Genomic DNA, 57671 nt, shown 5'->3' on the forward strand with positions numbered 1-57671 from the left:
CAGATATATACACCTCCTATCGACAATATTTTACCCGGTATTACACGTCATATAATTTTACAGATAGCTGCAAAACTTCAATATCAAGTGTGTGAATTAGCACCTACACCAACCATGCTCAAAGATGCCGATGAAGTGTGGGTCTCAAATTCGATTGAAGAGTTAAAGCCTGTCATTAGCATTGATGGTCAGATGATTGGCTCAGGAGTGCCGGGTAAAGTATGGCGAGAATTGTTTCTGCATTATCAACATAAAAAAGGCTAATCCAATATTGTGTTGCAATTTTAAATAAGGAGAAGAGGTGTGAGAAAGACAGTTATAGCTGCAGTATTGGTGTTCTTAGCTGGTCCTGCAATGGGATTTAATAATGACAAACCTGTCCCACTAGATATCGATCAAGTAGTGAAGGTAGGATTTGAAAAGCATCGTCACTTGAATTATCGCGCTATTGGTGCCATTGATGGCTGGGAAGGTAAATGGTGTGATGAGAAGGTGGAGCTTTATCAATATACTCGCGCAGATAATATAAATTTAGATATCTTTGAAGCTGAAGCGCTAGATCAACATGGCACAGATTGGTTTGAAGCATGTCAGTATAAAAATGTGATAATGCTAAGTAATGGTAATCAAGCTTGTAAAGCACTTATGGCTCTTTAAATACCGTAAACAATAAAGCCCAGTCATTTTATACGCTTACAGCGAGAAAAATACTGGGCTTTAAACGATCAGTTCAGTTGTAACGATTAACGGCGACGCATTTTCAAGAACAATGCACCAGCACTTAAGTTACTGCCATCAAGTTCTAGTTTACGGTTTGCAACGATAGGGAAGTTCTTACCGACGCGTAAGCAAATACGATCTGCCAGCACTTCATTAGCGAAATCACTCCCAGCAAGGGTGACGGCTTTAATGCCTGTGGTTTCGTCCATACGCTCAATCCAATTAGCGATATAATCTGCTAGAGAGTCCATAATGCCAAAGGCAAGTTTGTCGTAATCAACTTCATCAACCACGAGACAGAAACTCATTAAACTACCGACCATTTTTGCCCAATCAATCGTGCGTTTGCCATCGACCATATCTAATGAAAAATCAACACGATGGCCTTTATTATCGGCATTTTGCAGTGATTTGGCGATCAGAGCATCATTAAGATATTGAACGTTATCTTGGCTTGATTTAGAGAGGCCTAAGATAGTTGCAGCAAGGGCAAATAAACCCGATAGCTGATCATTACACTCATTTAAGATTAACTTATTAAGTGCGTTGTAGCTAACAGGAATTTGATGCTTAAATTTAGCTAATACTTCAGCTTGCTCACCCGCAGCCAGTGCAGCGATCATTTCTGAACCTGAATGTGGCAGAGTAGGCATAACTAAGAAGGTATCAGTACGGGTGAACTTATCTTGGCTAACAATTTCACCTGCGGCATGGCGACCAAAATAAATAGCAGCACTATGACGGCCAACACCTGATTCCAGCATACCACCGTGCAGAGCACAAATAGGCAATGCATGTTCAGGGGCATCATTGGCATGATTCGGCTGATAATCAAATCGAATTCGACGCTTGCTCCAATAAGCATTAAGGCCATTGATACAGGCTTGGTCGTGTAACGGCTCAACAGATTTAAATGGTACCAATGGATGAATAACAGGATCACTACACACCTGACTCCATCCTTTATTGATTCGAGCCACTAGCGGCTGCTGGTGGTTGGTTTCAATATGCAAATAATCGATACCACGCACGCGCAGCATTTCAGTTAATACCGTTAAGATACGATTGTAACTAAAGCATAGATCATACAAGGGTTGATCAAGCTGACCATGATGTTGCTTAGGACGTACGGTTACGCGTGGTTTTTCTAAGCTTGATAACGCTAACACATGCTGTGATGGCACAATAAAATGCATCGGTACATTGTTCGGGTTACAAATAATCACTTGCTGACGTTGACGGTGAGCTGCAGCAATTGGACCGCGGCTTAAATGAAACTCATGCTGGTGGTTATTTGCCAGCGGTAAGCTAAAACTCACATGGCCAGTGTTAATAACGCTATCTGCCCATTGTTGAATTTGTTGACGATCGATAGATGCTGCAACCGAAGTCTCACCATGACAATGTGAGCAGGCAATAGAGATTTCACCAAATAACTCAGATTGATTATCACCTAATGCAGGTTCGCAATAACTGCAAAATGGCAAATGATGTGGCGAGGTAACTAAAGGCACTATTCGACCTTCGCGGTGGCGAATTTCTTTAATAGAAGAGTCGATTAACCAAATAGACAATAGAAAGTCTTTGGCTATTTGATCGGCTAACGCTTCAAGTTGGGGCTGGGTGCCAACCGCTTCAATCAAGTAACGGTTTTTCTCATAACCAATGGTGGTTTCTAACGTTTGGTTAGCGAGATAATCATTACATAATTGCGCATAAAAAGGCACAGGACGTGAACAGGTAAAAGAAAATTGAATTAATTTCATTGTTCAACGCCTCGCTTATAAGCTGTTGGAATCAAGCTGTTTATGTCGATGTTATTAACTTTTTCGCAGTGGATATCTAAATCGGATAGGTGACGAAGTAATGCCGCTTCCATTACCGGAATTGCAGCATTAATTTTAGAGGTTAGCCCCATATGCATAGGTTCTAATACCGTAGGTGTTACGCCTAAAACATAGGTTTTTGGACGATCGCCAACCAAATCCATCATAATAAGTGTTTGCAGCATCTCAACTTCATGAGCACTACCTTGCCAATCAATTTCGGCAGGGGCTTTGTCGAAGTCAAAGAAGTACACTTCGCCAGCATCCACATCAGCAGCGTTAACGGTATCAACCACAATTAAATGGTCATATTGGGTTAACGTTGGAATCAGACAATGCGCTAGCGTCCCGCCATCAATAAGATCAATCTGATGGTCAGGGTGCGTAAAGCGGTAGTTTTCTGTGAGATAATTGACGAAATGTACGCCGACCCCTTCGTCGGCGTACAAGACATTGCCAATACCAAGCAGCAATATCTTCATTTGCGCTAGTGGCCTTTATTTTTTGAATGACTATTGTGGTGAGCATGATGCTGAACCGGATGATCACCCTTATGTTCATCTTTAACGTGAACAGGGTGGTAGTCAAAACCGGACATAATGGCATCAGCAGAACCGTTACGGAAACGGATCCCTGTCCAAATCACCATATATACGTGGATCAATACAAAAATAATGAATGCCCAAGTAATATAATGATGCCATTTACGCACTTCATCTAACCCGCCCATCGCATAAGCGACCCATTGAGCAGGTTCCCACATCATGCCACCAATCCCTAAGTGGTATACATTAGCATATAGCGTTAAGCCAGTCACACACATGAAGATTGCAGCAATAGAAATCCCTGCATAAACCATAAGTTGCAACGGACCATAAGCGCCATGGTGTGGTGCATTACCCATCCAAAAATAGGCTTTAATTTGTTGAATCCAGCTTTTGGGGCTAATGATATCTTTTACCGAGCGCCGTTCAACGTTACTGCGACTGAAAAAGAACAGATAAACACGAATCAGCGTTACAGCGATTAAAATAAAGCCTAACACTTCGTGTGCTAATCGAATCCAACCTTGTTCAAGGACATTGGTACTATTAGGCGCAACCAAAAATGGCCAAGCAATATAAAAGCCAGTGATCACTAGGCCAAAAATTGCAAACGCACGTAACCAGTGACATAAACGGATAACGAATGAAAATACATAGGATCGTTTATACAACACGGTATCTGTTGACATGATAAATCCTTAGTTACATTGCCTGAGCTGGAATACGGAATTCACTTAATGATTGGCCTTTGTAATCCATTACGTGTACTGAACACGCCATGCAAGGGTCAAATGAGTGAATAACACGTAATACTTCTAATGGTTTTTTCGGGTCTTCAAGTTGTAAGCCGACTAAAGATGCTTCGTATGGCCCGATCTTACCGTTGCCATCAATAGGACCTGCGTTCCATGTTGTTGGTACTACTGCTTGATAGTTTTCAACTTTAGCGTCTTTAATACGTAACCAGTGACTTAAGAAACCACGTGGCGCTTCAATGATACCGACACCTTTGTATTCTTTATTTGGATCAATGGTGGGTTCAATATAAGTGGTTTGGTCTGAATTGAGGTTAGTCACCATAGATTCAAATGTCTCTAAGCCATGACGAGTGATGGTTAGTGCATGCAACATGCGGGCAGCAGTACGACCAAGTGTGGTAAATAATGCCGCTGCTGGTAGACCTGTTTGCTGTAAGAATTCATTCACTACCGAAGTTACTCGAGTGTTGCCTTTGGCATAGTTAACCACCATGGTTGCTAGTGGACCCACTTCAACCGGCTCACCATTATAACGTGGGGATTTAACCCAAGAGTATTTACCTGCTTCATTGATTGTTGGGCGTTTGCCGACAATGGTGTCACGCTCAATAAACGGAGTATGTTCAGGAATAGTTGTTCCATCATATGGGTGTTGCGGCTTATTAGCGTCATACCAAGAGTGAGTCACATCTTCTGCAATCATATTAAGATCAATCGCTTCGGCTTTAGATAAATCTTTATTGCGAATAACACCACTTTCAAAAAGATGATCATCAGGATTTAGCAAAATAGATTGACTACACATGAAGGTATCAACGTTACAGCCACCTAATACGCTCGGCTCTTTGGCATACGCTGCGGCAGCCATTTTAATATCAGCTTGATAGACACGCTCAATGAAATCAGCAACATGAACATACTTTTGCTTAAATTCTTGCAGACGAGCAGGGTCTAGCATGTCACGAACACAGGTTACACCACCAACAACAATGGATTGTGGATGTGGGTTTTTACCGCCCCAAACAGCCATTGCCTCTGCTGCAACACGCTGAATTTCTAATGCTTTAAGGTAATGACTTAAACCAATAAGGTTTTGTTCTGGTGTGAATTTGTAGGTTTTATTACCCCAATAAGCATTAGCAAAAGGTCCTAACTTACCCGTGTTAACTAAGCCTTGCACTTTCTCTTGTGCAGCACGTAAGTCACCTTCACCTGCAGCCATTGGCGTAGCAGAGTACTTCACCGCTTCAACTGCGGCTTTTGCAGGATCAGCACTTAATGCAGATACAACATCTATCCAATCTAAACCGTGGAGAATATAGAAGTGAACAATGTGGTCATGCATTTGTAGAGTAGTTAAGATTAAGCTACGAATGTATTTTGCATTGATAGGTACTTGGGCATTGATTGCATCTTCTACTGCTAATGTGCCGCAAAGGTAGTGTGATGATGTACATACACCACAAATACGTTGTATAAGCAGGCCTACATCATAAGGGGTACGACCTTTCAGAATAATTTCAAGACCACGGAATAGGGTAGATGATGCCCATGCCTTGTTAATTACGTTATTAGCATCAAGTTCAACTTCGATGCGTAAGTGGCCTTCGATACGAGTAATGGGATCGATTACGACGCGCTTGCTCATGAATTATTCCTCGACTTTTTTAGCAAAAATACTACTTACTGCATGGGCACCAATACCCACCGCAGTAACACCTAAAATAACAGCACCAATGGTATCGGCGGTGGCATCAAGACCATGCACTGGTTGGCGACTTAATGGCTTTTCAAAATCAGCCATGTCATCCCAGAAGTCAGGCTCTGAACAACCGATGCAACCATGACCTGCAAGTACTGGCCAACTAGTGTGAGCGTTAAAACGTTCAGTTGGACAGTTGTTATAGGTGTAAGGACCTTTACAACCCATCTTGAATAAGCAGTAACCTTTTTTGGCATTATCATCACCAAACTCTGTTACAAATTCACCAGCATCAAAGTGACCACGACGTTCACAGTTATCATGCACACGTGCGCCATATGCCCATTTAGGTCGGTTGAACATATCTAATGCAGGTAAGCGACCAAACATGATGTAGTACATTAATGTACCAGTAATATTGGCAGGGTTAGGTGGACAGCCAGCAACATTGATAACAGGACGATCAATGACAGCACCGACACTTTTCGCACCAGTCGGGTTAGGACGCGCAGCTTGTACACCACCGTAAGATGAACATGTACCAACACAAATAACCGCTGCAGCATCTGCGGCAACGCGCTTAATTAGCGATAAACCTGTCTCTGCTTGGCTACCTAGAGTCAGAAAAGCACCATTATTTGCTGTAGGGACTGCACCTTCTGCAGCAAGTAGATATTTACCTTTATACGCTTTCATGGCGTTATCAAGGTTTTCTTCTGCTTGATCACCAGCAGCTGCCATCAGTACTTCTTGGTATTCAAGCGAAACATGTTCAAATAATAACGCACTAATATCAGGTGTGGTGCTACGTACTAATGATTCAGAACAACCAGTACATTCAGCTAAGCTCAACCAGATAAGTGGGACACGATCTGAAAGCTCAGCGGCTTCTGCAACCATGGTACTAAAAGGTAAGGGTAGTGCCAGCAATGAAGTGATGGTCGCACTCCAGATCATAAAGTCACGACGTGTAATGCCATTTTTTTCTAATTTTTTTTGGAAAGATCCCTCACGAAGAGGTTTCGTTTTTCGAAGCTCAGCAAGACGTTTCTGGCCGAGTTCAAAAAGGGCTGCATGCGAGTCCATCTATCAACCTTTTTAGCTATGATTATATATACCTTATTGGTATCGCCTTGTGATTCTATGACTTAAATTAATACAATTAGTTGATCTGAATCAGATTTTAAAATTTTGTATGACAATATAAAAAATCAAAAATGAGGCTATGCACAAAACAGAAGTTGGTAATGAGAAAGACTATTATTTCAATATATTATGTTGATTATTGGTAAATTAACCCTATGAAAATTAATGACTTATCATTTCAAGGGCAAAGGGTGTGATGGTTAATGTAATGCGTAGTTATGCAACATAAAATCAAATGAAAATATAAATATTTTGAAGAACTACTCTTCCTTCAAAACTTACTGTTCTCGTGTATTGTGATTTTGAAGCGTCAAACATTACTGTGATGCTCTCAGATCTTATTGCTAGCACTGAGATATTCTTAAATAGATTAGTATTGATTACATCACTTCTATTTAGGATGTTTCAGTGATTACTATAACTTTGGTAGCAATAAAAGTTGATATAACATTGGTTTCTGTCTCTTACGATACTCAAATTTGAAGTGGTCAAGTAAAACTGGCCACGGATTTGTATTCATTGAAGAAGATATTTTTAAAAACAACTGCTTTGATTGTATTTACTGTAATCATTGGATTGAAGTGGCAAGAGGTTCATAGGTATTATGTAAGCAACTGATTTGGTAATTCACCTTTGTGAGGCAGGTATTGTCCTTATTAGTATCGATAGTGACGTTCAACAAGTTGATGTGGTGCATGGACACAGAAAGTCCACAATGACTATTTCATCGAACTAAGTAGTACCTTAGGAGCAATTTCTATTGGTGTTATTTAATAATAAAGGAAAACTAATGTCATTCAAGAAGAAGAATTTTGGAAGGTTAGCATCTGCGGAGGGGCTGACTGAGCACTCTAGCAAGATATTGAATTACTCAGAAATCTATATTGATATGTCTGGTCATTTTTATATTATGTCGGATAGCAACCATATGATAGGTACAGAGATTAATGGTTGTAAGTCTATACAAGAGTTAGCTGGTATGAAAAATCTTGTAGGTGTTAAATGTAGTTATCGACACTTGCATTCATTCGTGGATGTTGAGGTGATTGGTAATAAGTACATTGCTGGTATAGAGAGGACATCTTCTGTGTCAATGTTCTCAGAAGTTGAGAAAAAGAAAGTTTACCATCAGTATTGTGAGTGCTGTAATACGATAATACCTGCATCGAGGTTGTTTGTAGTTAAGTTACCATTGTGTGTTCGTTGTGCTGAGTTGGCTGGGTATTAGAAGACATTATCATATCCGCCTATTTCGTTCTCATTGGAGTTAATAAAAATATATAAATCATAAAGTTATTGATAATTTACCACGATCTAAAATGAGAAATTTTTATATTTCGCGTATAAAAAAACGCCCTTATTAGCCACTAGTAATAATAGGGCAATAAGGGCGTTGAAAATCTATTGTTTGGTGCTAAAAGGTGTTATTCACCAGCAAGAAATTTCTTATCTAGCATACAGAATGCAAGTAGTAGATTTGCCGCCGCAGCATAGAAGCCAAAGCGATCATGTCGGTGACATTCTTTAACAAATAACGGTAACCAGTTTAGTAACATAGTATCAATGAATGACAACTGTGACTGCATTAATGCTTCACGTTGTTCTTCTGTTTGCTGCTGGTTACCCATGATGATGAGATTACCCATGAAATCTAATTCAATCGCAAGGTGATCTGCTGGCTCATTAAAGTCTTTACGCTGTGTAATATCAAAAGAGGCCATCAGTTCATGCATGTCTTGAGCGGGCTTATCGTTTAATAATCCCGTTGTGCCAACATACATTGATGCGTAGGGTAATGCGCCTGATTTAGGCGTACTTAGAAACAGACCGCAAAAGTCAGCCGCAAGTTCTAGTTGTTCGTCACTACGATCATGTGATTTTTTAATCGCAGCACGGAAGCTATCCACTGATACTTTTAATTCTTCTGTCATACCAAGACCAGACAGAAACGTATACATCTCACCGCCATGATATTCATGTAAATCTGCATCAGTTAATTCGCGGGCGAAAAGTGATGACATCCACCAGTAAATTTCAGCACGTTGTTCGTTAAATGCGATAAATTCTTGCATGGTTACTCCAGACATAAAACATATTCAAATAAAGCAATTAGGCAGAGTATACCTAAGGGTTATTAGAATAGGTTCTAAAAAATGAAATAAAGGCGATGAAATTATTGTTCATCGCCTTTATAGGTTAATTCACTATGCTAACAACGGATTAATTACTTATCCATTGCTGGGAATAGTGGGTCGATACCTTCTTCGTAGATAGGACCGTTAAAGCCTGTTACTGCATGAACTGGACCAGTGTATTTTTCAATCTGAACCAGTGCAGCCGCCGCAGATGTTGCTTGTGCTAGGCTTGAACTACCGATGTCTTCAGTCAGTACGTTTGGATCGCCGTAAGTACAGATAGTGCCTGCTTTACCGCCTTCTAATGGGCTGTACCATGCACCTTCTTGTAGACGACAAACACCTGGTAGGTAATCGTCAGTTACAACAGCACCTGCCATTACTTGGCCACGGTCGTTGAAAACACGCACGATATCACCAGATTTAATACCACGTGCCGCAGCATCTTCAGTGTTGATGAAGATAGGCTCACGGTCAGCTACAGCATAAGTTGCACGGAAATCCGTTGACGAACATAGCTGTGAGTGTAGGCGATCTTTCGGGTGCGTACTTTGCATGTTAATCGGGAAACGATCAGAGCGAGGACCACCGTGGCTACGTTCTGTTTTCTCGAACCACATTGGGTGACCTTGACAGTCGTCGTAGCCCATATCTGCAATAGTTTTACAGTAAATCTCAATCAAGCCTGATGCTGTGCCTAATGGCTCAAGATCTGGTTCGTTACGGAATGATTCGTGACGGATCCACTCTTTACCAGCAGGGAATTCAATGAAGCCTTCACCATCCCAGAATTTCTTGAAGTTAGGCATACGAACACCTAGACCACGACCTTGTAAACGCGCGCCGTTGTAGATTTCTTCAATCCACTCCATTTGCGTTTTACCGCCAGTGAATGCTTCTTCGCGGTTATAGCGAGAACATAGTTCACTGAAGATCTCAAAGTCATCTTTAGACTCAAACAGTGGTTCAACAATCTTACGCAGAGCAATAATACCTGCGTTAGAGTGGTTACCGTACTGCTCGATATCATTACGCTCGTAAGTGGTTGTTGCAGGTAATACGATATCTGCAAAACGACATGTTGCTGTCCACTGGTGATCAATCGATACAACTGTTTGTAGCTTAGTCCATGCCTTGATCATTTTGTTGCGATCTTGGTGGTGACCAAACGGGTTGTTACCACTGAAAATAGCCATCTTCATAAATGGATATTTGATCTTCTGACCATTGTAATCGATGGTCTTGCCAGGGTTATCAATACAGTCAACAAAACGTGCAACTGGAATGAAAGTAGAGAAACCGTCGTATGAACCACTATGAATTGGATCAACGCCTGTTACACCACTAAAGCCAGACATTAGCGGACCATTAGAGGTAATTGAACCCGCATCATTGTAGTGCCAGCCAAAGCCAAAACCACCACCAGGTAGACCGATTTGGCCCAGCATTGCAGCAAGAACAACCAACATCCAAGCATACTGCTCGCCGTGTTGCATGCGCTGTAGACACCAACCACCAATAATCTGAGTACGGCCTTTAGCCATAGTGCGAGCAAGAGCGCGAATATCATCAGCTTTGATACCACAAATCTTTTCTGCCCACTCAGGGTTTTTAGTAACGCCGTCAGTTTCGCCTAATACATAAGGCATAAACTTATCAAGACCCGTTGTGTAATCAGCAACGAATTCTTTATTGTATAAGTTTTCAGTGTATAGCGTGTGCGCAATCGCTAGCATTAATGGTAGGTCAGTCTGTGGGTTAACACGGATCTGCTCGCCACCAACAGCTTTTTGAGTGCTAGAAACCACTGGATCGACGTAGATCACTTTGATTTCTTTGTTCTTCACTTTCTCTGCAAGTTGCTCATAGTATTGGTATGGGCTGTGGTCTGGTACTAACCAACCCACTTGCAGATTTTTAATTGGGTCAGAGGCCCACATCACGATAGTGTCAGTGTGTTCAAGCACTAGCGGCCATGATGTTTGTTGTTCGTAAACTTCCATTGCACCAGCAACGTAAGGAAGAATTACTTGTGCAGCACCAGTAGAATAGTCACCCATTTTGCCTAGTGTTGTACCGTGAAGGCTAACACCACGCTTCATCATGGTACCTGCGTTATGCAGTTTACCTACTGACTGCCAACCTGTATGACCTGCGTAAAGTGCGCTTGGGCCAAAGTTGTTCTGTACGCGCTCCATTTCATGGTACATGAAGTCTAATGCTTGCGACCATGGCACACGTACAAAGCGGTTGTTACCACGTTGGGTTGTATCTGACTTGTAGCCTTGCTTTAGCCAATCGATACGAATCATTGGGTATTTAACACGCGCAGGGTTATAAACCACTTCACGTACCGCTTGGATCATATCGGTTGGGTTTTTGTCTTTTTCAAATGGTGTTGTTTCAGTCCATACACCATTGACAACTTTAGCGCGGAATGCACCCCAGTGAGAACCTGATAGAACATCACCAGAGAAGCTTGCTTTCACTTCATCAGCTGCCATTGCTTTGCGAGGAGCAAGCAGGCTAGTGCCAACAACTGACGCAGCACTTGCTACTACAAGGCCTGAAAGAAAGCGGCGGCGTGAAATGCCTGTTTTATTAGTTTGAGTCGCCATAGTTGGAGAATCCTTAAACTTTAATTTTTATCGATGGGGCGGGGATAACAATTATCGCCCGCCTATCATTTAATCGTTTATTGGAGCGCTGGATTAATGCGCGCCAGCACCACCTGTATCGCTGCCGTGGTTCTGAAGATATTTAAGCAGTGTACGTTCTTCAGTCTTAGTCAGACGGTAGTAAGAGCTCATGGCTTTCAGACTTGCGATCCAGCCATTTGCAGTAAAATGGCCTGGGTCTGGCGCCGCGTGACAAGCGTTACATGTAGACGCGTACATATCTTCTGCATAGTTCCAGATTGGTTTGATGCTATCAATCATGTCTGATTTAGTAACCCAACCTTGAACACTGATATTTTGCCATACAATGTTAGTTGCAGGATCAGTTTCTTCTTTAATGATTTTCTCGTTCGCTTTGATTTCGCCACGGATAGTTGCCTTAAAGACACGTTTACCCATGTACTCAGTCATTACACGACCTTTACCTGATTTCTCTAACCAGCCGTTTACTTCAACTTTTAGCATGTCGCCTTTACGTTCAAGTACAGTAACTTCAGAAGCAGGTAGTAATTTACCTTCTGATTTACCTTTTGGATCATCAGTTGCAAAGATATCTTTTTCACCTAGAGAGTAAAGCTTCTCTGCTGTTGCACCTTGAGTGGTTGCTTCAGCTTGTAGGTTTTGGAAATCTTTCTGGAAACCGCCAGCCATGTTTGGTAGTTCGTGTGCAATACCTTTGTGACACTCAATACAGTTCATGTTTTTCGCTGCTGCGTCAGTCATTGCTGCTGCTGCTTCTGGAGACTGTTTAGCGTGATCCATTGCAGAATAGTTGTGACAGCTCTTACATGTTTTTGAGTTTTGACTTTCCATACGCTTCCAAACTATTTGAGCTAGCTCTAGGCGGTGCTCTTCAAATTTTTCAGGTGTGTCAATTTTCTTCGTGACGTATTGGTTGTATACATCTTTCCAAGCGCCTAATTTACGCTCTAGCTTGCCTGGGAAATCTTTAGGCTGGTGACAGTCAACACATTCAGCACGAACGCCAGAAGCGTTTTTGAAGTGCACAGACTGTTTATACTCTTCGTAGTTCTGTTGCATGGTATGACAGCCAATACAGAATTCAGTCTGAGAGGCGTGTTCAAAACCTTTGTGGACAGCAACAACACCAGCCAGAGTGATACCTATACCGACAAGAACAAGCGCAAGAATAGAATACTTGCTGCTTGGCTTAGTCAACATCTGCCAAATTTTTTTCATTTTGAAAGATTCCATTTAAAAAGAATGCACACCGTAGGGTACGGTGACGGTTAAAATTTTATGGGGTAATCTTATTGTCACGATATGAATAAGGTTAACGCTACGAATGAATAGCAAAGGCATAGTTATGACAAATTGTGAATGGTCTTAGTTTGTGCTACCGTTCAGTCAGAAAGCCAAAAACTAAAAAGAGAACGACATGACCCATCACGTACTTGTTGTAGAAGATGAAATTGTTACCCGCACAAAATTGGTTGGGTATTTTGAAAATGAAGGATACAAGGTAAGCCAAGCAGACAGTGGCGCACAGATGCGCGAGATAATGGCAACGGAAACAATTGACCTTGTAATGCTAGATATTAACCTGCCAGGTGAAGACGGTTTAATGCTAACTCGTGAGCTGCGTAGTCGCTCTGAAGTTGGCATTATTTTAGTCACCGGACGTACTGATAGTATCGATAGAATTGTCGGTTTAGAGATGGGCGCAGACGACTATGTTACTAAGCCTTTTGAACTGCGTGAGCTGTTAGTTAGAGTGAAAAACTTGTTATGGCGCATGACCTTAGTAGAAAAGGCGCGTGACGAGACTATGGTTGAAATGCAGGAAGATAATATCATTCGTTTTGGTGAGTGGCAGTTTGATATTAACAAGCGCGCACTGACTCATAATGGTCTTCCTGTGAAGCTAACTAAAGCTGAATATGAGCTGTTAGTGGCTTTCTCATCACACCCCAATGTTGTGCTTAGTCGTGAGCGTATTTTGAACATGTTAAGCCATCGAGTTGAAGCGCCAAATGACAGAACTATCGATGTTTTAATCCGTCGTATGCGTTCTAAAATGGAACTTGATCCAAAGAATCCACAGATTTTTGTTACCGTTCACGGTGAAGGTTATATGTTTGCCGGTGACTAATTTATACCAATATTGAGTTGCTATCGTTGTGTTGTTAACAAATATTTATGACATAAAATGACATAAAAATGCCCTATTTAATGCAAATAGGGCATTTTTTTTTGGCTTCAGTTAGGCTGTTTTTTGATTTAAATCATGATTTAGTGGAATATTTTTTTGGGTCAAAAAGGAACAAAACGGGATGTTGAGAATCATTATTAATAGCGATGGCTTTTTGTAACAGGATTGAAACAATGTTAATCATGGTTGTTATCGGTTATTGGTCAATATGATAACGGTGGCGTTGAAAAATGAAATCTTATGAACATGTATTTTGAGTCATATTCTCTTGAAAAATCGATTTTACCCAAAAATCTAATTTTAAGTGGGTAATTGAATGAATATAAACAAGGGTAAACGGGACTATTTTATGGCGCTATTCATACTATAATCATCCACTGTTCATAGTTAGATCGCGAGTTATTCATAAGATAGTCATATATTGAATACCGTTTACCATTCAGTTTAATGAGAGGAGTAGGCAAAAAATGCGATATAAGCTAAGTATTCGCAAAATAACGTATAGAAATAAAGGCGTTATATATCATTTTTTGTTCTTTTTTCTATTATTTGTTCAGTCAAATTAACGATTTCAGGCAGACTAATTGTACTTTGTTGCGCCAGTTGCTGTTGCTCAACTAATACATTTTCTAAAATTTCAGTGGTTGTGAGCGGGTTAGCTAGCACCACCCGAAAGACAGTTGTTGGCTTACGTTGCCATTTTTCTGGAGTGATACGAGTTCGTGATACAAACGATTTGCCAGATTCTCGCTGCCGTTTTTGAATAAATAGAGTGAGATCGTTTAATAGCTCTAATAGTTGATCACGCTGCTCTGGTGTTGCTTGCAATAATGCTTGTTGAGTTTTTGCTGGTACATAGCGGTAAGTGAGCAAGCATAATTCTGGGTGAGTGACTAATTCAAATTCAGGGTGTTGTTCAATGCAATGAGCAAAGTAATGGGCTTTTTCGATACTATTATTGATCAACAGTTCATAGCCCGGGCGGCTAATAATATTCATGCTGGCATACAGCAGCATGGCCATTCCACTGCGCGAGCCTTCAAGGGTATGACTCCCTAGATCTTTAGAGCCTTTACGAAGAATATATTCAGCGTGATGTTCAATGGCTGTCATTAACTCGGGATTTTTAAATATCACCATGCCAGCACCCATTGGAATATAGAGCTGTTTATGGGCATCAATGGTAATCGAATCGGCACGTTCGATCCCTTTAAGTAAATGGCGGTATTTATTTGACATCAATGTTGCACCACCCCAAGCGGCATCAACATGAAAATGACACTGATGTTCTGCGGCAATGTCTGCGAGTTGATCAAGAGGATCGATATTGCCAGTCTCAGTCGTTCCTGCAATACCAATAATGGCAAAAGGTTTAATATTGTTATGCTTTAAGTCAGCAAGTGTTGTTTGTAGGGCATCAAGATCAACCCGGTTGTTATCATCGGTTTTAATTGCAATAAGACTGTCACGTCCTATACCTAATACATCAGCTGCTTTTTTAAGAGAGTAGTGACCACGCTCAGAGACTAAAATCGCTAGATCATCATAGCCATAATGTCGCATTGCACGCAGTAGTCCTTGCTGACCAACGCCTGTAAATTCACCATCAGGTTGCAATGCGGCATTACGGGCAACCCACAGTGCTGTAATGTTAGCGATGGTCCCACCAGAACAAAAAGCCCCTAAAGAATGGTCGGCACTGTGCATCCATTGTTGATAGAAACTTTCATTTTGATTGAAGATTAACTTATGCAGCATACCCAATACTTGGCGCTCAAGTGGCGTAAACGCTTTTGAGGTTTCTATTTTTACTAAGTTTTGGTTAAGTGCAATCATGATTTTAGATAAAGGCATCATGAAGTAAGGCAGGGCAGAAGTCATGTGACCAATAAATGTCGGTGCTGCAGTATGAACAGACTGAGCAACTAATTTATTCAGTAATAATTGGGTATGATCAGAAACAAACGATGGAAGTTCAGGAATATTGGCGTTGGAGAAATCTTTTTCAATTTCTGCCAGCGGTTTTTCAGTGGCTGCGATATGGGTACGCAGAAACTCATTGAGATTTTCTGACAGTTCTTTTTCAATCAAGCCTAAGGTTGAATCCGGAGCTTCTGGTACAGTGAAAATGCGATGCAAGGATTCTAGAGATGCATCAGCAGTACGATTATTAGCCGCCATAATTTATTTAACGTTTCCATAACTTTGGCAAAGAGTGTTCAATCTAATCGATATTTTGATGGATGTCTCGAATTATTTCGGAATGGTTAAATTACAACCATTCCGAAATATAAGCTATTTATTCACAATAAACTCAAGCAACAGCTATTAATTGCAACGTCATTAGAATTTATAGTTTAAGCCTGCACTGACTAACACATCGTTACTGTCATAAAAGTTGATATTTGATTGGGTTGAGCTGTAACCAATCAGAGAAACTAAGCCCCAGTTTTTCCAATTAAAGGGCTGGTTGTATTCATACGCTAAGAATGCACCAAACTTATTATCTTGTTGCTTTTTATTAAAAACGGGGTGGGTGGCATCAAATAACGCTGTTTTGTAACTTAGCGTAAACGCAAGGCTAGATTGAGGTAACAGCTGAATAATGGTTGCTGCTGCGCCATAAATATTATTGCTCATGGCACGACCATCAGCATCAATATTGGTGTAATTGATTGCGGTGCGTAGAATTAAGCTACGGCTAAAAGGCTGCACAAATGTGCCTTCAGTATAAAGGACGTTAGCATTACGGTTTAGGGATGCTTTTTCATTATTGGTTAGGTTTAGGAAAGGATCGTTGCCACTGTTTTCATGATCAACACTGAACTTACCGTAGGCAATTTGGCCAGAAAAACGTGAGCCACGAATATTATCCAGTTTGACGCTAAAGGCATTAATATTAGAATTTGTTTTGCTACGTTTTACACCTTGTAAGTAAGGATCTTGCCATGTTTTTTGGCTTAATACACCAGGAATATAGCTTAGGGTAAGGGTTGAGGTATCGGCAAATTTTTGTCGGTATCCAGCTTCAACATGAAAACGACCCAGTGCGATGTCTGAGCGGCTGGTACCAAAATAGAGTTGTTTGTCACCACTATTAAAGGTGTAGCTTAAGCTACCAATGGGGGCGACGAACATTTTATTCTGATCATCTCCATTATTATTTAAGTTTTCAGTGGTGTGATTATCACTATTAAATTGTGAATTTGATTTGTTGTAGCCAACCATTAAAGAAATATCACCGCCAATACCTGGTGTCCAATCGACAGTTTTTGCCATTGCCGTCGTGGAAATGATTGTAGTCGCAATTAAGCTTACAGTGAGTAATGGTTTCATTTGTTTTCCTATAAAATATGCAATGTATATACAGGGTAGTACGCCAGTTTATTGATGGCATCTTACGGATATATAAAGGGCAAACAGTGTGATCAGAGTTATAATTATTGTAATTGATATTGATTTTCTTGACAATCTCACCATACAATTAGGTTAATAAATTGTTACAAAAATAAAGGGGTTAATGATGAATATTGAATTAAGAATAGCGCTAGTAGCCGTAACGATTACGCTTTTTACGCTGGCAAGTTATGGACTGGTTGCTCTGCATGCCTAACACTTAAAATCACTAATATTAGATAATTATCATGGAAGTTTATAAATAATATTTCCTATAGGTATGTGCAGATTGTATATTCGATTCTCTTAGATACATTAATGTATGCTTTTGGGCATATTTAACAGGGAGAAGAGATGAATTATCTTCCATTTAGTCTGCGTGATTTCAATGACCAATCTATCGCTGATTTTTCGTCGATGATACACGCAGCCCCCCACAAGAAAATGGCGCTAATTGTTCAAGGTGGTGGTCAACGCGGTATTTTTTCTGCGGGTGTACTTGATAGCTTTCTTGAACACCAATTTGATCCGTTTGAATTGTATATCGGTACCTCTGCGGGTGCGCTTAATTTATCTTCTTTTATTAGTCGTCAGCCTCGATTCGGCTATCATTTTATTCGTGATGTCTCGATGGATGATAAGTTTTTTAATCTATATAAATACCTCAGCAAACAACAGCCAATGAACCTCGATTGGGCATTACAACAAGTATCACCCTCAGGTTTGTATCCGTTAGATATTGCAACTGCGCATAAAACACTAGCTCATCGTACTGCACTCGCATGTGCGACCCGCAAAGACACCCTCCAAGACTATTATTTACCAATGTACCAACAAGATTGGAGCGAGGTCTTATTGGCAAGCTGTGCTATTCCGTTACTTTATAATCAGCCTGTTAATATGAATGAGCTGCAATGGGTTGATGGTGGTGTTAGTGCTGCAATTCCAGTAAAAGAAGCATGGCGGCGCGGGGCTGATTTAGTGGTGGTTATTCGCACTGAACCGCTAGAAGATAACCATGCCAACAGTAGCGGTAATGATGAACGGGGTATTTTTGATGATTGGCGTGAAAATATTGAAACACAATTACCTTATTATATTGATAAGTTAAGCCTCAATGAATCGGTCGATAAAATAAAGAATATTCACCAAGAATTAAGTCAACGATTTGAACAATGGCGACAAAATTACTGGGAAGATGAAATAAGTGAGCAGTCGAACAATAAATTTGTCGATCAAGCTGTAGCTAAAAAGAGTTGGTTTTCACAGTTAAATATAGAACGATTATTACAGTTAACAGGGCAGGGAACTAATTCTGAAATATTAGAAATGTTAGCGCGTTATCATCATACTTATCGAGATGTGAATGATTTTCTGACGAATCCACCTCAAGGGTTACAAGTGATTCAAATTGCGCCAGAGAAAACGCTAAACAGTAGTGCTTTATTAAGTAGTTATGAAGATTTAGAACTTGATTACCATCAAGGTCAGCAAATTGGTGAGCAATTTATTCGCTCGTTTTCTCAGATACTCAATCAAAAGACCAGTTTGATGCAGCATTTACGCTAGAGTATGTTTATCTGCGCTGAATCATAAAAAGCCTTGATAACCAATCTGAAATATATATTCACTTGATTATCAAGGCTATTTACTAGGCTATCTTACTTATTTAAGAAAGTTTTCATATCAGCCTGCATTTTTGTTGTGGTTGCTTTTGATTCATCAACAGTAAAATTATCATTAGCCTTTGGTTGAGTAACATCTAATAATGAGGTGTGACTGCCAGGTGAATATACCTTCCAACCTTTAGTGTCATTATTTGGCGTTAGCCCCAGTTGTTTAATCAGAGGTTCAGTACCCGTGAATGGCGAATAAGGTAAATTATTAGGTGTCGTAATATTTGGAATTGTACTGTCACCTGTAACCATTTGCACCAATACAGGCACTGCAGCTGGAATACCTTTAGCAAGGTTAATTGGATCGACAGGATCCATCACCGTTTGTGCAGCATAGGCAAACTTAACGTAACTCTCGGTCCATTGAGCGAATAAACTCGGGTTATTTTGACTAATCGCGCTAATGTTATTGACGTAGCACTTATTCAAATCTTTATTGTTATCGTCTTGAGCGTTATAGCAAACATTGAGTGCTTGTAGAAACTTACCAGTTTCAATCACTTCAGGCGTTATTTGGGTCGGGTTTGATACAGTTGTTTGTAAAATTCCCGCTTTTAAAAGACCACCAAAACTACCAGAGTTTAATAGTAGGTAGGGGATCTCTGCACCTGGGTTAGCCAATGCGAGTTTATTAATAGCAAAGTATTGTTTATCAAACGCAGGGTTCATTGTTGGACGATTAGCAATATTACCGACATTAGTACCAACAATTGCACCTAATGAGTGACCCGTAAAATTAACACCGTTATTAGGATTTAACATCTCTAATGGTGAAGCAGGGGTTGGATCTTGGCTATTGTGTTGTTGCTGCTGAATATGAGCAAACAGTGAGCCAATAGAGGCACGCAGATTGACCACATCAATTGTACTTTGGCGTAAGTTATCTCGTGCAACGGTTAAATCTTGTAAGTTTAAATAGATAGATGGATCTGAGGAAGCATTCTCGTATTTAGTATTGCCATTTGTATCTGTTAGATGAATACCACGATCTTCACCATGTAATGGCTGGTTTATGGCAAAAATAGCGCGGCATTGATCGCCAATTAACATTTCAGCTAAAGACGGTAAACCATCGCTGTGTGCGGTTAATACACTTTTATCCGCAGTAATACCGTGTTGGAAGATAGTGACATCGTTAGCACCAAGTGCTTGGCATTTTTTGTTACTTGGTAGTACTAAAGTATAATCAATCGTTTGTACTGATTTTAGCTCAGGAACAGCGCTGTAACGAGTGATCAAACGCTCAGGATCCAGTTGGTTGCCATTGGCTAAATACAGTGTTTTACCCATTAATTTAGTTAATACTTCAACTTGTATTTGCGGGTTAGTCGCAACTTGTGCCATGTCTTGTAGTGATACATTCGCCGCAGCTAACTGATTTAAAATAGTCGCTTTATCTGCATCACTACCATTAGTTAACACATATTTAATTTTAGCAAGGCTTGGCATACCACTTTGCCAAGGGGTATTCATGAACTTGTTTGGTTGAATATCTAAGTAATAAGGTAAAGAAAGTTTACCGTGATAGATACGGACATTGCTTTTACCATTTACTTTATTGATATCCTCAACTTCTATTGGCTGCGAGAAGGTAAACAGTTTATCAAGTTGTGCTGATGTAACGGTTGGTGCAATAGCTGAGCCTTTCCAGACGGTGTTTGCGCCGTTCTGTAGTGCCTCTTCAGTTGCCATTTTGGCAGCAAATAACACATCGCCAGAAGAAAGCGTCGTAAACCATGAAGAGAAGATAATATCGCGCTTTTCTACAATACCGTGGAAAGCATTTTCGGTTGCATGAGTGATCTTTTGTGCAGGTAACAATGCAGGTGCTGGTGGTAAGTTATCTGATTTTAACAAGGCATACGAGTTACTCATGCCTACAGGCTGACCATTAACATCTTTTAAATCATCAGTAACGGCGTACATGTAGTTACTAGCAGGATCTAATGGTTTAAGCAGGATCACAATTAAACTGTGGCCAGAGACTTGAAGAGTAAAATCTCCATTTTGCTGAGATAATAGAGTTGGCTTTGTTGTATCGTCAGGGTTAGTTGGATCACCTGATTTAATTAAATAAAAGCTATTTTCTGCCGGTGATTTATCGAGATCCTTACCGGTAAAATTAATGGTGATCGGCTGGGTGGTACTCCAACCATCAGTTTGACCCATAGCGACTAATGGATCTGAAATATTGGTTTTATCTTGCGCCATTGCTTCAGTTGCTAGTGTGCCATCTTGCACATCCATGGCTAAATAGGTCGGCAATATTAGCTTTTTATCTTTAGCGAGTAGATCAAAATTTATCTTTGTTTCTGCTTTTAAACTTGCTGCAATATTTGGATCAATCGGTGATTGATTCTCTAAACTTCCGTTACCTTTACATGCTATTAAAGTTAGCGCAGAGGTGACTAATAATGCGATAGAACGTATTTTCATTGTGATTCCTAATGAGTTTATAGTTTATTTCGCATTAAAAGCGGTAATTAACTTGAGCGGCGGCTAGGTAAGCTTTACCTGATGACGTTAAGCTGTCTTTCTCACCGACGGGTGTTTGCTCGATAAAATCAGCTTTTTTACTGTGAATATAAGTCACACCAAGATCAACAGAAAGTGCAGGGCTGTAATGGTAAGTCGCACCTGCTGAATACCAATAACGGTCGGTATCTGGAATACTCAGTGTTGCTTGTCCCGCTTGCTGATCAATGGCAAAGCCATAGCGTAATGTCCAAGTTGGATTGAGGGTGTAAGTTGTACCGATTGCCCAACGATAAGTATCTTTAAAGCTTTCTTTCTTAATAAAACAGCTGCCATTAGCACATTCAGAGCTGGTCGCTTTAATTTGTTTGAATTTATTGTATTGCGTCCATTGGACACTATAGCTAATAGCCCATTGTGGGTTTAGCTGGTGGAAGCCTGAAAACTCAGCAATCGCTGGCAGTGGTAGCTTAAGATTTGCTGCAACAGTTTGATTGGGTTTGGATGTTGCTTGGCCCAAGTAGTCAGTAAAATGGCCATTAAAATTGAGATCAACTTGTGAGCGGTAGCTTAATCCAAAACGGTTGTTATTATCGAGTTCATATAACGCACCAATATTCCAGCCCCAGCCCCAACTTGTGCCTTTCATATCGATAAGGTTATGACTTGGTGCTGCGTAAGATAAAGAGCCTAAACGACGGTCAAATTCTGCGGTACCATAAACAAGGCTAACACCGCCACCAATGCTTAATTGTGGTGATAGACGATAAGCAATATTAGGGTTGAAGTTAACCGTTTCTAATGATGTTTTACCCGCTAAACTGCCTGCTTGCATTGCTTTTGGATAATCGGTTGTCACGCCATAATTACTGAAAATGGCTAAACCAACCGCGGTTTTGTCATTAAGCGGTTGGATGTAGTATGCCGCAGGTACAAAGCTGACTGGTGAAATATCTTTTGCTGTTTCATTATGAGTGTGATCATCAATATCAATTGATGGGTTGATAACACTGGCAACACCTGATATTTCAGCGTGTTTAAATAAGGTCATAGCGGCGGGGTTACGCGCTAGAACAGCTGCCGTATCTGCGACAGCGGCATCACCTGCATAAGCTCGTCCAAGACCTGCTGCTGAATGTTCTGATACTTGATAGCCAGCGGCATGCGCTTGGCAGGAAATTATTGCGGTAATAATTAAGGCAATATTATTTTTATTAATGGACATTATGCTGTCTCTCTATAATTGCGAGTAGCTTCTTGCTGTTTCACCCGTCAATGACGGTAGGATTTTTAAGAGAGGGAAGTATAGTTATACCTCAAGGGAATAATAAGCAAAGATGGACAAATATCACAATAAAATGGTTTGTTTGGTTATACTTTGTTCATATTGATGGGTTATAGATAAGTTTTGATTGATAAAAATGTTAAAGTATTTACTCTAATTTTGACGATGTAAGTGATGAAGTTTTACATATTAGACGACGTTCACTGCATTTTAATTGATGTTTACTGCGGATTTTGACCAAAAAAAAGGCCCTTCAAAAGGACCTTTATTCTCAATAATCGTGGTGATTATTTACTTTGCAAGTACTGTTTGTAGCCAAGGCCAGCCTTGCTTCTTACGGCTCAGTGTATTTTCCATCATCAGCATACCGTCTTTTGCATGCTCATCTAAGATGTGATTCCAATCACCAGTGTAAAGTAGGCGTGTAGTGCTAGTTGTGATGTCTGTTAACATCAATGCCGCCATACCAAGACCTTCTTCGTCACAACGACGCTGAAGATCGGCTTGAAGCTCTTCAATCATGCTATCAACTTGCTCAAGTGTAGCAAGTTCGATTTGGCCAACAACAACGTCACGATCGTTGAAAGGGTAGCCCTTAAGGTCTTTCTCAACAAGTTGTGCTGCTGTTAAACCTTCGATATCGGTTTTAGCAATAAGAAGCGCCTTGATAAATGCTTCTAGATCTTGCACATCAGCAATTTGAGCAAGCTCATGTACTGCATCTTTGTCTTTTTGAGTACATGTTGGAGAAGCAAAACCTACAGTATCAGATAGGATCGCTGACATCATAAGTACTGCTAGTTCACGTGTGATCTCGTGACCTTCAATCTTGAATAAGTTGAATAGCACTGTACATGTACAGCCTACAGGCCAGATCCATGCTTCCATTGGGTTAATTGTCATTACATCACCTAGACGGTGGTGGTCAACAATACCTACAACTTCTGCGTCAGCAAGATCATCAGGTGCTTGAGCAAGATCTGAGTAGTCAACTAACCATACTTTCTCGCCAGCAACGCTTGTACGTAGCTCAGGAGCCGTAACACCAGCCATCTCAAGGATGTGTAGTGTTTCACGGTTCATTTCGCCTTGACGGATTGCTGTTGCTTCAAGACCACGAGCTTTTAGAAATGCTGTACAAACTAGTGCAGAACAAATGCTGTCACTATCTGGGTTTTTGTGACCTACAACTTGGATCATGATATTTCCTTTACTTTATCTGTAACAGCATGGTGCTGTGTAACATATATAAGACTAACTTGATTCTTTATTGATTATACCCTGAAGACAGAGTGTTTTATAGGGATAAGCATGATCAAGAATTTGCGATGGGGAAAGATTCTAGAGTATTTTGCAGAAATAACAATTAAGACAAACAAATAAAGGCGCGAGTGTCTAATCTCGCGCCTTTTTCGTTATTTGAAGATAAACTTTTTGAGCTTACTTAGCCGCTTGCTCGATAGCAACAGCAACAGCAACAGTTGCACCAACCATTGGGTTGTTACCCATACCAATAAGGCCCATCATCTCAACGTGAGCTGGTACAGATGAAGAACCTGCAAACTGAGCGTCAGAGTGCATACGACCCATAGTATCAGTAAGACCGTAAGATGCTGGACCTGCAGCAACGTTATCAGGGTGAAGTGTACGACCAGTACCGCCGCCTGATGCTACTGAGAAGTATGCTTGACCTGCTTCTAGACGTTCTTTCTTGTACGTACCAGCAACAGGGTGTTGGAAACGTGTTGGGTTAGTTGAGTTACCAGTGATAGAGATATCTACGTTTTCACGGTGCATAATTGCAACACCTTCACGTACATCATCAGAACCGTAACAGTTGATGTCACCACGTTGTGTTTTAGAGAAACGACGCTCAGAAACAACGTTTAGTTCACCAGTAACGTAATCGAATTTAGTTTCAACGTAGTTAAAGCCGTTGATACGTGCGATTAGGTATGCAGCATCTTTACCAAGACCGTTAAGAATAACGCGTAGTGGGTTAGTACGTACTTTGTTAGCGTTTAGGGCAATTTTGATTGCGCCTTCAGCTGCTGCAAATGATTCGTGACCAGCAAGGAATGCGAAACATTGTGTTTCGTTACTTAGTAGACGAGCGCCTAGACGTCCGTGACCAATACCAACTTGACGTTGATCAGCAACAGAACCAGGGATACAGAAAGCTTGTAGGCCTTGACCTAGGAATTCAGCAGCGTCAGCCGCTGTTTTTGCGCCTTCTTTAAGTGCAATAGCTGTACCTAAAACGTAAGCCCAAGATGCGTTTTCAAATGCGATAGGTTGTGTTTCTTTAACGATGTTGTATGCATCAACACCATTTTCATTACAGAAATCACGAGCTTCTTCTAGTGAAGCGAAACCGTACTGTTCTAGTACTGGAGTAATTTTTGCAATACGACGATCAAAACTTTCAAATAATGCAGCCATGATGGAGTTTCCTCTAATTCGGTAAAAACAATTTCAGTGACGCTGTAACTCTTAAGAAGTTAAAATAAACGCGCCATTTACTTGTGTGATATAGGTCTATGATTACTCGTGACGAGGATCGATAGTACGAACGGCTTCATCAAAGCGACCGTATTGACCCATTGCTTGTTCCATCGCATCTGCTGCTGGAACACCTTTACCGATAGATTCCATCATCTTGCCTACGTTTACAAAACGGTAGCCAATGATTTCGTCGTTGTCATCTAGTGCAATTTTAGTTACGTAACCTTCAGCCATCTCCATGTAACGAGGGCCTTTTTCACGTGTACCGTAGTGTGTACCTACTTGGCTACGTAAACCTTTACCTAGATCTTCAAGACCAGCACCGATAGGTAAGCCGTCTAAAGAAAATGCAGTTTGAGTACGGCCGTAAACGTACTGAAGGAAGATTTCACGCATTGCAACGTTGATAGCATCACACACAAGGTCAGTGTTTAATGCTTCAAGGATTGTTTTACCAGTGATGATTTCTGAAGCCATTGCTGCAGAGTGAGTCATACCAGAACAACCGATAGTCTCGATTAGTGCTTCTTCGATGATGCCGTTTTTAACGTTAAGTGTTAATTTTGCTGCGCCTTGTTGTGGAGCACAAGCACCAACACCGTGGCTTACACCAGAAATAGCAATAACATCTTTAGGGCTAACCCAGCGACCTTCTACTGGAATTGGCGCTGACTCGTGCATTGGACCACGAGAGATAGGACACATGTTTTGAACTTCACTTGAGTATTGCATTGCTCTGCCTCATAGACACCGCAGTTAGGCAATAAGATAATACAAAAGGTATGCATTAGCGTATTACTATTAGCAGTGTAGAATTGATAATTCGTTATCGTGCAGATAATGTGACGAGGACTATATACGTTAACAACGCGACGTGTTCGGAACGAATATCGTCAGATATTCAACAGAGAAATAACACGGTCCTCGACCATTAAAAGCCGAATGTTGTCAGACGTCATTATCCTTAAAGAAATTCAATAAGGCGGTTAAAGGAGGAACATCATCTCCCGCTATAAAGATAAATATCAAATGATACTTTATAGCAACAAAACTGATTTTATTATCTATTTTGCTAATAGAATAAATATACGCTTTTTTTTGTATTCAAGGTTATTTAAATTTTGGAAAAAAGATTTCAATTATGAAATCATTAACTGATAATTATTCTTATTATTAATTCATGTATTTTATATGTTGTTTTTTTAGTTAACATTTTGATATTTAAATAATTTTATTTTGTTCTCTAATGTTGACAAAACAGATGTAACAATATTAAGTTTAAATCTATTATTATTTAATCAATATTAAATGAGAATTGTTTTTATTAACTCGTTGGAGAATGACATTGCAAGACTTTATTTATAGTGATCAACTTTGTTTTCGAAATATAAATATTAATGTTCCAATTAATTATGAACAAATAACCGACGGTTCATTGACGATTTATGCGCGAGAAGTCGTTCATAAATCAAACCTTGATAAACATTTACCTTGGTTAGTGTATTTGCAAGGCGGTCCTGGCTTTGCTGCACCACGACCAGATGCTAATAGTGGTTGGCTAAAAACAGCATTAAAATATTATCGTGTACTTTTACTTGATCAACGCGGTACTGGCGCAAGTAGTGCTATTTCTCACCAAACGTTAGCGGCAAAATCGGCTCAGCAACAAGCTGAATACTTAACCCACTTTCGAGCTGATAATATTGTTCGAGATGCAGAGCAATTACGCCAGCATCTGGGCATTAAACAGTGGGCGTTACTAGGACAAAGTTTCGGTGGCTTCTGTGCATTACATTATTTGTCTTTTTATCCACAAAGCTTGTCACGCGTTTTTATTACCGGTGGCATACCATCAATAACAGCAACCGCTGATGAAGTGTATCAAGCGACTTATAAAAGAGTTGCTGATAAGAATAAAGCATTTTTTCAGCGTTTTGCTGGCGCACAGCAACAGTGTAATGCGATTGCTGAATATCTTTCAAACAATCAAACGTATTTGCCAAATGGACAATTATTCACAGTTGAGCAATTCCAGACATGGGGTATAGCATTAGGAGGAACAGGGGGGGATCTCGCGATGTATTATGCGTTAGAAGATGCATTTGTTGACGTCGAGGGACAACAACAACTGAGTTATAACTTTCTAAATACCATGCTGAATCAGCAGAGTTATCAGACCAATCCTATTTATGCCATTTTGCATGAGTCGATATATTGTCAACAACAAGCTTCTGAGTGGTCAGCTGAAAGGGTCCGTTCTCAATACCCACAATATCAATATCAAACGGGCAAAGATGTGAGTTTTACTGGTGAAATGGTTTATCCGTGGATGTTTGATCAAATGACGTGCTTACAACCACTACGTGAAGCTGCCCATTTACTCGCACAAAAAAACGATTGGCCGCAGTTATATTGTGCGCAACAGTTAGCCAATAATAGCGTGCCTGTTGCTGCCGCAGTGTATGTTGAAGACATGTATGTTGAGTATCAGTATAGTTGTGAAACGCTGGCCTTATTAGCAAATGCTAAATCATGGCAGACCAATCAATATGAACACAATGGCTTACGTGTTGATGGTGAACATATTCTAGAACAGCTTATTGCGTTATCCGATACGCTGTAAAGGCAGATATAAAGCCAATAAGAAAGGTGCATTTATTTTATCACTTATTTGTGAAAATGCAGTTTATCGATACAAAATGTTATAATATAACATTTATATTTGTGGCACTAAGTGGTAATGTAACGCATTCAAAATTGATGTGGATTAATGATCCTAAACGATTTTTGATATAGTTGTTGTTAGTACCCTAATTTCGGTATTATTTAGTCATAATCAAATGCCCCTTTACAACAGGGACATGAAGCAGTGCTTAGGAAAAATATGGTAAATGTTAGGGCAAGAGTGCCTTTTAAAGTAGGTCTTAACAGCAATATCCCCGCAGAATTGCTTTCGTTCAATGGTCTTGAATCAGGCAAAGAGCACGTTGCTATTATTTTTAAAGGTGCAGATAAAACGCTAGCTCCTCTGGTTCGTATGCATTCTGAATGTTTAACGGGCGATGTGTTTCATTCTTCGCGTTGTGATTGCGGTGAGCAGCTTGATGAAACTATCGAAAAAATGGGCAGTGTTGGCGGCATTATCCTTTATTTACGTCAAGAAGGGCGTGGCATTGGTTTATATAATAAAATTGATGCTTATGAATTACAGAGCCAAGGTATGAATACCTATGAGGCTAATAACCATCTTGGTTTTGGTGATGACTTACGTGAATTCTCTGAAGCGGCTCAAATGTTGAACGCATTAGGGATAAATGAAATACGTTTAGTAACCAATAATCCTAAAAAGATTTGTGATTTAGAACAAAATGGCATCAATATTGTTGAAGTTGTTGGAACTAAAGCACATGTTAAAGATGGTAATGAAAATTATTTGAAAGTGAAGGCTTCACACGGTAAACACCGCTTAAAGTTTGACTAACTGTGATAGCTTTAAATAGCCCCGTAGTATTTTTATTATAAAAAATACTACGGGTTTTTTTTTGATTAAAAATGACGGTTATTCCTGCCATTTATTCACCATTAGTTTTTCTAATGCAATTGATAATAAACAATCGTGCGTGAAGGACAATATTCACTTGTTAGTTATTAAGCAGAAGATTACTATTTGCGCTGATTTTACAGGCATAGATACTATTTAAACGAACCCGCTTCGTATTTGATAGCAGAGATACTCTATTCTATATTTTTCTTCTTATTTAATATGTTGATTATTAATAATTAACTAACAATATTAATCTTTTTTGAGGGTGATGGTTGTGATTAAGCAATCTTCGGCTAATAACATGAGTAAATTATTATTATTACTCATTATTTTGGTTGCTGTTGGGCAAATGACACAAACAATGTATGTGCCAGCAATTCCTGACATGGCTACGTTTTTCTCTGTTAAATCCGCATATTTACAAGCAGTAATGGCTGTATACCTTATTCCTTATGGGTTATCACAGTTTATTTATGGTCCATTATCTGATCGTATTGGCCGTCGCCCAGTGATTATTTCGGGTATGGTTATTTTTCTTATTGGTACTATTGGCACATTACTGTCATCAAACTTTCATTGGTTTTTAGTTGCGACCTTTATTCAAGGTTGTGGTACAGGTTGTAGTGGCGCAATGTGCCGTACTGTTCCGCGCGATAGCTATGATGGTGATGATTTACACCAAGCGAATAGTTTAATTAGTATGGGGGTTATTTTATCTCCACTGATCGCGCCGGTGTTGGGCGGCTATCTTGCTAAACATTTAGGCTGGGAATCAGTTTATGGATTTCTACTCGTGTTTGGTGCTGTTGTTACTGTTGCAATGATGAAATATTTTAGCGAAACATTGCCACCAGAAAAACGTCATGCAGAGCGAGTGTTGGTGAGCTACCGTTATGTATTAAGTAACCGTCGTTTTCAAGGCTATGTTATTTGCTTAATCGCAACATTTGCAGGTATTGCTGTGTTTGAAGCATCGGCAGGGGTATTACTTGGTAGTGTATTGAAATTAGACCCAATCACTGTGAGTTGGTTATTTATTTTACCATTGCCAGGTTACCTAGGTGGAGCATGGTTATCAGGCCGTTTAGTTCGACGTTTAGGTCTTGATCGCGTATTGGTTATCGGCATGATTGCATTGGTATTAGGTGCGGTGACGATTATTATTCCTGGTTTTGCTGGCTTAGTAACCATTACCAGTTTAATTGGCGGTGCATTTTTGTACTTTGTTGGCACCGGTATGTTAGCGCCAGTTGCAACGACTGCCGCAGTGCAACCTTTTCCTAATCATGCAGGCACTGCTGGCGCTGTACTTGGCGGATTACAAAATGTCGGTGCTGGCGCTGCAACATTAGCGGCATCATTTATGAGCGCACAAAACCAATTCAGCTTAGGTGTTGTGATGACGGTGATGGCCATTATTGTGGTGATGAGTTTGTGGTGGATCCGTTACAGTAACCAAGATACGACTATTTTAGCCCGATAAAAACGCTATTGTTGGTTATAACAAAGTAAACAAAAGGCGCGGAATATAACGGTCAAACGAGCGAATTTCTCGTTGATAGTATATTCCGCGCCTTTTTATATGGAGCAGCAGTTGAACTTAGTCACGCTTCCATAAAATATGACAGCCTTTGTTCTCAGGATCGCGGCTGATCAGTAAACGAGCGAAAACATCATCGAGTTCGTCGTTTTCTTCGTTGACTAGACCAACACACACTTCCGCGTAAAGATCTTTATCAATTTCACAAGCAAGATGTTCTTCCCAATCATCACGGGTTTCAACAACTTCAGCGGCGCCACGATCATCAAATTGCATCGTAAATAATAATACGTCTGCTGGCTCTAAGTTATCTGCTGCCATTTCTAGAAAAATATCGTATGCAACGTCAATAACATCATCGTATGAAATAAGGTTTTCTGTTTCCATGATACTGATTGATCTCTATCTATGTGTAGTGGTGTTATTATACCGAAACCCTTGGAATATGCGATATTTAGCGACAATGGTTGATTCTAATGCATTTGGTATCGTTAGGGTGTCGAAAAAAATAGGTTTTATAGGGTAAGTTAATGACAAAAAAGACAATAATTGTCGTTAATATTGTCATTAATATAGGTGAGTTATGTAATGAGTAGGTGTTGTGGCTAAGTTTTTACCTTGTTTGGATAATCAAACCGCTTTTCAATTAGATTTTATGCCATTGCTGGTGGCGGCCGTAACCGATTTACAGTCGCAAGTGGAGGCATTACATAGTATTTATCTAAATGGCAGTATCGCTTATCGGCAGGCAACAAAGGGATGTTGTGATCTTAACCTGACAGTGGTGATAACTACGCCACTAACAGCGGTAGAACAACACCGTATCGCTGTTGTGTGTCAGAAATTACAGCAGCATTATCCTGTTATTACTAATGTTGATATTACATGGTTACTACTTGATGAAGTACTTTCTATTACCGCAATCTTTAAGTGGGGGTTTTGGCTAAAACATTGCAGTGTCTGTTTATACGGTAGTAACCTTAGTGAACAATTTGGTTATTTTGAGCCATGTTGGGAAATTGCAAAAGTCTTTAACGATGATATAGCCGTTTTTTTAGAGACGATGCAGCAGCAAATTAGACGCACAACCAGCATGACGGACTATCAACGTTATTGTCGCCGAGCGGGTAAGAAAATGCTCAGAAGCTGCTTTATGTTAGTTGCATGTCGTATTGATGGCTGGGCGTATACCGATCAACAGTGCGCAGATTATTTCTTAACAGTTTATCCTGATAAAACAACCGAGATTGAACGATTATTTGTACTAATTAATGGTCCGGTAGTGCCTAAAAAAGCCTCTTTATTTTTGTTATCACAATGGGGCGGATGGATTGTGAATGAGTTTAATCACATTGAGCGCAAAATAGGTTAACGCCGTTATTGTCATATTAAAGTAAATTGAGGTTTCTTTGCAGTCACATTCAACTGGGTTTGTATTAACTCGTCAAAGTCGAGATATTAAAGGACAAACGGAAATTGTTCTGTGGGTGAAAACGGCCACCGGTCCTTATCGATTATCGATTGTAGGTGATAAACCGGTTCTTTTTCTCTGCGCTAGTCAGCAGCAGCAAGCTATGGAAATTATTCGTGCGGCTAATATTGCGGTGCAATGGAAACCATTAACCCTTAAAACATTTCAACAGCAACAAGTCGTGGGCTGCTATAGCGATACGATTCGAGACAACCTTACTATCAGTAAATGTTTGCAGGCTGAGGGTATTAAGCCGTTTGAAGCGGATATTCGATTAGCTGATCGCTTTTTGATGGAGCGTTTTATTCGCGGTGGCTTAATATTTACCGGCGATGTCAAATCACGTAATGGCTACCACGATGTATTGTGTGCCAAAGCTAAAGCTGCTGATTACATTCCTGATTTAAGCTTAGTATCGTTAGATATTGAGTGTTCAGAAAAAGGGGTTTTGTATTCAATCGGTATGCACAGTGAGATGGATAGCCGTGTCATCATGGTTGGAGAACAACCTGCTGATTATCAAGAGAGTGATCAGCTACTTATTGAATGGGTAACAGACGAAAAAGCATTATTGTTGGCATTAGAATCATGGTTTATTGAGTATGATCCTGACATTGTTATTGGTTGGAATGTGATTGATTTTGACTTTCGTCTATTACTGCATCGCGCAGAATGGAATAAGATCAATCTTCGTATTGGCCGAGGTAAACAAACACCCCATTACCGCCGCTCAACCCAAAATGCCAATCAAGGTTTTATCAGTATTCCTGGTCGTGTGGTGATGGATGGTATCGATACGCTAAAGACAGCGACTTACAATTTTCGTTCATGGTCATTAGAAGCTGTCGCACAAGAATTGTTAGGCGAAGGTAAAGCGATTCATAATGTGCATGATCGTATGGCTGAAATTAACCATATGTTTAAGCATGATAAGTTATCGTTGGCCAGATATAACTTACAAGACTGTAAACTTGTTACGCGTATTTTTAAACATACTCATTTATTAGAATTTGCCATAGAGCGTAGCCGTCTTACAGGGATTGAACTTGATCGCATTGGTGGTTCAGTTGCCGCATTTACTAATCTTTATATGCCGCAGTTACATCGAGCGGGGTATATCGCGCCTAACCTAGAAAGTGAAAATTGGATAGCCAGCCCTGGCGGTTATGTGATGGACTCTAAACCTGGGCTTTATGACTCAGTATTGGTACTCGATTTTAAGTCGCTGTATCCGTCAATTATTCGCTCGTTTAGAATCGATCCTATGGGGTTAGTTGAGGGTTTACTGCTTGAAGAGGGTAAAGCCGATCATCAAGCGATCAGCGGTTTTCGAGGTGGTCAGTTTCATCGCACTCGGCATTTTTTACCTGAAATGATCGAGTCATTATGGGCGGCACGAGATCGTGCTAAACGCGATGGCGATAAAGCTTTTTCACAAGCGATTAAGATCATCATGAACTCGTTTTATGGTGTATTAGGTTCATCGGGTTGTCGTTTTTTTGATCATCGTTTAGCGTCATCAATTACTATGCGTGGTCATGAAATTATGAAGTTAACCCGTGAGTTGATTGAAGCAAAAGGTTACGAAGTGATTTATGGCGATACAGATTCAACATTTGTATCACTTAAAAAAGGCCATTCTCAAACAGATGCTAATATCATTGGTGATGCTTTAGTCGATCACATCAATCAGTGGTGGCAGCAGCATCTCCAGCAGCAATATGGGTTAGTATCAGCCCTTGAAATAGAATATGAAACTCATTATCACAAGTTCTTAATGCCAACAATTCGCGGCCAAGAAACAGGCAGTAAAAAACGCTATGCAGGATTAGTCTGGCGGGGTGATATTGAACAAATGGTGTTTAAAGGTTTAGAAACTGTGCGAACCGATTGGACACCATTGGCACAACACTTTCAGCAAACACTGTATTCAATGGTGTTTCATGATCTCAATGTTGATGATTATATTCGTGACTATACTAATCGTACCTTGGCTGGGGAATTTGATGATCAATTAGTGTATCGAAAGCGTTTACGACGCAATTTAGACGATTATCAGAAAAATATTCCACCACAGGTACGTGCAGCACGACTTGCGGATGAAATGAATGCCAAACTAGGACGGCCCTTACAGTACCAAAATAAAGGTGCGATAGAATATATATTTACTACATCAGGTGCTGAGCCCGTTGAATATCGTCAAAGTGCTATTGATTATAATCATTATTTAGAGAAACAATTAAAACCAGTTGCTGATGGTATTCTTATCTTTATTGGAAAGTCGTTTGAGAATATAACTGCGCCACAGTTAGGTCTTTTTTAATAATAAAATAAAACGCGCTGTATTAAGCGCGTTTCTATTTTAACAGCGGTTATTTAATCAAAATAAATGACACTCTTTACTGTATCAATCGTTGCTAGAATTGGGTCGAAATTAATAACACCGCGGTTTTGAGTACAAATTTTATAGACATTATCACACTCAAAAATAGCTAAAATTTCATCATCAGCACGAAAAATCTCAGGAGGTAATTTTCCGACTTCACCGATACATTCAATGCCTTCGTGGGTCCAAACTAGCTTTTGAATACGTTTGTCATTCGTAGGTGTCGGTGCTGAAACATGTTCTGCAATTGATGAGTAAACAGACTGTGCTTGATCAATATCTTTAGCCAATGGTACAAAAAAATCCATGGTTCCCTCCAGTTAATACATTAATTATATAAGAGATAAATAATGTATTTAATCAATAAATAAATTGTTATCTACCGTGATAATGCTAATAACCTTAGCAGAACTAGTAACTAAAAATCAACATAGCAAAACAACAAATAAGATCCTTAATAAACACATTGACTCAATATTATTAACATTGCGAGTGAGTTTGTACGATTTAAATGCAGTTGAGACAGCATAGATTATGCTCAATAAACACAGTAGAAATCGTTAAAGAGTGGAGTAACATGGAGCAACTGGATTTTTTTGATGTGCCCAGTCCTTGCGTTGGCTGTTGTCAGGTCAATAATCGAGGCTATTGCAAAGGATGCTATCGTAGTCGTGATGAACGTTTTTATTGGCAGCAAATGACGGCCGATCAAAAAATAAAGGTCATAAAATTATGTCGGCAGCGGTATATGCGGATAATGCGGCGTAAAAAACAGCATAATATCTCTCAAGAAGCCGATGTTCAATCACCTCAACAACTATTTATATTTGATGACATTGAGAAAGATAGGATATAAAAAAAGCACTCCGTAGAGTGCTTTTTGAAGAGTTTTATGAACACGCAATTAGATGCGTTTAAAGTCCATGTGCTCAACCTTTGGCTTGTACACGTGACGTTGGATGTCTTGAGGCTTAACCTTAACTTCCTGGCCATCGATTACAAGAACAAAACCTTCGTAGAACTCAGGCTTATCCATTTGGTTGATGATATCACTGTGCTTAAGAGTGATAGCTACTGGTGCAGCTTCGCCACCGTAAACGATTGCAGGGAAGTGCTCAGAAAGACGTAGGCGGCGGCTCGCACCTTTACCAAGGTCTGTACGTACAGTTGCATTAAATTTCATAATCAATACTCTTTGATTTAATAATTCACTAAGTAATGCGACCTTACTTAGCGTCGTAAAACGAGCGCGCATACTAACAACCCCAATAAGGACATGCAAGCATATTAGGCTTTATATGAGTTTTTTTATTATATCAGCATATTATTGGTGAATATATCGACGTTTTCCTTAGTTTTTATGTGGCTAAACAATTGCTTATTTTTAGAAATAAAACCCTCAATCATTGAATGATAATGATAGTAATTATCATTTCGGCATGTATAATCATCATCGAACCGTATCGTTGGATTTTTGTTAAAGCAGGGAATTATGAATAAGCAACTGACACTTATCGCCAGCTCACTCGTTATGGCATTTTCTTCACCATCACTTTTTGCGCAAGATAGCGTTTCTCAATTTGATGAAATTGTTGTTTCAGGTACTCGAACAGAAGAGGCGATAAAAAATATACCGGCCTCGGTCGCTAAAATAACGTCTGAACAAATGAATAAAAACCTCGCTACAGACGTCAAGCAAGCGTTGAAATATGAACCTGGTGTATCTGTTAATGGTCATGGTCGATTTGGTATGGAAGATATTACTATTCGAGGTATGAAGGGCAGTCGCGTTAAAGTATTAGTTGATGGGGTTGAACAACCTGCATCTTATAATCCTGGCGCAGACGCGATGCGTAAAAATAGTAATAACTATGAAGTTGATACCTTAACAGCGATTGAAGTTAATAAAGGGCCGACATCGACACTTTATGGCAGTGATGCTTTAGGTGGTACTGTGATTATGCGTACCAAAAACCCTGAAGATTTATTACAAGGTGAAACATCACATGTAGGATTGAAAAGTGGTTATGCCAGTGCCGATGACCAATATAAGTTAGGTGTAGAGGCTGCAAAACAAATCGGTGGCTTAGAAACAATGATCATCTATACCTACCGTAATGGCCATGAGACCGATGCTTATAATACCCATGATGATAGCAAAGGGGTTACGCGTAAATCGGCCGATCCATTAAATATTGAATCGCATAACGTATTAGCCAAAGCTTTCTATCAAATAAACAATGCTAACCGTATTGGTTTCACTGGGGAGTATTACACGCGTAATGCGAATGGTGATATTTTATCGCGTGATGGTTATACGATAGCGCCCGGCTTTACTTACACTAAAACTCGTGGTGACGATCAAGACACTCGCAAACGCTTCGGTTTTGAGCATGAGTGGTTAGCTGAAAATGCGGTGTTTGATACATTGAAATGGCAACTCAATTGGCAGCAACAACGTAGCCAGCATGATAATTATGATCATACTGATAGGCTTGGTAATCGTAATCGTTATCGCGCAGGTAAAGATATCAGCACGCAATTTGATATTCAGTTTGCTAAAGCGATTGAGTTGGCACAATCACGCCACCAACTGACATATGGCGCGACCGTTGTTAATGATAAGTTTGATCTAAACTATATCGACTATAACTTAGATAAAGGCACTTCAAAGCCTGGCCCAACTGAAGTTCCAACAGCAAAATCTGAAAAACGTGGCGTATTTATTCAAGATCAAATTTTCTTGTTGGATGATAAAGCCGTTATTACCGCAGGTGTGCGTTATGACGAGTTTAAAGCTAAGCCTGATGCAGCTTCTGGTTTAAAAGATCATGACAGTGATGCATTTACCGGTCGTTTAGGGGCTGTTTATCATTGGACCAATAAATTTAGTACTTATGCTCAATACAGTCAGGGCTTTAGAGCGCCAACATTGTATGAAATGTATTACGATAAAGATAATCGAGCACATGGTTATAAGATTGTCTCTAATCCAAATCTTAAACCTGAAGAAAGTAATTCTTACGAGTTAGGTTTCCGTGCTGAAAACCATGTAGGTAATGTAACGGGTTCTGTTTTCTATAATGATTATTCTAATTTTATTCAAGAAGTTACTACTGAAGTGAATAATTTTAAGACCACAACTAATGAAAATGTAGAGAAAGCTCGTATTTATGGTGCAGAGTTATCTGCGAATTTATGGCTTGATGAAGTTATCAATGCGCCAATGGGTACTTATGCTAAGGCAAGTATTGCTTATCAAGATGGTGAAGATAAGCAAACAGGAAAAACGCTTGATACCATTGCACCATTAACATCTGTGGTTGGTATTGGTTACGATGCGCCAAATGAAACATGGGGAACGGCATTAGATGTAACCATGGTAGCGGCTAAAGATAATTGGCAAGATAAAAATAACCTGAATGTAGCAGGCTACACAGTAGTGGACTTAACGACTTATTACCATCCGGTAAAAGACATGATTGTACGAGCAGGCCTGTTTAATGCGCTAGATAAAGAATACTGGCAGTATCAAGATATGGCTGGGGCTAACAAGACCACGAATGGTATTGAGCGACGTAGCCAACCTGGACGTAATTTCGGTATAAACGTTAACTACGATTTTTAATAAATTAACAAAGTAAATTTGTTAAAACAAAGCCGTGTGATGATATCTATTTGATAGTCATTTACACGGCTTTTTTGATTGTGGGTATTTAATGATTAGCTATTTTTTAGCACTGCATCATCTTCCATTACTATTAGTGGTTCAATATCACTGTCTTTTTTAATCACTAATGAATCATCTGAACGTAAACATACGCCGCCGTAATTACCATCGACAGTAAAGGTACAAACCTGAATATATTTATTCGCTACTTTAGGTAAACACCATAGTTGCTGATAGATATTTTTCTGGTTATTAAATTTGCCATCGGTGGTATCTAATACTGAATCGTTATGACTAACTAAATCAATATTGCTGCCACAGCGCCCTGCAATAGGTTTTATCGCATAACCTGTTTTTCGAAGTTCATCGGTGATCGTAAAGTCGGTATTTAATAAATAATGGTGGTGGGGGAATAATGACCATAGTACAGGTAATATCGCTTTGTTACTTGGGATCACTGTCCATAGTGGCTCAAAGACTTTAATTTCAGGGCGAAGTAACACATCGATTAAGCGCACTTTAGTATCAGGGTAGCCCGTGTGTATAGGCACTGCAGCATATTCTGTGCTGCTGACTTCGCGTACTTGATCTATTGCAGTTTCCCATGCCCATGTCTTCCATACACATTGAATTAAACGTTGGTCGTCATCGATTAATTGTCCAATACTGTTCCAATGAATGCCATCTAAGCCTTTGAGTATTTTGCTTTCAATACCTGCCAAGGTTAATGCTTTTTGCATAAATAACGCATGGTAATCTTCCTCGGTATCATCATCTTGCATGATATGAACAAAATCATATTCTTGGCTGTACTTCCACACACTGGCAAGTTCATTAAGTAGATCTTCCGCTGGGCTATTTTCAGTGATATCTCCCCCTTGTTCAGCCCATTTTTGAATGACCAAACACGCTTCTGTATGACAAGATGCTGAATCGGCATTGTATTCATATACCTTTAAGCCATCTTCAGACATACAGAAATCAAGGCGACCCGTTAACATGCTATGGCGGTGTTTTTGCCACGATAACCGTAAACGAGGCCACAGTATTTTCGGAATATCGAACAGTTCAAGCAAGCTATCGTCTTGCAGTACTTTATCTGTGGCGTGTAAGTACATTAAATGCAATTCGTTGGTTGCTTTGGCTAATTCATGCTCAGCGCTTTCAGATATGGTGAAATAACGGTAAATATCATCGTTAAGTAACTGGTTGCTATTCGCTTGTTGGTAAGTTAATTCAAGCGGATCGGTTTCATCTAACCAAGGGCTTGAAAATTGTGCTTGGTTATCACGATAACGACATTGAATATTCAGCAACTGTGCTGAAGGAGAAGGTTGAGGTAAACAGTCATGTGCCTCAATGTTATAAGCCATCCAGCCTAAAATTTCAGAATCATCAAAAGTATCTTTTATGGTGTAGTCACCATTTTCAACTTGTAAGGTTAATTCTCGAGTCCATTGTTGACCTAATGGCAATGGCTCAAAGGTGACGTTTTGCTCTGCGATCATCACCTTGTTATCGATAATTTGAGTAATAATTGCCACGTGACCGGTATCTTGAAATTCACCGCCTTTTTGCCATATTAGCAATGAACCGGCGACAGGCGCTTGGCGAGAACCATTAGCAAATGCATAAAGCGGTAAGATTTTATCGTTAACGACTTGGCGTAAGAAACGCAACGAAAAAATCTCATACGCCATACCGACATCGGTAAATACCAGCCCGTAATTGATATATAAAAAACGGCGAGCAAACTCAACACATTGCCATTTATAGCCCATGTATTCACCATGCACATAGCTACGCATAGCAGAATCACCTGCGTATTCATTTTCATCAATGGTGCTGTAATCAGAAGAGTAAATCGCAATACCGCCAGGGGCATAACCTAGCAAAGTACCGAAAGGAGCATTATTTGAAGTGTTGTCTGTGTTCATTATCTTGGCCTAGTTGATGATTTAACTTTGTACGACCGATGATGTGGCTCAGAGTATTGAGCAAGTAAAGTATGCATTCGCATCAGGGGGAGTATGGAAAATATAATTTTTACTAAGCTAAAACTTTCATAATTTGTTTTCAATGAACAATATTGAATTGTAATTATTTTTCAATAATTTGGATTATTAATGCAATTGAAGAGTATTTTAGAGTGACTAAAAATCAACACCAGTCGCAGTTTATAACAGCGTTTTTTATTATGATGGATTTTACATAGAGCTTATCTTTCAAAAGGACTGAAAATGACAGACAAAAAACAAAGAGACATTGAAAAACAATATTCAAATGCTGAGTTTGCTGCCAAGTTGCGTCGTTTAGCAGATGCTGTAGAAAACGGTACTCGGTTTGATATTCAAATTGCAGGTGAGCGCATTTACGTACCTGTTGGTGCTGAATATAGTGTAGAGCATGAGCGTGAAGGGAATGAAGAAGAAATCGAGTTTCAAATTAAATGGCGTAATGACTAAGAGTTAATAATGAAAAACAGAACCGTCGTTACACTATGTTGTTGTGCAGCATTGTTATTCTCTATTAAGGGGGCAATCGCTGCCAACAATGATATTACTTGGGTTAGTCCAACAATACTTGATTTAAAGCAAGCGCATAATCTTTGCCCATTAATTAAAAAATCAGCAAATGCGTTTATTAAAGAAACCAATCAAGCAATTAAAGAGGGACTAACAACAGTTGAGCCTTCTTTATATCAATGGTTGTTTGATATACATGGTAAATATTATTTAGCTGTACAACATTCTTCATCTATCTACTGTGGTTCTCGAGGCTGTAGTACCTACCTTTATGCGCTTAACGATAATGACTGTTCTGAAATAAATTTTCCAAATATTGATCTCGAAGATATTGGGATTAAAAATAATTACCTTTATTTTAAAGGTGATCGCTGTGGAATTTGGTTATTAACCGATAAGCTTCGTCATATGATTAATCTGCCTCGTTGCGATGATGATAAAGATTGGGATATATCGACAATTAAAACCTTTGGTGATTACACGGTTGTTCAATCATACCCACAAGGCTCAGGAAGTTATGTTGGTAAAATGGCATATGTGGAAGTAACAGGTACTCGAAAAATACTGACTTTTGAAGCGAATGAAGCCACAGGTTGGCTAACTTATGATGTTGATGGTAAAGATGCAAAGTTAATTGTTGATAACAATTTTATCAGTGATTCACAGCTTGATATAAACGTAATGAGTATAATCAAAAATGCTCATAAAATGAGTGTTGTGGTTGATAATAAAATCTATGACGTATCAACCAAAGGATCAGGTGCAGCCATGATTTACTTGAATGAGTTCCCACGCTGGGTGGAGCGGCTAAAGTAAAATCCAAAAGAACTATAATATTGCATTTCAACCAATAAATTATATTAAGAAGTGGTATTTTTTACAGTAAAAGAGTCTGTTGCTGGTGGAATGGTTTATTTCTTAGGGGTTAGTTAAAATATATAGCTGTCCAGAAATCTTTTTTGCAATATAAGCGTAAATCATAAGAATAAGCGTCTAGACTGTAATTATTCAGATTAATGCTAGAGGTTTATATGTTACAAATATCACTTATCTCTGTGCTGATATTAGGATCCTTGCAAGTGTTTGCAGCAAAACCGATGGATAATGCTATTTCCGCTATGTGTGATAATTTAAAAAAGTGCACCATTGAACATTTAGAAATGAAGCAAAAAGTTGATGATAAAGGCAAGGCATTGATTGTTGAAGCATTTGATAAAAAATGCGATTCGATGAAAAGTCACTATCATCATTATATAGAGCATAACCCCGATATTCATGATGATGCTGTTACATGTATACAGCGCCTATCTAAAGCAAGTTGTGATGATTTATTGAACGATAAAGAAGATGCAAATTGTTTAATATTGACAAAAGATAAATGATAGAAGCAGCGTTAAGTAAAATAAGAGAGGCTAACGAGTAACATCTCTTATTGTGTTTTGAATGATTTTATTGTTTATTTCTGGTACTGATCCAAATCGAACAACTTATCTCGAATCGCCCAGAAGCGGCCACTTTTGCGGGCAATAATAACTTCTGGTGGTCGTAATCGATGCCCATTATTTGCCACTTTTGTCGGAGCGGTATCAGTAAATGGACGATGTCTATCGACTAAGTGCGGATTAATAAACTTAGTTAGAAAATCATTCTTTTGGGTTTTGGTTGATAACTGCCAAATCTCATTAATCTCGTTGCCTTCATCGCTAATATAAACTACTTTAAGTTGCGGTTTACCAAACTTGTTTTTACCTGGCTCTAGGCGCATGTCGGTACACTTCATGATCATGGCGTCTTTCAGTTTTAATGCTTCACGTAGTTTCTTATCAGGATCCACCATGACAGCATCACATTGATGGCAACGCCGAGCAGCAATATCGTTATCAGCGCCGCATTCTTCACAATATTTAGCGCGGAAACGGTAACCACATTCTTCACGCTCGCCAGTGTCATCATCTTTAAAATAGCCTTGGCAACGACGACCGTAGTGCTCAACCAGAAAACCTGCAGGATCAAGTTTGCCCCAAAAGCTATTATTGAAACCGCAGGCAGGGCAGGGAACCATCACCACTTCACTGTCGCTATTGGGTTTAGGATCGCCGACTTCTGGTTGGTAGAGATCGTAACAGTTACCCGCATATTCAAGAATCAGGCAGTCTTTTTTACCTTCAAATAAGCGCAAACCACGGCCAACGATTTGTTGATAAAGGCTAATTGATTCTGTCGGGCGTAGCACGGCGATTAAATCGACATGAGGTGCGTCAAACCCGGTGGTTAATACAGATACGTTAACCAAGTATTTGATTTTTTGTGCTTTAAAATCATTAATGATTCGATCTCGTTCATCAAGAGGTGTATCGCCGATGACAAGTGCCGCATTTTCATAAGCAAGGTATCCCATGATTTCTTGAGCATGATTAACGGTTGAAGCAAAAATCATGATCCCACGGCGATCTTTTGCATAATCAATTACTTGATCGATGATCATTGGTGTCGCTCGAGCTGATTGTTCTATTACACTATCAAGATCTGCTTCTTTATAATGACCAGTATTTGACGGTGTTAGTGATGAGAAATCATAGCCTAATACTGCCATATCCATAACTTTTGGCTCAGTTAAAAAGCCTTCATCAAGTAAATAGCGGATGGGTAATTCGAAAATACAATCACGAAAAAAACGTTCTGATTCAGTTTTGACTTGGCCTCGAGTGTGGTATTTGTAAATCCAGCCCATGCCTAATCGATAAGGTGTGGCTGTTAGCCCAAGCACTTTGATATTTGGATTGACAGTTTGTACGTGTTTAATGACTTTACGATAAGCGCTGTTTTCATCATCAGGCACACGGTGACATTCATCGATAACTAATAAAGAGAATTGTTCTTTAAATTTTTCGAGGCTATTTGCCATTGATTGTACAGAAGCAAAAACGACCTGCTGATCGGTTTCTTTTCGGCCTAAACCGGCGGAAAATATAGCGGCTTTAAGACCATAACTTTCATACTTTGCGTGGTTTTGTTCAACTAATTCTTTTACATGAGTTAGCACTAAAACGCGGCCACGAGCAATACGGGCTAATTCAGCGACGACGAGACTTTTACCAGCCCCTGTTGGTAATGCAAGTACGGCGGGAGAGTTATGTTTACGAAAATAATGTAGGGTAGCGTTAACACTGTCTTGTTGGTAAGGGCGTAAAGTATACATATTGTAAATCTGCTACAAATTAACTTTAACTAGTGTACATTTAACCAGTGGTTTAGCAAGTCAATAGGTTGATTTTATTATGTTGAATAATATTCAGAGGGTCATAGCAATAAGTAATTAGTTGCATCTTTTAATGGTGTCATAGTAACATATTGACATAAATTATGTTTTATAGAATAAATAAATGGACTTTTTAAATAAAAGAATAAAGCGATCATGCTTAATATTGTCACTATTAATACTTATCGTTGGATGTAATGATGAAAACACATTAAGCCATAATAGTTTCTTAAATAAAAAAGAGTCAAACTTTGATGGCGCTAAAATATATCTATTACATCAGCGCCAAATTACAAAATTAGAAGCAATAAGTAACACTGATTCATTTATTTCGGTTAATCATCACATTGGAATGATGAATAAGATAATTGATACGCCGTTAGTTGATATTCATTTTGCACAGATCCAACAATTACAAACGGTAATGAAAAATAATCAATATAACCAAGCTAGCTGGAATTCCGTAGTTAAAGAGGCCTTATCATCATTAGCAAAGAGTGAGACTAATGGTGCAGCTTTAAGAGTTAAATACCGATTAAAGCAGTATGTTATTAATAATAAAACGGCAATGTTGCATGCATTTAAGATTCAACAACAGTATTTAGCTTATGATGCTTTTGTTAAACTTGCGACAACGATTGATATTGATGCTGACGGTCATTTTGACTTACCTGTTTTATATAACAGCAAAGATCGTATCGTTGCTATTGTTGATATGACTCAAGTTCGTAATGCACGTTATCAAGCTATTATATTTGAAGCGACTGAATCAAATATTAATATGAAAAATCTAAATACTAATAATACTCAGCAAATGAATAAAACGGTGCAAGAAATTGCGACTGATTTAGTCTTAAACATATAAAATCAAGAAACGTAAGTTTTTATATTATGGAAGATAAGGCGCAATAGAAGAAGTTATTGCGCCCATTTAATGTTATTCGCTTTTCAGTTGGCTTTGTGACCATGAACCATAACTGCTGTTTGGCATCACAATCCATTGAGTGCCAAAGTGGTGCTGTTGCTGAACAACCAGCTTACGTTGTTCTGTGGTTGGCTTTTTAGTTTTAAACTCAGCCGCAAAGTCAGCTAAACTATCGCCTAATAACATGATGACTTGATATTGTCGGTTGATATCTTCGCGGCGTAGCTGTTTTGATTTATTGGCCAATAAGACATGATCACTATTAACTTGTGGCAGGCCTAATCGATTAAGCGTATGAATAGTTGCCTGTTTGTTTGCTTGGCTACGATCAGAAACATAAAAAATAGTGATGTGTTGATTAGTTACAAAATTAAGAAAGTCTTTAGCGCCAGGAATTAAGTGTGGCTTGCCATTTTTTTCCCAATCCCCCCAAGTATCCCATTCTGTATAGTCGTGACATTTATTGAGATCTTTGACAAGCAGCGGAGTGTTATCTAATACCGTTTCATCAAGGTCGATAATAATGGCCTTTTTTTTATTTGTTTTTATTTGGGTTAAGTTCTCGTTAAGCTGTTGTTGAGCAAACTTATAAGTCTGTAATTGTAGTGCCATAATTTCAGCTGATTGCTGTTGATAGCGCAGTCCCATCTCGTATTGTTTTACATTGCAATGGGTGTCTGCGGCAAATGCTGAGGAGCTACTCAGTACTAATAGCAAAGAAGCGATAGAAAACGAATTGCGCATTGGTTAAGCCTATTCCTAATTGGTATATATCGAGACCGATAGGCTAGTAGATTAATGTGTCATTTATATTATGAGTGATAGCAAATATCATAATGTTAACCTGTCAAGAAGATATTCAGCTATTCAGCATTGTTCAATGTGTTGTTATTGAATTTATATATTGCACAAATATAGTCATATAGTTATTAATAATAATGTTACATTGTAACTTAGCTATGATTTTTACTTATAATTAAAAAATTACGACCAATGCTTTATATTTTTAGAATTATTATTATTTTATCGGCATTTTTATCATGGTATGCCGCGGCTTCGACAACAAAAACGACTGCTCATACGAAAGTGCACCATACTCGTATTTATCGTCATTACTCACATAAGCATCAAGGACATTTGATACACCATGCACATCATATAAAGCATGTGTATAAGAAGCATCACTTAACAAAGCTACAAGAATTGCGTCATGTACGCTTGGTTAGACATAAAATTTTTCATGCATATTATGGCTGGAAGGGAACGCCTTACCATTTTGGTGGTTCAAGCCATCGAGGGATTGATTGTTCAGCATTTGTAATGAAAATGTATCGTCAAGTTTTTCATCGTTATTTGCCTAGAACAACGTTAGGGCAGGTAAAACTAGGGCGACGAGTTCGTAAAGATCAAGCCAAGTTAGGGGATTTAGTCTTCTTTAAAACAGGCCATAATGAGCGACATGTTGGTATTTATCTCTCTCATGGAGATTTTATGAACTCTGCTAGTTCGCGAGGGGTGTCTATTTCAAATTTACATCATATTTTTTGGAAGCGACATTTTTGGCAAATTAGACGATTAGTTACAATATAAGTTGTTAAAAAACGGAAGCTCAAGAGCTTCCGTTTTTTTATGGTTGTGATGCAACGGTTGTGAGGCAAAATTCGGCTACGGTTTAGCCTAAGGTTTGGTCCATATTCGTGTATTGAGATCTAATTCATCAACGATATTGATCACAAACTGAAGATCATAATAAATCGATGCAATAAAGGCTAAAGAGTCTGCCTGCTGAAACAACTTAGGTTCAAAGTAGTTTTTTGAGCTTGAAATTGCAATATAGAGATGATCGTTAACAAATGAAAAGGCAATGGCATGTTCAGAGCGATTACTGAAATTAATCAGTCGTTGTATCATTGCTGGTGAGAGTAGATAACGAGCTTCGACTTGATCGTTACTATAAACATTAAAAAGTTTCGAAAATTCAGGATCCTCAAGAATAACTAGTTGTTGGTTATTAGTGAAAATATCTGATAGCTTTTGCCCCATAGCAGAAAAAATGCTGTGGTTATTAGGCATAATGGTTGTTTGACCAGAAAAATGCTTATTTGCATCAGCAATGAAAAAAAGCCCTTTAAAAATAGTGTGCCATTGATCTTGGTTTTTGCCGCTATTATCGCGACTTTGCGTTTTATACTCTGTATGTAACTCAGAAAAGCGCAAATGGGTTTTATCTATTTGACCTTCAATTAAATCTTCACCGCGATAACGATCATATTGACGCCCAAAGAGGGCACTGTTTTTGTAGTCTTGTTTATCAATACATTGAGTTGGTTGATAGCTAAAGCTACTATCAATTGAGCTAATGAGCTTGGTGACGATTTTATGTTTATAATCTTTTTTATATTGATCCCAACGTTTGCTATATAAACGATGCATAACTATCGCAACAATAATCGAAAAAATAATACCAAAGGCTTGTAAATCATACATAAAACTTAACGGGATAACGGTTGCAGGAAAGCCGATTCCAACCCCTAATGATAGCCAATATTGTTTGATAACATTTTTACGATCATGATCAAGCGCTTCAAGTTGTGGTTTTAGATGCGTTTCATAAAGTACAGTAAGCTTACTATCCATGGGCGATCATGTCCTATTGCTTAAATAAACGCGCAGCATCAATGTTGGCACGTTCAGTGTCAGCAATTTCAAATAAAGGTAATGCTGTTAGCTGCATTTGCTGAGCAATGATACTTGATGGGAACATTTCAATACCGTTGTTATAGCGTGTTACTGCCGCATTAAAACTCCGTCGTGCCGCAGATATTTGCTCTTCTGTTTCGTTAATTGAGCGCATGAGTAATTCTATATTTTGATTAGCTTTAAGTTCAGGGTAGGCTTCGACTGCGACTTTAAAGTGAGAAACAGCAGCAGAAAGTTGTTTATCTAGTTGAGGTTTATTGGCTGATTCAATTGGGTGTGATTGTTGACGTAATGCGGTGAGTTCGACAAGCACGGATTGTTCATGTTTCATATAAGCTTTGGTGGTCTCGATTAAATTAGGTAATAAATCAAACCGTTTTTTAAGCATGACATCGATACTTGCTTCTGCGTTAGCCACTTGATTTTTTTTACCGATGAGGCTGTTACGCATTGCTATATATAACACTGCAATCAGTACCACAAAGACAATTATACTTATTAGCATTCCTATTTTCCTTTATATAAACCAGCGAGCAAAAACAATGATTGTTATAGCTAGCCGTAAAGTGACACTCTAGTTATAACGAAAAAAGCCTTGTCAAAACAAGGCTTAAATGCAGATTTATTATTATTACTCGGTCTAACTATGAGATAGCAGTAACAGGAATATGGGATTCAGTAAGGCTTTTTGTCATCATGCAAAACTGTCGGCGAGGTGTAAAACCATGCTTTTCATAGAAATTACGCGCTCCAGCATTACCTATATTTACTTCGAGTGATAATGCTTTAACACCATCTTGAATCACTAATGTTTCTAGCTGTGGCAATAATTCAGTACCGATACCATGTTGACGCCACTCTGATTTCAAATAGAACTGATCGATTAAGCCAATTTTGCCGCCATGCTCAAGACTAAAGCTATAACTGACGATAATATGGCCAGCGATATACTTCGTACCATGCTGTTCGACTTCAATGAACCATGCCTGACCTAATTGTGGGTTGCTTAATAACTGTTTAACTGCCTGTGTTGTTTGTTCTGCTTTTTGAGGTAAAGCTTCATAGTCAAACAATTCATCTATTAATTGGAGAAATTTATTTAGCGAAGAAAGTGTTGGTGTGCTGAGAGAAATATTCATACTGTGTCCCTAAGTTAAACCCTTATCTTTGAAGGCTTTATTGATTACAACGTGTAAGTAAGTTGTTGTATTTGCATAGAGTGAATGTTTTTTTAATTTGTAATCTAGCAGATATATGACAATAGAGTCATAGAAATGTTCATATTTTTGATAAAATGGTATCAAGTTTAACAATTTTTATTTTTAAATCAGTCATTATTACAAAGTGCTCAGCGTATGAATGTTGAGGAAAATAAAGTTTTTAATGCATCTGTGTGATTTGCTTCCTATAATACCGACCCATTTGTAAGTAGCGGAGCCAGTCAATGAGGCTTGATAAATTCTTAGGTACCACTTTAGGTATCACCCGTAGAGAAGCCGGTAAACTTCTTCGTGACAAAGTGATTGAAGTTGATGGCGAAATCGTTCGTAGTGCTTCTTTTTCTGTCGGTGATGATAACGACGTAGAATTTAACGGTCGTCCACTTCGTCTACAAGGGCCTCGTTACTTCATGTTGAATAAGCCACAGGGCTTTGTGTGTTCACATGTCGATGATTTCAATCCTACTGTTTTTGTATTATTCGATGAAGTAAGCCCTGAAAAAATGCATGTTGCAGGTCGTTTAGACAGTGATACAACAGGCTTAACGTTATTAACTGATGATGGTCAATGGTCACACCGCATTACTTCACCACGTCACGTGTGTGAGAAAGTGTATTTTGTAGAAACCGCTGATCCGATTGTTGCGGAGAATATTGCGCAATTTGAAGCTGGCGTACAATTAAATGGTGAAGATGGACTGACTCGCCCTGCAAAATTAGAAATTGTTGGTGAGCGAGAAGGGGTATTAACCATCACGGAAGGTAAATATCACCAAGTGAAGCGTATGTTTGCAGCTGTTGGTAACCGTGTGGTTGGTTTACACCGTGAGCGAGTAGGCGCTGTTGAGTTAGATGAAGATCTAGAGCCTGGTCAATACCGCCCGTTAACGGCTGAAGAAGTTGCGTCATTTTTAGCGAAATAACACTATTAGTGATGGTGTAATACTAAGAAAGCATAAGCATTGTTGTTTATGCTTTTTTTTATTCCTGCAATACTGAAACGATTATTATTCTCTTATTTTAAGGTAAGTTAGAAATTTTTTATTTCCTATTAGGAAAGAATCAATGCCATTTTTTAGCGTACAATAGGTTTATTGTCCCTTTCATAGCAATTATATCCTGCTTATCGTTGTTATCTTATAAAAGAATATTTATGACTCAACAAGCCTCATCTAAATTGAGTTTACAGCTCATTCTCATTCTCGGTGCAATTGCCGCTTTAACACCTTTTGCTATCGATATGTATTTACCAGCAATGCCAAGTATTGCTAAAGACTTTCTGGTCTCGCCAAGTGCTGTTCAAGTTACACTCACAGCCTATACTGCGGGCTTTGCCTTTGGTCAGCTTATTCATGGTCCGTTAGCAGACAGTTATGGTCGTCGTCCGATGTTGATTGCGGGGACGGTGAGTTTCTTAGTCTTAACCGTTTTAGGTGCGCTCAGTACCGATATTCATGAATTAACCATTATTCGAGTGGCGCAGGGTTTTGCTGGCGCTGCTGCGGCGGTGATTATTGGTGCCTTGGTGCGTGATATGTTTGAACGTGAAGAGTTTTCACGAACAATGTCGTTTGTTACTTTGGTAATGACGATTGCACCGTTAATTGCCCCAGTGTTAGGCGGGCACCTTTCAGTATGGTTTGGCTGGCGTGCTGTTTTTTGGGCATTGGCTATTTTTGCTGTGATAGTGTTAATTTCGATATTATTTAAGATTAAAGAAACGCTTCCAAAAGAAAAACGGATGCCGTTTCATTTATCGTCAATTCTTAAAAATTACAAACGGTTACTATCAAACCCAGTTGCATTTGGTTTAATTTGCTGCAGCGGATTTTCTTTTGCGGGTATGTTTACGTTTTTAACTGCAGGTTCGTTTGTTTACATTGATATTTACGGTATCAGCGTTGAGAATTTTGGTTACTACTTCTGTTTAAACATTCTTTGCATGATTCTATTCACGAGCATTAATGGCCGTTTTGTAAAGCGCAAGGGCACTCATTGGATGCTACGCTTTGGTTTGTTAATCCAATTAGTTGCAGGTGTGTTATTGCTTATTGGACAATGGTTAGACTTAGGCTTGTGGGGCGTTGTTATTCCCGTTGCATTATTTATTGGTACACTTTCTACTATCGGTAGCAATACTATGGCATGTTTACTATCAAGCTACCCTCAAATGGCGGGTACGGCTTCCTCTTTAGGTGGAACGTTCCGGTTTGGTATTGGTTCGATTGTTGGTGGGCTGGTTGCATTAATGCCTGATAGTAATGCATGGCCAATGGCATTGACGATGGCATCATGTGCTATATTATCAGCTGGTTTTTATTGGTTCCTTGCACGCACAGCTTAGAAGTTGTGTCGTGGTTTGATATTTTTGGATTGTTTGAAATAAATCATGACCATTTTTTTTAATGAAATTTACAATGTAGTTAGTAGTGGATTAACCGCCTTACAAGAAGCGCAAGCAACAGGTAAAGCACAGAAAAATCCTGTCAGTGAAAGTATTTTTTTAAGCGCTTGGGTAACAAAAGTACTTAAACAACATAGCTTTGATCGTTGTGTCGTAAAAACACTGCAAGAATGGCAACAGCAATCACGTACGATGGGTAAAAATGCACAACTAAAACTGCATTTTTCGCGTTTAGCTGAAACGTACGCAAAAGTAACCAATGAGCAAGGTCAATCAACCGTCATTACACCGGCAGTGATGACAACGTTTTATACTGCGCTTGAACAGCAAGATTGGTTAGTAACCAATGAATATGAAGTCAGCCGTAAGGTCAGCCACCATACTGATGGTAAAGCATCGTTAGTGGTTTGTTGTGCTCAGTATGCTGAAGCAATGGCTGACGGTGACGAGTTAGTTAAACCTTTATCTTTATATGTACGTGGTAATGCACAGCAATTTATTGATATTGCCTACCAACATGGTATTTTGCTGTTTAAAATTACTGATTATAAGTCGAAAGTGAAGTTTCATGGTGAGTATGTGATTTACCCGCATAATGCTGGTGGACATCTGCCTGAGCTACCAACAGCGACGCTTTAATCGTTATTATTGGTATACATAAATGCCGTATGCGTAAACCACGCATACGGCATTTTTATCGTTTAATGTATCTGGTTCGTTATAACTATATTGCGTTACGTGCTAGTGCTAACTTAGTGAACAGTTGTTTAATGATAACCAGTATTAAACAACAACCGCCACAGGTTAATAGTGTGATAGCTAAATTACCTGTTGATGCGGCAAAATCTAATCCAACACCAATAATAAGGTAATAGGATAATCCTAATAAAGCACCCGCGCTGCCAAGGTGGTTTCGATAATTGACTAAAGCAGTACTAAAGAGATTCGGTAAAGTAAGGCCAAAAGCGACAGAAACTAACGCCATTGGAATAAAGAACCAAATCGTATCTTGTAATAGGTAAACCCCGATACCTGAAATAACCATTAGTATCATCGCGATAAAGACAATAACATCACCGTTTAATTTATGATGAATTAGCTTCATATTAATCAGTGAGCCTAATACCGAGCCAATAGCTAAAACAAAACCGGTATAACCAAATAGCTTTACACTTGCGCCCAGTTGCTCAAACATAAACGGCGCAATACTGTAGTATGAAAAGAGTGCTACGTTAGCCAATCCGATCATTAATGTTATGTACCAAATATGACTATCACGGATCATTTTATTGGCTACAGAGAGCAAGCTATCACGTTTAATGTGTTCAGGTTTAGTTTCAGGTAACTGAAGACTAGACCAGATAAATAACAAGGTGATCAGTACAATCATTGCAGCGAATACCCAAGAATAACCACCATGGGCTGTTAGCCAACTGCCGATCATCATACCGAGTACGGGGCTAATACCAACCGATGTTGCTGCAATTGAAAACAGTCGCGATAATTCAAGGCCTTCAAAGCTGTCTCTTAAAATTGTTTGAGTACATACCGAGCCAACTGCAGCACCAAATGCACACGTGCCAAAGCCATATAAAAACAGATCAAAGTTTGGCGCTAAATAAGTAGCTATCGCGGCAGTAATAAACAGTGCTAATCCAGCTAACGTTGAACGACGGCGACCAATGATGTCACATAATGTCCCCCAAAAAACGACACCCAAAGCAAAAGCTATAAAAAAGATGGATAAACCTTGAGCTGCATTTTCAGCACTAACAGCAAAATGATTTTTAATCGATGTCAATGCTGGGCTATACATGGTTTCAATAAGCTGTGGAAACATCAATAGCGCAATGGCTAACGGTGTTGATATTTTTTTTATATTCATTTTCTATATCCTGTTTATCCAGTAATTACCTCACTTCTATTGATGCCTATATTCACAACGTTAAAATTGGAATGTAATGCAATGAACAAGAGTGTCGGTGTCACTGTTATTTCAATATGGAAAATTATATAGTGTTGAAGTTTGGTGTAATATTAACATAGAGACGTTATATATCACTTTAAGGACAAATTGATAAGGATAGTCAAATGGCTTACATTTCGATAGAACAACAGTTTTGTGCAGACGATTATAATGGCTTAGTGATTGGGCTTGCGGCTGATTTAGGTAACCATGATTCTGGTGAGCATCGGCATAATAAAGATCAGCTATTGTTCTCACATCATGGCTGTATGGTGATTACCTTAGAAGGGGTTAAGTGTGTGTTGCCACCAATGAGAGCGGCATGGATCCCTGCTGGTGTGTTACATAATGCCCAAATGAACAACGTAACCCATTATCGTTCGTTGTATTTTGATCAAGTATTACAATCACAACTTAGTCGTGAAATGAAGATCATCGATATTAATCCATTGATGGCGGCATTACTTGAAAGAATGGCATATTGGCCATTTGATAAACCTAACCACGAGCAATTAAATACTGTTAACTTATTGATAGAAGAACTCAATTTTGCTACTGATAGCCATTTGAATTTACCGCTACCACATGATATACGATTACAGCAATGGCTAGCTAATATTAACCATCCTGACTTTTTAGCCCCGAGTTTAGCAGAGCTTAGTCAGGTTGTTGGTGCAAGCCAAAAAACCATAACCCGTATTTTCAATAAAGAAACAGGCATGCCATACCAAAGTTGGCGTCAGCAGTGGCGGTTGTTAGCTGCGATTGAATTACTTGTACAAGGGCAGCGGATCTCAGATATTTCATATCGACTTGATTTTGCTAATGACAGCGCATTTATTTATTTCTTTCGCCAAAAAACAGGATTTACACCACTTAATTTTATGATTGAACTTAAATAATGAATCTTGCATCCTAGAGCGCTTATTAAATATAGAACGCTAAAATTAGCCAATATTGACTGATTTTTTGCAGCAACTTAACCATAAATAAACACTAAAACCGTCTGATATATTATGTAATAAAAAATTGATATGAGGTTCTCATCTTGATGGTTTTTAAGTTGAATATTCATCTTTATAAGTCATGATAATCCTATTAATTACTATAAATGATATTGTCATTATACGATTAATATAATGCTCGCTAAGGCTAACAGAATAATAAGGATGTCCATGCCTGTTTGTTGTACTAAATATAAAAATGAACATATTTCTACACCTTTGATTTTATCATTTGATGAAACATTAACGTTTTTTCCATTCGTATTGGAATTTTATGATTGGCGTGACGGTCTTGCTATGTATCGTGCTTATCCTGATGGTCATCGTGAATTATTGGAAGGAAGTTGTTCGTTTTATATAGAGCATATTGAGTCATTAGCAGGTGGTAAAGCATGGATTGACAGCATTCCAACACAGTTAGTTGATAAAGCTCGTGCATATGCTGATCTTGGTGTTTATATGCTAAAAATTGCGGCAATGAGTGATAGAGCACGCCATCTATTATCCCAACGACCAATTTTGCTTTACCTGGTGTGTGAGCGTTATCCGTTAGATCATGAGCAAGTTGTATCGTTATGTGAATTAGGACAACGACAGATATTAGCCCATTTAGGGTTAGCGTCATGCCGCTCAGCTTTACGGTTTATTGATCGCATTCAAAGTGATTTTTCTACTCGCTCGGTTGTGATCGTTATTCACCGCTTATTAGATCCACAAACGAAGCCATTTACATTGTTTCGCCATTATCAGGCTATTACCACCTTAACCTTGCAAGTCTATTTGCAATGGCCAACGCTAACGGGGACTAAATTAGGTTTTTATTTAATTAGCGCCTCGCAACGAGAAAGACTACAAATTAATCAAATATTGTCGGATGTATTTCAATTAGGCTACCGAGTGCTTGATGTCGATTCTGTACGACGTATTCATGCTGCGACGTCATATGATGAGCTGAAAAAATTACATGATCGTTGGCTTATCGCACAGCGAACAGCCAAGTTTGTGCCTGATCCGAGTTGTGACAAAGCATATGATATACCGTTTGCTGGTAACAGTAATATTGTGCCAATTCGCAATTACCAGCAACTAGAATCTGAAGGTATTGAACAAAATCACTATGTTGCTATTTACCACCAGCGCATTATTAAAGGTGAATATTTAGTGTATAAAATGCACATGCCGGAAAGAGTCACGATTGGTTTAAAGCGGCATTATTTAGCCAATGGTAGGGCGAGTGATATTTATACCGTTGATCAAATTCAAGCGCGTAATAATCGTATGCCATCATATGAAACATTAGAAACGGTTTATGGTTGGTTAGACAGTGTTAAAATGGCTCGCTAATACCGTATGAGTAAAACACAATAAACTCAAAGTGAGCAGGGCTTAGTTTCCTTTGAGTTGAAGGAAGATAAGATGCTCACTTTTTCTGTTGTGAAGAATATCTTTAATCAAGATCGCTGCGTTTTAAAATCAAATTTGGGTTTGGACAGTTATTACTGTAGAACGCAAGCTCGCCAGGATCGACCACACCAATATAATCATCTTTATTTGTTCCCATATCCTCAATGATCTGTAAGTGTAGGTGAGGGGCCCAACCGCCATTTTCTGCTGTTGTGCCCACTGCAGTAAATTGTTCTCCAGCGGTAATAATATCGTCGATGTTTAATGTGGCATGTGCCGCTTGATGTAAGTGACCATATAGTGTGAAAAAAGTCATTCCTTCAAGCTGATGACGTAAAATAATCGTTGGGCCATAATCTCCGTCACCTTGGTGATTAGCAATGCTATGTACTGTGCCATTAAGCGGTGCAAAGACTGGCGTAAGCGCTGCAACACCCAAATCGATACCCATATGAACGGTGCGATTTTGACTGTCACTAAAGTTCGCTTTATCTTGATAAATCAGACGCTGTTCTGCGTAACGGCCAATCACAATTTCAGCATCAATAGCTGTGGCTTGGCGGACTATTTCATCGGCAAAGCTGTGATCAGCGGTGACATTTTTCCAAAGTTCACTGGTTGGTGAAAGATCGACGATTAATCCACAGCCAAATTGGAGTGCTGGTGGAATAACGGGATGAAAACAATGTGCAGCAAGTGTGCGAGCTAATGATGTCATCAGCAATGTCCTTGTTAAAGATATTAATAAGCAGCAACAGTCACTGTCGCTTTTTTACGTGGCACTAAAATCATTGCAATTAAATACCCAATAGCAGCAATTGCTGTTGGTAGAATTAAATCAATGTTTACAAATACACTGGTTAAATAACCACTTAATGTCCAGGCTAAACCTACCATTGCACTAGACAGTGCCATGATCCACCCTTGATCGGCCTCACTGGCTCTATCTGATAATGCTGTAATGTAAAACGGAAATGAAATCGCAACCATCACCGCAGTAAATATCATCGCTGCAATATGGGTATTAGGTGTTGGTGTGATAGACAAAAGAACCATACCTATTGCCGCAAAAAGGGTGGTAATGCGTAAGGCCGTATGCACATTAATACGCGCGAGAATAATGCGCGGAAGCAGTAATAATGAGCTGATCATAACCACACCAATTGCCATCATGAAATATTGGTAGAAGCTACTTTCAACACTGATATTCCATTTTTGTGGAAAAATAAACGCAATGTTTTGGAAGTATAAACTCCAACTAAATTGGCAAATAAACACAATCGCTAAACAAGGTAATAAACCTGCTTGGCTACGTTTTAGTGGTGCAATAAAAGAAAGAGGGTTCTCATTATGTAACGACATTTGAGTAGGTAATCGCACTAAATTCAATAAGATGAGACAAAAAATAGCAATAACTAAACAGGCATAAAACGGAGCTTGAGTACCATAGGTTGCTGATAGTTTACTGCCTAATGCAGGTCCAAATGACATTGCTGCTGTCATTACTACTGCGACTAAACTCATTAAGGTCGCTTTGGTTTTTCCTCGGCTATTATCAGCCAAAATAGCTTGTGCAATCGGCTGACTTGCAGAGCCGAGGCTATTGATCATATTGCCAGCAAATAATAACGCAATTGAACCGACAACAATGGCATAGATGGGCATAGCAAAGCCAATTGCAGCAATAATTAAACACAATGCCATTGTTGCTTTGCGGCTAAAACGGTCGGCAAAACGGGCAATTAATGGTGTAAAAAACATCGAGATAAAAGGGGCTGCCGACATTACAGTACCAAACAAGGTGCGCCGTTGTTCAATCGGCATATTTTGCGCGATAGCGATTGAGTGATCGGTTAAAAATAAACTCACATAAGCTGGGATCGTAATAAAAAAACCAGCAGATCCAAGAAAAATAATGCAATAGAGCGTCAATAATGAAGTTGGTTTTAACGCCAAAGGTTGGCTTAAGGTTGGCATGTTTGGTGCAATTCCAGCGGACGATAATAATCGACTATTTTAATCGGGTATTATGCTGGATCAAGCGATTACGCCATTTATATTGATAGTAATAGTTAAAGTAATCTTTTAGCACGTGATCTTGTGAGCAAATAACAATGAAATGTATGTTTATAATGTATATGTGTATAGAATGCTGAACCTTAAAAAAATAAATATAAATTTATTTAAGATTGTGTTGTTAGTGTTTGTTGATGGTGTGTAAGTAAAGAGAGAATTAATGAATATTACTATTGCATTCAGTTTAGTCGTTATTATGTGTATATCGATGTTGAGTCTCGCTGCTGAAGCGAATACTGGCTTAATCATTGGCAAAAAAGCCACAGTAGATGGCAGTATTGTTATTGCTAGAAATGAAGATTATAAGGTCAACAACTGGAATAAGTATCAGGTCTATCGCCCTAAAGTAACAACGACAAAGAAGCAATGGTTATTAGGTAATGGACTAGTGGTGCCAATGCCGCCTATTTTATACGCCTATTCGGCGATGCCGGACTGGAACGCAGCCACATTAGCGCATGAAGGGAAGAATTTTGAAGAGCGCGGTATTAATCAATTTAATGTTGCGGTATCTGCCACAACAAGTGTTGATATTAATCAGCGGGCTTTGGCTGCAG

50 protein-coding genes and 1 riboswitch (2 of these 51 only partly in view) are annotated in these 57671 nt (G+C 39.1%); of the genes, 23 read left to right on the plus strand and 27 right to left on the minus strand.

The features are described 5' to 3' along the window. Together G6R09_RS12555 and G6R09_RS12560 are read left to right on the plus strand one after the other, a co-directional pair. Positions 1-264, plus strand: partial view of an aminotransferase class IV gene (locus G6R09_RS12555; RefSeq protein ID WP_065168556.1) — the final stretch only. Its footprint begins 591 nt before the window's first position; the window shows 264 of its 855 coding nt (coding positions 592-855); its start codon lies beyond the left edge, outside the window; its stop codon occupies positions 262-264. A 39-nt stretch (positions 265-303) separates the two neighbouring features. Continuing rightward, positions 304-657, plus strand: coding sequence for a hypothetical protein (locus G6R09_RS12560; protein WP_065168555.1), 354 nt, complete (start codon positions 304-306; stop codon positions 655-657). A gap of 86 nt (positions 658-743) precedes the next feature. Here G6R09_RS12560 and G6R09_RS12565 read toward each other — a convergent pair whose 3' ends face one another. The 5 genes from G6R09_RS12565 to G6R09_RS12585 are packed head-to-tail and all read right to left on the minus strand — an operon-like array spanning position 744 to position 6637. Next, the gene (locus G6R09_RS12565; protein WP_163922777.1) at positions 744-2486 is read right to left on the minus strand and encodes a hypothetical protein; all 1743 of its coding nucleotides are present in this window, start codon (positions 2484-2486) and stop codon (positions 744-746) included. Next, the gene (locus G6R09_RS12570; RefSeq protein WP_065168553.1) at positions 2483-3028 is read right to left on the minus strand and encodes a HyaD/HybD family hydrogenase maturation endopeptidase; all 546 of its coding nucleotides are present in this window, start codon (positions 3026-3028) and stop codon (positions 2483-2485) included. The genes G6R09_RS12565 and G6R09_RS12570 overlap by 4 nt, the downstream gene beginning before the upstream one ends. 5 nt (positions 3029-3033) lie before the next feature. Further along, the gene (gene cybH, locus G6R09_RS12575; protein WP_163922779.1) at positions 3034-3780 is read right to left on the minus strand and encodes a Ni/Fe-hydrogenase, b-type cytochrome subunit; all 747 of its coding nucleotides are present in this window, start codon (positions 3778-3780) and stop codon (positions 3034-3036) included. Between the two features lie 13 nt (positions 3781-3793). Next, positions 3794-5497, minus strand: a complete 1704-nt coding sequence (locus G6R09_RS12580; protein ID WP_163922784.1) for a nickel-dependent hydrogenase large subunit — start codon at positions 5495-5497, stop codon at positions 3794-3796. A 3-nt stretch (positions 5498-5500) separates the two neighbouring features. Next, positions 5501-6637 (minus strand): hydrogenase small subunit, encoded by a 1137-nt coding sequence (locus G6R09_RS12585; RefSeq protein ID WP_065168551.1) that lies wholly within the window; start codon positions 6635-6637, stop codon positions 5501-5503. A gap of 850 nt (positions 6638-7487) precedes the next feature. Between G6R09_RS12585 and G6R09_RS12590 the strand changes: the two genes are divergently transcribed. After that, positions 7488-7925 (plus strand): hypothetical protein, encoded by a 438-nt coding sequence (locus tag G6R09_RS12590; RefSeq protein WP_163922787.1) that lies wholly within the window; start codon positions 7488-7490, stop codon positions 7923-7925. Between the two features lie 196 nt (positions 7926-8121). Here G6R09_RS12590 and torD read toward each other — a convergent pair whose 3' ends face one another. The 3 genes from torD to torC form a co-directional block, all read right to left on the minus strand. After that, complete coding sequence (torD, locus tag G6R09_RS12595) at positions 8122-8769, minus strand: molecular chaperone TorD (RefSeq protein ID WP_065168550.1); 648 nt, start codon at positions 8767-8769, stop codon at positions 8122-8124. 152 nt (positions 8770-8921) lie between these two features. After that, complete coding sequence (torA, locus tag G6R09_RS12600) at positions 8922-11450, minus strand: trimethylamine-N-oxide reductase TorA (RefSeq protein WP_065168549.1); 2529 nt, start codon at positions 11448-11450, stop codon at positions 8922-8924. A 93-nt stretch (positions 11451-11543) separates the two neighbouring features. Beyond that, positions 11544-12710, minus strand: a complete 1167-nt coding sequence (gene torC / locus G6R09_RS12605; RefSeq protein ID WP_065168548.1) for a pentaheme c-type cytochrome TorC — start codon at positions 12708-12710, stop codon at positions 11544-11546. Positions 12711-12909: 199 nt separating this feature from the next. On the opposite strand from torC, the gene torR reads away from it, so the two are divergent. Next, positions 12910-13623: a two-component system response regulator TorR gene (gene torR / locus G6R09_RS12610; protein WP_065168547.1), complete on the plus strand. Its 714-nt coding sequence runs from the start codon at positions 12910-12912 to the stop codon at positions 13621-13623. 576 nt (positions 13624-14199) lie between these two features. Here the strand turns inward: torR and panP are convergent. Continuing rightward, complete coding sequence (gene panP, locus G6R09_RS12615; RefSeq protein ID WP_163922790.1) at positions 14200-15864, minus strand: pyridoxal-dependent aspartate 1-decarboxylase PanP; 1665 nt, start codon at positions 15862-15864, stop codon at positions 14200-14202. A gap of 162 nt (positions 15865-16026) precedes the next feature. Beyond that, on the minus strand, positions 16027-17019 hold the full coding sequence (locus G6R09_RS12620; RefSeq protein ID WP_163922792.1) for a DUF2860 domain-containing protein: 993 nt from the start codon (positions 17017-17019) through the stop codon (positions 16027-16029). Positions 17020-17433: 414 nt separating this feature from the next. Here G6R09_RS12620 and G6R09_RS12625 point away from each other — a divergent pair, with 414 nt between their 5' ends. Further along, positions 17434-18648 carry a patatin family protein gene (locus G6R09_RS12625; protein ID WP_163922795.1) on the plus strand — a complete coding sequence of 405 codons (1215 nt, stop codon included), beginning with the start codon at positions 17434-17436 and terminating at the stop codon, positions 18646-18648. A 92-nt stretch (positions 18649-18740) separates the two neighbouring features. Here G6R09_RS12625 and G6R09_RS12630 read toward each other — a convergent pair whose 3' ends face one another. The 5 genes from G6R09_RS12630 to G6R09_RS12650 all read right to left on the minus strand — a co-directional run bounded on the left by G6R09_RS12630 (position 18741) and on the right by G6R09_RS12650 (position 25752). After that, a complete protein-coding gene (locus G6R09_RS12630; protein WP_163922797.1) occupies positions 18741-21191 on the minus strand; it encodes a VolA/Pla-1 family phospholipase in 2451 nt (816 codons plus the stop codon). A gap of 34 nt (positions 21192-21225) precedes the next feature. Next, a complete protein-coding gene (locus tag G6R09_RS12635; RefSeq protein ID WP_065168543.1) occupies positions 21226-22455 on the minus strand; it encodes an outer membrane protein transport protein in 1230 nt (409 codons plus the stop codon). Positions 22456-22806: 351 nt separating this feature from the next. Next, positions 22807-23715: a manganese-dependent inorganic pyrophosphatase gene (locus tag G6R09_RS12640; protein WP_065168542.1), complete on the minus strand. Its 909-nt coding sequence runs from the start codon at positions 23713-23715 to the stop codon at positions 22807-22809. A 240-nt stretch (positions 23716-23955) separates the two neighbouring features. Next, positions 23956-24957, minus strand: coding sequence for a GGGtGRT protein (locus G6R09_RS12645; RefSeq protein WP_065168541.1), 1002 nt, complete (start codon positions 24955-24957; stop codon positions 23956-23958). A 102-nt stretch (positions 24958-25059) separates the two neighbouring features. Continuing rightward, a complete protein-coding gene (locus tag G6R09_RS12650; RefSeq protein WP_065168540.1) occupies positions 25060-25752 on the minus strand; it encodes an iron-sulfur cluster assembly scaffold protein in 693 nt (230 codons plus the stop codon). 210 nt (positions 25753-25962) lie between these two features. After that, positions 25963-26037: riboswitch (Fluoride riboswitch) on the minus strand. 322 nt (positions 26038-26359) lie between these two features. Between G6R09_RS12650 and G6R09_RS12655 the strand changes: the two genes are divergently transcribed. From G6R09_RS12655 to emrD, 3 genes are all read left to right on the plus strand, one after another. Continuing rightward, a complete protein-coding gene (locus G6R09_RS12655) occupies positions 26360-27643 on the plus strand; it encodes an alpha/beta fold hydrolase (protein WP_163922800.1) in 1284 nt (427 codons plus the stop codon). Positions 27644-27904: 261 nt separating this feature from the next. Then, positions 27905-28501 carry a GTP cyclohydrolase II gene (gene ribA / locus G6R09_RS12660; protein ID WP_065168538.1) on the plus strand — a complete coding sequence of 199 codons (597 nt, stop codon included), beginning with the start codon at positions 27905-27907 and terminating at the stop codon, positions 28499-28501. Positions 28502-28865: 364 nt separating this feature from the next. Then, positions 28866-30047, plus strand: a complete 1182-nt coding sequence (gene emrD / locus G6R09_RS12665) for a multidrug efflux MFS transporter EmrD (protein ID WP_202906643.1) — start codon at positions 28866-28868, stop codon at positions 30045-30047. Positions 30048-30164: 117 nt separating this feature from the next. Here emrD and G6R09_RS12670 read toward each other — a convergent pair whose 3' ends face one another. Continuing rightward, the gene (locus tag G6R09_RS12670; RefSeq protein ID WP_036794328.1) at positions 30165-30491 is read right to left on the minus strand and encodes an HI1450 family dsDNA-mimic protein; all 327 of its coding nucleotides are present in this window, start codon (positions 30489-30491) and stop codon (positions 30165-30167) included. 214 nt (positions 30492-30705) lie between these two features. Between G6R09_RS12670 and G6R09_RS12675 the strand changes: the two genes are divergently transcribed. After that, on the plus strand, positions 30706-31476 hold the full coding sequence (locus G6R09_RS12675) for a hypothetical protein (RefSeq protein WP_065168536.1): 771 nt from the start codon (positions 30706-30708) through the stop codon (positions 31474-31476). 37 nt (positions 31477-31513) lie between these two features. Beyond that, complete coding sequence (locus G6R09_RS12680; protein ID WP_163922802.1) at positions 31514-33898, plus strand: DNA polymerase II; 2385 nt, start codon at positions 31514-31516, stop codon at positions 33896-33898. A 53-nt stretch (positions 33899-33951) separates the two neighbouring features. Here the strand turns inward: G6R09_RS12680 and G6R09_RS12685 are convergent, their stop codons facing one another. Further along, positions 33952-34269, minus strand: coding sequence for a hypothetical protein (locus tag G6R09_RS12685; protein ID WP_065168534.1), 318 nt, complete (start codon positions 34267-34269; stop codon positions 33952-33954). 269 nt (positions 34270-34538) lie between these two features. On the opposite strand from G6R09_RS12685, the gene G6R09_RS12690 reads away from it, so the two are divergent. Next, on the plus strand, positions 34539-34817 hold the full coding sequence (locus G6R09_RS12690; protein ID WP_163922805.1) for a DUF1289 domain-containing protein: 279 nt from the start codon (positions 34539-34541) through the stop codon (positions 34815-34817). Positions 34818-34865: 48 nt separating this feature from the next. Here G6R09_RS12690 and rplY read toward each other — a convergent pair whose 3' ends face one another. After that, entirely contained in the window at positions 34866-35144 is a 279-nt protein-coding gene (gene rplY / locus G6R09_RS12695) for a 50S ribosomal protein L25 (RefSeq protein WP_065168644.1), read from the minus strand. A gap of 309 nt (positions 35145-35453) precedes the next feature. Between rplY and G6R09_RS12700 the strand changes: the two genes are divergently transcribed. Next, a complete protein-coding gene (locus G6R09_RS12700; RefSeq protein ID WP_163922807.1) occupies positions 35454-37589 on the plus strand; it encodes a TonB-dependent hemoglobin/transferrin/lactoferrin family receptor in 2136 nt (711 codons plus the stop codon). 95 nt (positions 37590-37684) lie between these two features. On the opposite strand, the gene gss is transcribed toward G6R09_RS12700, so the two are convergent. Further along, complete coding sequence (gss, locus tag G6R09_RS12705; RefSeq protein WP_163922809.1) at positions 37685-39568, minus strand: bifunctional glutathionylspermidine amidase/synthase; 1884 nt, start codon at positions 39566-39568, stop codon at positions 37685-37687. Positions 39569-39871: 303 nt separating this feature from the next. On the opposite strand from gss, the gene G6R09_RS12710 reads away from it, so the two are divergent. From G6R09_RS12710 to G6R09_RS12720, 3 genes are all read left to right on the plus strand, one after another. Beyond that, the gene (locus tag G6R09_RS12710; protein WP_065168530.1) at positions 39872-40096 is read left to right on the plus strand and encodes an amphi-Trp domain-containing protein; all 225 of its coding nucleotides are present in this window, start codon (positions 39872-39874) and stop codon (positions 40094-40096) included. A 9-nt stretch (positions 40097-40105) separates the two neighbouring features. Further along, entirely contained in the window at positions 40106-40972 is an 867-nt protein-coding gene (locus G6R09_RS12715; protein ID WP_163922812.1) for a hypothetical protein, read from the plus strand. A gap of 263 nt (positions 40973-41235) precedes the next feature. Beyond that, positions 41236-41538, plus strand: a complete 303-nt coding sequence (locus G6R09_RS12720) for a hypothetical protein (RefSeq protein WP_163922815.1) — start codon at positions 41236-41238, stop codon at positions 41536-41538. Between the two features lie 74 nt (positions 41539-41612). Here G6R09_RS12720 and G6R09_RS12725 read toward each other — a convergent pair whose 3' ends face one another. Continuing rightward, on the minus strand, positions 41613-43355 hold the full coding sequence (locus G6R09_RS12725) for a DEAD/DEAH box helicase (protein ID WP_163922817.1): 1743 nt from the start codon (positions 43353-43355) through the stop codon (positions 41613-41615). Positions 43356-43581: 226 nt separating this feature from the next. Here G6R09_RS12725 and G6R09_RS12730 point away from each other — a divergent pair, with 226 nt between their 5' ends. Beyond that, the gene (locus tag G6R09_RS12730) at positions 43582-44280 is read left to right on the plus strand and encodes a hypothetical protein (RefSeq protein WP_163922820.1); all 699 of its coding nucleotides are present in this window, start codon (positions 43582-43584) and stop codon (positions 44278-44280) included. Positions 44281-44352: 72 nt separating this feature from the next. On the opposite strand, the gene G6R09_RS12735 is transcribed toward G6R09_RS12730, so the two are convergent. Then, complete coding sequence (locus G6R09_RS12735) at positions 44353-45084, minus strand: 5'-nucleotidase, lipoprotein e(P4) family (RefSeq protein WP_163922823.1); 732 nt, start codon at positions 45082-45084, stop codon at positions 44353-44355. A gap of 249 nt (positions 45085-45333) precedes the next feature. Between G6R09_RS12735 and G6R09_RS12740 the strand changes: the two genes are divergently transcribed. Beyond that, on the plus strand, positions 45334-45930 hold the full coding sequence (locus tag G6R09_RS12740) for an NlpC/P60 family protein (RefSeq protein WP_163922825.1): 597 nt from the start codon (positions 45334-45336) through the stop codon (positions 45928-45930). Between the two features lie 87 nt (positions 45931-46017). On the opposite strand, the gene G6R09_RS12745 is transcribed toward G6R09_RS12740, so the two are convergent. The 3 genes from G6R09_RS12745 to G6R09_RS12755 form a co-directional block, all read right to left on the minus strand. Then, positions 46018-46977, minus strand: a complete 960-nt coding sequence (locus tag G6R09_RS12745) for a DUF3137 domain-containing protein (protein ID WP_065168526.1) — start codon at positions 46975-46977, stop codon at positions 46018-46020. Between the two features lie 13 nt (positions 46978-46990). Then, positions 46991-47545, minus strand: a complete 555-nt coding sequence (locus G6R09_RS12750; RefSeq protein ID WP_240345745.1) for a LemA family protein — start codon at positions 47543-47545, stop codon at positions 46991-46993. Between the two features lie 139 nt (positions 47546-47684). Continuing rightward, positions 47685-48179: a GNAT family N-acetyltransferase gene (locus tag G6R09_RS12755; RefSeq protein WP_065168524.1), complete on the minus strand. Its 495-nt coding sequence runs from the start codon at positions 48177-48179 to the stop codon at positions 47685-47687. A 305-nt stretch (positions 48180-48484) separates the two neighbouring features. Between G6R09_RS12755 and rsuA the strand changes: the two genes are divergently transcribed. The 3 genes from rsuA (at position 48485) to G6R09_RS12770 (ending at position 51303) form a co-directional block, all read left to right on the plus strand. Then, on the plus strand, positions 48485-49183 hold the full coding sequence (rsuA, locus tag G6R09_RS12760; protein WP_163922828.1) for a 16S rRNA pseudouridine(516) synthase RsuA: 699 nt from the start codon (positions 48485-48487) through the stop codon (positions 49181-49183). A gap of 230 nt (positions 49184-49413) precedes the next feature. Next, positions 49414-50604: a Bcr/CflA family multidrug efflux MFS transporter gene (locus G6R09_RS12765; RefSeq protein ID WP_065168523.1), complete on the plus strand. Its 1191-nt coding sequence runs from the start codon at positions 49414-49416 to the stop codon at positions 50602-50604. A gap of 45 nt (positions 50605-50649) precedes the next feature. After that, positions 50650-51303, plus strand: coding sequence for a DUF2913 family protein (locus tag G6R09_RS12770; RefSeq protein WP_065168522.1), 654 nt, complete (start codon positions 50650-50652; stop codon positions 51301-51303). Between the two features lie 85 nt (positions 51304-51388). On the opposite strand, the gene G6R09_RS12775 is transcribed toward G6R09_RS12770, so the two are convergent. Further along, a complete protein-coding gene (locus tag G6R09_RS12775) occupies positions 51389-52549 on the minus strand; it encodes an MFS transporter (protein WP_163922831.1) in 1161 nt (386 codons plus the stop codon). A gap of 206 nt (positions 52550-52755) precedes the next feature. On the opposite strand from G6R09_RS12775, the gene G6R09_RS12780 reads away from it, so the two are divergent. Both G6R09_RS12780 and G6R09_RS12785 read left to right on the plus strand, forming a co-directional pair. Next, positions 52756-53532, plus strand: a complete 777-nt coding sequence (locus G6R09_RS12780; RefSeq protein ID WP_163922833.1) for a helix-turn-helix domain-containing protein — start codon at positions 52756-52758, stop codon at positions 53530-53532. A gap of 273 nt (positions 53533-53805) precedes the next feature. Then, a complete protein-coding gene (locus G6R09_RS12785) occupies positions 53806-54978 on the plus strand; it encodes a PcfJ domain-containing protein (RefSeq protein WP_163922836.1) in 1173 nt (390 codons plus the stop codon). 103 nt (positions 54979-55081) lie between these two features. Here the strand turns inward: G6R09_RS12785 and G6R09_RS12790 are convergent, their stop codons facing one another. Further along, the gene (locus tag G6R09_RS12790; protein ID WP_163922839.1) at positions 55082-55756 is read right to left on the minus strand and encodes a peptidoglycan DD-metalloendopeptidase family protein; all 675 of its coding nucleotides are present in this window, start codon (positions 55754-55756) and stop codon (positions 55082-55084) included. A 23-nt stretch (positions 55757-55779) separates the two neighbouring features. After that, positions 55780-57015, minus strand: coding sequence for an MFS transporter (locus tag G6R09_RS12795; RefSeq protein WP_163922842.1), 1236 nt, complete (start codon positions 57013-57015; stop codon positions 55780-55782). Between the two features lie 259 nt (positions 57016-57274). Between G6R09_RS12795 and G6R09_RS12800 the strand changes: the two genes are divergently transcribed. Then, positions 57275-57671, plus strand: partial view of a C69 family dipeptidase gene (locus G6R09_RS12800; RefSeq protein ID WP_065168516.1) — the beginning only. It continues 1079 nt past the right edge of the window; the window shows 397 of its 1476 coding nt (coding positions 1-397); the start codon lies at positions 57275-57277; its stop codon lies beyond the right edge, outside the window.

It is taken from the genome of Photobacterium sp. Alg240-V54 (assembly GCF_900537155.1).
Taxonomy (GTDB): Bacteria; Pseudomonadota; Gammaproteobacteria; order Enterobacterales; family Vibrionaceae; genus Photobacterium.

Bases quoted from the DNA above. Each gene is read 5' to 3' on its own strand.
- G6R09_RS12565 (WP_163922777.1), bottom strand. From the start codon at position 2,486: ATGAAATTAATTCAATTTTCTTTTACCTGTTCACGTCCTGTGCCTTTT.
- G6R09_RS12570 (WP_065168553.1), bottom strand. From the start codon at position 3,028: ATGAAGATATTGCTGCTTGGTATTGGCAATGTCTTGTACGCCGACGAA.
- cybH (WP_163922779.1), bottom strand. From the start codon at position 3,780: ATGTCAACAGATACCGTGTTGTATAAACGATCCTATGTATTTTCATTC.
- G6R09_RS12580 (WP_163922784.1), bottom strand. From the start codon at position 5,497: ATGAGCAAGCGCGTCGTAATCGATCCCATTACTCGTATCGAAGGCCAC.
- G6R09_RS12585 (WP_065168551.1), bottom strand. From the start codon at position 6,637: ATGGACTCGCATGCAGCCCTTTTTGAACTCGGCCAGAAACGTCTTGCT.
- G6R09_RS12590 (WP_163922787.1), top strand. From the start codon at position 7,488: ATGTCATTCAAGAAGAAGAATTTTGGAAGGTTAGCATCTGCGGAGGGG.
- torD (WP_065168550.1), bottom strand. From the start codon at position 8,769: ATGCAAGAATTTATCGCATTTAACGAACAACGTGCTGAAATTTACTGG.
- torA (WP_065168549.1), bottom strand. From the start codon at position 11,450: ATGGCGACTCAAACTAATAAAACAGGCATTTCACGCCGCCGCTTTCTT.
- torC (WP_065168548.1), bottom strand. From the start codon at position 12,710: ATGAAAAAAATTTGGCAGATGTTGACTAAGCCAAGCAGCAAGTATTCT.
- torR (WP_065168547.1), top strand. From the start codon at position 12,910: ATGACCCATCACGTACTTGTTGTAGAAGATGAAATTGTTACCCGCACA.
- panP (WP_163922790.1), bottom strand. From the start codon at position 15,864: ATGGCGGCTAATAATCGTACTGCTGATGCATCTCTAGAATCCTTGCAT.
- G6R09_RS12620 (WP_163922792.1), bottom strand. From the start codon at position 17,019: ATGAAACCATTACTCACTGTAAGCTTAATTGCGACTACAATCATTTCC.
- G6R09_RS12625 (WP_163922795.1), top strand. From the start codon at position 17,434: ATGAATTATCTTCCATTTAGTCTGCGTGATTTCAATGACCAATCTATC.
- G6R09_RS12630 (WP_163922797.1), bottom strand. From the start codon at position 21,191: ATGAAAATACGTTCTATCGCATTATTAGTCACCTCTGCGCTAACTTTA.
- G6R09_RS12635 (WP_065168543.1), bottom strand. From the start codon at position 22,455: ATGTCCATTAATAAAAATAATATTGCCTTAATTATTACCGCAATAATT.
- G6R09_RS12640 (WP_065168542.1), bottom strand. From the start codon at position 23,715: ATGATCCAAGTTGTAGGTCACAAAAACCCAGATAGTGACAGCATTTGT.
- G6R09_RS12645 (WP_065168541.1), bottom strand. From the start codon at position 24,957: ATGGCTGCATTATTTGAAAGTTTTGATCGTCGTATTGCAAAAATTACT.
- G6R09_RS12650 (WP_065168540.1), bottom strand. From the start codon at position 25,752: ATGCAATACTCAAGTGAAGTTCAAAACATGTGTCCTATCTCTCGTGGT.
- G6R09_RS12655 (WP_163922800.1), top strand. From the start codon at position 26,360: ATGACATTGCAAGACTTTATTTATAGTGATCAACTTTGTTTTCGAAAT.
- ribA (WP_065168538.1), top strand. From the start codon at position 27,905: ATGGTAAATGTTAGGGCAAGAGTGCCTTTTAAAGTAGGTCTTAACAGC.
- emrD (WP_202906643.1), top strand. From the start codon at position 28,866: ATGAGTAAATTATTATTATTACTCATTATTTTGGTTGCTGTTGGGCAA.
- G6R09_RS12670 (WP_036794328.1), bottom strand. From the start codon at position 30,491: ATGGAAACAGAAAACCTTATTTCATACGATGATGTTATTGACGTTGCA.
- G6R09_RS12685 (WP_065168534.1), bottom strand. From the start codon at position 34,269: ATGGATTTTTTTGTACCATTGGCTAAAGATATTGATCAAGCACAGTCT.
- G6R09_RS12690 (WP_163922805.1), top strand. From the start codon at position 34,539: ATGGAGCAACTGGATTTTTTTGATGTGCCCAGTCCTTGCGTTGGCTGT.
- rplY (WP_065168644.1), bottom strand. From the start codon at position 35,144: ATGAAATTTAATGCAACTGTACGTACAGACCTTGGTAAAGGTGCGAGC.
- G6R09_RS12700 (WP_163922807.1), top strand. From the start codon at position 35,454: ATGAATAAGCAACTGACACTTATCGCCAGCTCACTCGTTATGGCATTT.
- gss (WP_163922809.1), bottom strand. From the start codon at position 39,568: ATGAACACAGACAACACTTCAAATAATGCTCCTTTCGGTACTTTGCTA.
- G6R09_RS12710 (WP_065168530.1), top strand. From the start codon at position 39,872: ATGACAGACAAAAAACAAAGAGACATTGAAAAACAATATTCAAATGCT.
- G6R09_RS12715 (WP_163922812.1), top strand. From the start codon at position 40,106: ATGAAAAACAGAACCGTCGTTACACTATGTTGTTGTGCAGCATTGTTA.
- G6R09_RS12725 (WP_163922817.1), bottom strand. From the start codon at position 43,355: ATGTATACTTTACGCCCTTACCAACAAGACAGTGTTAACGCTACCCTA.
- G6R09_RS12735 (WP_163922823.1), bottom strand. From the start codon at position 45,084: ATGCGCAATTCGTTTTCTATCGCTTCTTTGCTATTAGTACTGAGTAGC.
- G6R09_RS12740 (WP_163922825.1), top strand. From the start codon at position 45,334: ATGCTTTATATTTTTAGAATTATTATTATTTTATCGGCATTTTTATCA.
- G6R09_RS12745 (WP_065168526.1), bottom strand. From the start codon at position 46,977: ATGGATAGTAAGCTTACTGTACTTTATGAAACGCATCTAAAACCACAA.
- G6R09_RS12750 (WP_240345745.1), bottom strand. From the start codon at position 47,545: ATGCTAATAAGTATAATTGTCTTTGTGGTACTGATTGCAGTGTTATAT.
- G6R09_RS12755 (WP_065168524.1), bottom strand. From the start codon at position 48,179: ATGAATATTTCTCTCAGCACACCAACACTTTCTTCGCTAAATAAATTT.
- rsuA (WP_163922828.1), top strand. From the start codon at position 48,485: ATGAGGCTTGATAAATTCTTAGGTACCACTTTAGGTATCACCCGTAGA.
- G6R09_RS12765 (WP_065168523.1), top strand. From the start codon at position 49,414: ATGACTCAACAAGCCTCATCTAAATTGAGTTTACAGCTCATTCTCATT.
- G6R09_RS12770 (WP_065168522.1), top strand. From the start codon at position 50,650: ATGACCATTTTTTTTAATGAAATTTACAATGTAGTTAGTAGTGGATTA.
- G6R09_RS12775 (WP_163922831.1), bottom strand. From the start codon at position 52,549: ATGAATATAAAAAAAATATCAACACCGTTAGCCATTGCGCTATTGATG.
- G6R09_RS12780 (WP_163922833.1), top strand. From the start codon at position 52,756: ATGGCTTACATTTCGATAGAACAACAGTTTTGTGCAGACGATTATAAT.
- G6R09_RS12785 (WP_163922836.1), top strand. From the start codon at position 53,806: ATGCCTGTTTGTTGTACTAAATATAAAAATGAACATATTTCTACACCT.
- G6R09_RS12790 (WP_163922839.1), bottom strand. From the start codon at position 55,756: ATGACATCATTAGCTCGCACACTTGCTGCACATTGTTTTCATCCCGTT.
- G6R09_RS12795 (WP_163922842.1), bottom strand. From the start codon at position 57,015: ATGCCAACCTTAAGCCAACCTTTGGCGTTAAAACCAACTTCATTATTG.